The following is a 49,804-nucleotide window of genomic DNA, read 5'->3' on the forward strand; positions in this document are numbered from 1 at the left end:
CGGGCGTGTAAACGGGAGGAATATCGACAGCCCTCGAGGTTTTCATATCCACACGTTCGCAAGGGAGTGAACACATGAAACAGAAGAAGCGAATCACAGCGCTCATGGCAGGTCTCGTCCTCGTTGGTACCTCGGTGTTTGGTGGCGTCTCGGCGGCTTCGGCCGCCACTGTATACGTCGAAGGCGGCAAATGGCATTACGGGTTTTTCGAGCCCTCAAGCACGATCTTTGTCTTTTCCGATTTTGACCACGCCAGAAAGAAGCATCGTTCAACAGCCTGCAGCAATTACGGCTGCCGCCACGACACTCGAGGCCCAGGCATCAGATCTCACGCGCAGATTCAGGCGACTGGATCATTGTTCCGGGTAAGCAATACGGCCTATTACTACGTATTTTGATCAGCCTTGTGCTGACCGGCCACCCCAGCAGCCCGAAACAGAATCTTGAAGGGGCGAGATGAATCTACGATCCTCTCTGCCAGGGGTTTGGAACATCGCACTCACTCTCGCATGGTGCGCCATTCTGACCTCATGCAGTTTTGCTGTGCCCGCAGACCCGGAAGGCGCTCCACTTTCACAGCCCAACGACATGCCTGAGTTTTCGGGGCCATGGGCTGACCTGTTCCGCGATGAGTACTCGCGCGCGCCGAACGATGAGATTCGCGGCTATCTCAGTGACGAAGTCATTAGTGAAGCTGAAAATCAGGCCGTGACGGAGGCCTTTCGAAAATGCATGAACTCCCGTGGCCTTACGTTTGATGACTTCGAATACGACGGCTCCTACCGCTTCGGGTATACACAGGTGAGCGGCCCCGACGAAGCAAACGAGATTGCAACCGACTGCGAGATGAGCACTGGCGCGGATCAGGTTTCATTTCTGTACCACCAGATAAAGCTCAATCCCGAGAATACGGATCGCAATCCAGACATCGCAGCTTGTCTGGTTCGCGCCGGTGTAGTGCCCTCCAATTACACCGCAGACGATTACAAGGACTACCCAGTGTGGGAGCAGGCAATCACGAAGGTGGACGCTGCGAAGGCCACGGAAGAAGCGTGCAGACGAGACCCCTCAGGAGCTTTCCGTGGCTAACATACACAAGGCGATTGTTGCCATTACGCTGCTAGCGGTTGGGTCGACACTGACGGCATGTAACGGGCCCGGCACTGGCCAGCGCCAGACCTCTTCAGAAGAGGTCGACTACTCCCATATCACTGACATGCCTAACTTTTCAGGTCCATGGGCAGAAGAGTTCCGGAATGCCTATGCGAAGGCGCCCAACGATGAGATCAGAGCCTACCTTCGAGACGAGAACATCACCGAAGCAGAAAAACAAGCTGTAACCGAGGCATTTCGCACTTGTTTGTCTACGCAAGGCGTTGGGTTTACAGATTTTGACTTTGATGGCGGATTCTCCACGACGTTTGAGGGCGTAAGCGGATCCGAGGAAGCTAACAGAGTCACGAACGAATGCGCTGCGAACAGCGGAGTTGACGACGTGATCTTCCTGTACTTCCAGGTTCGAGCGAACCCCCAAAACCGTGATCTCAGTCGCGAAATTGCCATGTGCATGGTTCGCTCAGAAACGGTAACGCCAAGCTTCACCGCTGAGAACTACAGGTCAAATGAGATCGAAGGCTTCGCGGCCTCCGACGTAATCGCGACAAGAGAGGCACTACGTGAGTGTCAAGCCGCACCATTGGAGGCCTTCAATGACTAGCCGATTCAACATTGCCCCGTTTCTTGTCGCGCTGATTGCGGCGGCTGGCCTACTGACGGCCTGTAGCGGGCCGGGCATCGACCAAACCCAGAGTTCGTCCGAGGAGACCGACTATTCCCACGTCCCCGATATGCCTGATTTCAAGGGGCCGTGGGCTGAGGACTTCCGTTACGCCTATGCCAGGGCAGCGAATGAGAAGATTCGCGACTACCTGCGCGATGAAGTCATCACAGAAGCGGAGAAACAGGAAGTCACCGAAGCCTTCCGGAATTGCATGGTCTCGCGCGGTCTCACCTTTGACGACTTCGACGACGATGGAAGCTACTCTTTCGAATTCGCGGCAGTAAACAACCCCGATGAGGCAAACGAGATCGCGAACAACTGTGAGAACGAGACCGGTGTCTTCGAAGTAGTGAGCATGTATTTCTCGATACGCGCTAACCCGGAGAACAAGGATCAGACGCCTGAAATCGTCGCCTGCCTTATTAGGTCGGGTGTCGTCCCTCGTGACTACACGGTGGAGCAGCGCAAACAAAGATTGATCGACGACTACGCGATTGTCGACGAATTCGAAGCCTGGGAAGCAGACCAAGCATGCGAAAAGGACCCAGAGGGAGCATTCCGTGACTGAGAAACGAACCGGCCTCTTCGTAGGCCTGGTGATCGCCGCAGTTCTTGTCGTTCTGGCAGGTGCGGTCGGCGGGCAGTACCTGCTCCCGCCAAGACCGCCAGCAACCCTGCAGCCAGCGGCCGCAGCGCAGTCCTTCGCCGTCGAGACCGCAGAGTTCGACGACGCTCGCACCGTGCAGGTCGCGTTCGACGCGGGCAACGAGACCGCCCTCACTCTGCCCGGTGGCGGCCGCATCACGCGGAGCGCCTGCACCGCCGACGGCACCCTGAAATCAGGCCAACTCGTTGCCGGCGTCAACGGCCAGCCCGTCCTCGCGCTACACACGTCGACCCCACTCTGGCAGAGCCTCGCGCCCGAGTCGGAGGGTGCTGATGTTGACGCGATCCGCGTCGAATTGGCGAGACTCGGCGCAGATCTGAATGCGACCGGCACAGTGAATGATGCCGTACTCGAAGCGGTCGCACGCAAGCTGAACCCGGACGTCGATGAGGACGATCTGCCCAAGCTTGAGGCAGTGCCGAGCGAGCGGATCATGTGGCTCCCGGCTCCGGAAGTGACGATGCGGAGCTGTTCCGCGGCCGTGGGCGCCACGGTCGAAGCTGGCGCGGAATTCGGCAAGGTCAAGGGCAGCCTGACAGGTGCGCGGATCGAGTCCCTCCCGCTCGACCTTGCGCCCGGTGCCCGCACACTCAAGGTGTCTGGCGTGACGGTCCCCGTCGACGACTCCGGGGCCGTGACTGATGCCGCGGCACTCCTGGAACTCTCCGGCGTTTACACGCGCGGCACTGAGGAAACGGATGGGGCGGGGATGGGATCCGCCAATTCGAACGACACGAAGAAGCCCAGCGCGCCAGGCGTGCTCGCGCTCGTGGAAAACTCGGCGGTGAGTGCGGTGCCGCCCGCCGCCGTGTTTGGGGTGAGCGATTCGGGCGGCTGTCTGACGGCGCAGGGGTCCAGCTTCGCCATCAACATCGTCGGGTCGCGGCTCGGCAAGACCTACTTCACGCCGGTGAATGCCGAGGCAGCGTTGCCCACACGCGTTGACGTGCCGAAATCTACGGACCGCACATGCGCGGAGAAGTGAGCGCCGGGCTGACGGGGCCGAGCATGGGTCGGTCGCTCCGGTTCGCCGGGCTGGGGCAGCGGTTCAGCGAGGCGAACCCTTGGCTGTTTCGTGAGCTCACGGCGGAGTTTTCCGGCGGCGAGCGCTGCGCCATCGTGGGACCGAGCGGCAGTGGGAAGAGCACGCTGCTATCGATCGTCGCCGGCTGGCTCGCCCCGACCGAGGGCGCCGTCGAGCAGGCGGGGCTGGCGCGGGTGCAGTGGGTGTTTCAGAATCCGCACGGCGTCGCACGGCGGGCCGCGATCGATCACGTTGCACTGCCATTGCTCGCGTCGGGTGGGCGGATCGCTGACGCCGACACCGAAGCCGCCGACATCTGCGCAGTCGTTGGCCTCTCGCACCTCACCGATCGGCGACCGTTCTCGATGCTGTCAGGCGGCGAGGCGCAGCGGCTCATGCTCGCGCGTGCCCTCGCGGTGAAGCCTGACCTGCTGCTCGTCGACGAGCCGACCGCGCAGCTCGACCGGCAGAGTGCGGCGACGGTGAATGCCGCGATCGCTTCGATTGGCAGCGCGGGTGGCATCGTGCTCATCGCTACCCATGACCCAGACACCGCGGCTGCCTGCGACCGCATCGTCGACCTTGCTGAGTTTGCGGCGGTGCCAGAGTGAGGGCCGCCGCAGTTCTGCGTGAGGCCGCGCGCGATGTCGGCACGGGGACGTCGAAACTCCTGCTGTATTTCCTCGTGTACCTCGCGGTGCTCGGGCTACTTGCCGCGCATGAGGTGTCCTCGGTTGCCGCGGTGATTGACGCGGCGCAGAAGTTCCAGCAGGCGGGCGCGAATGTGCGGATCGTGTCGTCCTCTGGCCGTGTCGACGGCGCCGCCTGCGTTGCGCTCGCCGATAACTACGACGTCACTGCCGCTGCGGTGCGGCAGCTGCCGGGGCAGTTTCGGGCGACGACGATGCGATCGGTTCCGCTGTCGCAGTACGTTGCGACGCCAGGGATCGAGCAGGTCCTCGGGGTTGAGCGACCCAGTGGCGGGGCTGACGAGGTCGGCGGATCAGACACCGGCGTCTTCGTCGGCAGCCAGGTGCTCGACCAGTTCGGCGAGGGCTTGCAGACGCTCGCCGGTGAGCCGGAGGAGCTCGTGATTGCGGGAGTCTTCCCCTACCCCGACGACGGACGCATGGCCGGGTACGGGTTCGCGGTCGTGATGCCAGAGCCAACGTCGTCCGAGCCATACGACGAGTGCTGGGTGAAGTCTTGGCCGGAGCTCCCCGAGGTCAACGGGTTGCTGCACTCGGTCGTCATCCCCGCGGACAAGCCCGACGCACCCTCCCCCGATCTGAGCCAGCTCAACACCACCCTCGGGCGCACCTTCGACGGTGCTGCGATGTTTTCGAGCCGCATGAGCCGGTTCGACCCCTACCTCGCGCTCATCACGGGAGCCGCGATCGGTGTCTTCGCGGTGCGGTCGCGGCGGCTCGAACTCGCTTCCGCGCAGCACGCGGGTGTGAGCCGCGGCGTACTCACTCGGATGCAGCTGCTGCAACAGGCGGTCTGGGTGACGCTCGCGAGCGGTGTGACGTTTGGCGCAACTGCGGTGTTCGCGGGCTACTACCCCGACGACGTGGGCAGCCTGCTCGGCATCGCCGCACGCGTCATCGGGTTGGGCGCTGCTGGCGCGCTCGCTGGGGTGGTGGTTGCGACGGTGACGATCCGCGAGCGGGCACTGTTCATCTACTTCAAGCAGCGCGAGTAGCGCGAGCAGCGCGAGCAGCGCGAGCAGCGCGAGTAGCGCGAGCCGCCCGCCCCGTTCGCTTCGGTCAGAGATCGAGCTTCGGTAGGGCGTTTAAGCCCGAATTCGTCTTACCGACACTCGATCTCTGACCGAGGAGAAGTGGGTCGCCCGGGAGGCCGGGCCGAGCAAAGCAGGGCCGAGCAGCGGCGAGCCGGGCGCGGGGCGCGCGGGGCAGCGCTCACTAGCGGACGCGGATCCCGCTCCCCGCCGTGATCTCACCAATCACGGGATGCCCGGGAATCTCACCCACCACGAGCAAGCCGCCCGAGGTCTGGGCATCGGCGAGCAAGATGAGGTCGTCCTCAGTAATGCCAGCGTCGGCGGTCAGGTGGGGGCGGACCCAGTCGAGGTTGCGACGTGATCCGCCGGGAACGAAGCCCTCTTCCAGGGACGAGCGGGAGCCGTCGAGCAGCGGAATCGCGCTCATGTCGAGGGTCGCACCGACGCCGGAGGCGCGGCACATCTTGTAGAGGTGTCCGAGGAGGCCGAAGCCGGTGACGTCCGTCGCAGCCCGCACGCCAGCAGCAACCGCAGCGGCCGCGGCATCGCGATTGAGCTGGGTCATGTTCGCGATGGCGTGCTCGAAACGCTCACCCGTCTGCTTGTGGCGGTTGTTCAGCACGCCGACACCGATCGGCTTCGTGAGCGTAATGGGCAGGCCGGCGACGGCCGCGTCGTTACGCATGAGCTTCTGCGGATCAACGACGCCGGTGACCGCCATGCCGTACTTGGGTTCGGGGTCATCGACGGAGTGTCCGCCGGTGACGGGGCAGCCAGCTTCGGCAGCGACGTCGAGTCCGCCGCGGAGAACCTCGGTGAGGAGTTCCATGGGGAGCTTCTCGCGGGGCCAACCGACGAGGTTAATCGCGGTGATCGGGGTGCCGCCCATCGCGTAGATGTCGGAGAGCGCGTTTGCTGCTGCGATCCGCCCCCAGTCGTAAGCGTTGTCCACAACGGGAGTGAAGAAATCTGCGGTCGAAAGTACCGCGAGGTCGTCGCGCACGAGGACGGCGGCAGCGTCGTCACCGTCATCGAGGCCAACCAGGACGTTTGGCGCTGTCTGGCCGACCAGACCGCGAACCGCATTCTCCAGCTCGCCCGGCGGAATCTTGCAGGCGCAGCCACCACCGTGCGCAAAGCCGGTCAGTCGAATGTTGTCCCCATTAACAGTCATGTCTTGACCCTATCGGGCGGCGCGGGCAACCCGCGAGGGTGTGTAGGATCCTCAGTGGAAGCGTCTGGTTCCTGGTGGTGCCCCCGGTCTTCAAAACCGGTGAAACCGAGTATCTCGGTTTGGCGGGTTCGATTCCCGTCCGCTTCCGCCAGTTTTATCCCGGTTCCGGTGCCGCTTTCGCGGGGCGCGGATCATCGACCGCAAGGTGGCGAGCGAATGAGCACGACGACGAACACTGAGTCGAGCACCGACCCGCGCCGCCGCATTCCGCGCACGGATCAGCTCCTCGCACTGCCAGCGGTCGATGACGCACGCACGTGGCTTGGCGAGCAGGCGATTCGCGCGATCATCACGGACGCGCAGGGGCGAGCTCGCGCGGGAGAAATCACCCCAGAGGCTGTGAGCAACACTGTCGCCGAAGCACTCGCCGCGGCCTCGCCTGCAACGCTCACCCCGGTGATCAACGCGACGGGCGTCATCATCCACACAAACCTCGGCCGCGCTCCCCTGTCGGACGGCGCAATCCGCGCGGTGACGCGGGCTGCGGGATATGCCGACATCGAGATGGACCTCGGCACGGGTCAGCGCAGCGGCCGCGGTCTCGGTGCGAAAACCGCCCTCCTCGAAGCCTGCCCTGCCGCGGAGGACGCGCTCGTTGTGAACAACGGTGCCGCCGCACTGCTTTTGGCGGTGACGGCGTTGGGCGTTGGGGCTGATCCGCGCACGCCCGGCACCGTGGGCGACATTGTCGTGAGCCGCGGTGAACTCGTGGAGATTGGCGCGGGCTTCCGCCTGCCTGACCTCATGGAGACGACCGGCGCGCGGCTGCGCGAGGTTGGCGCGACGAACCGCACGCACCCGGCAGACTACGAGCGCGCGCTCGGCGCGGGCATCGGCTGCGTACTCAAGGTGCATCCGAGCAACTTCAAGGTCGAGGGCTTCACCTCGGGCGTCGAAGTTTCCGAATTGCGTGCGTTGCTCGATGCGCACGCGGCTGCTGGCGGCGCTGACGGCGGGGCAAACGGGGCGCGGATCCCCCTCATCGTCGACCTCGGCAGCGGCCTCATCCACCCCGAGTCTGTCATCCCAGACGAGCCCGACATCACCGCGGCGCTGCAGGCCGGCGCCGACATCGTCATCGCGAGCGGCGACAAGCTGCTCGGCGGCCCCCAAGCTGGCATTCTCTACGGCACGAAGGCGGCGATTGAGCGGCTCGCGAAGCACCCGTTGGCGCGGGCTGTGCGTGCCGACAAGCTCGCGCTCGCGGCGCTTGAGGCGACGCTCCGCGGCCCGGAAACTCCGGTGCAGGCAGCGTTGCACGTGAAACGTTCCGAGCTGCGCGGTCGCGTTGAGGCGCTTGCTGCCGCGGTCGCTGAGGCGACCGGGCACACGTTCGAGGTCGTGCCGCACGACGGCCGCGTCGGTGGCGGCGGAGCCCCGGGCGTCCCACTTCCAGGCTGGGCACTCGCGCTCCCCGAACACTGCGCGGCACCGCTCCGCGCGGGCGCGACGGCGGTCGTCCCTCGCACGGCACAGGGCAGCTGCCTCATTGATGTGCGCTGCGTTCCACCGCACCAGGACGCCGATCTCGCGGCCGCGATCGTCGCGGTGCTGCGCGCACCCGAGACTGAACCCGCCGCCTAACCATGTACGTTGTCGCTACCGCCGGACACGTCGACCACGGCAAGTCCACCCTCGTGCACGCGCTCACTGGCATGCAGACGGACCGCCTCGCAGAAGAGCAACGCCGCGGACTCACCATCGATCTTGGTTTCTCATGGACCACCCTGCCCTCGGGCCGCGATCTCGCGTTCGTCGATGTGCCAGGTCACGAGCGGTTTCTTGGCAACATGCTCGCGGGCGTTGGCCCGGCGCCGGTCGTGCTGTTCGTCGTTGCAGCAGACAAGGGCTGGCAGGCCCAGTCCACCGATCATCGCGATGCGGTGGCGGCGCTCGGACTCTCGCGGGCGGTGTTTGCGATCACGCGGGCGGATCGCGCCCCAGACCAGGTAACTGAGGTCGCTGCGGCGATCCGCGCCGAGTTTGCGGGTACTCCCCTGGCCGAGGCGCCGATCGTGCCCGTCGGGATTCCCGGCGACGGCACGGCACCAACCGGTACCAGCGACCTGTTAACAACGCTCAACACGGTACTCGCGGACGCTCCCGCTCCGCGCACCGACACCCGCGTGCGCCTGTGGGTGGATCGCGCGTTCACCGTCAAGGGTTCCGGCACGGTGGCGACCGGCACCCTCACGGCAGGCGAGTTGGCCAAGGGCGATGCGCTCACCGTCGTCAGCGAGTCTGGGATCCAAGACACCTCGGTGCGTGGACTCCACAGCCAGAACGCGGCAGCCGACCGCGTCGCTCCGTACGCGCGAGTCGCGGTGAACCTGCGAGACGGGGTCGCAGGTGCAATCGGCCGCGGTGACGCATTGGTCACCCCCGATGCCTGGTGCCTCGTGGACCAGATCGACGTGCGCCGCACCATGGGCCAGCCGTTCGCCGATGGCCCGCAAGAGCTCAATGTCCACATCGGCACCGCCGCCGTGACCGCGCGCGTGCGCCCCTTCGACGACGACCACGCACGCCTCACTCTGGAGCGACGGCTCCCCCTCGAACTCGGTGACCGGTTCGTACTCAGGGCGCCCGGCAGCCGCTCGGTATTCGCCGGCGCTACCGTGCTCGATCTCGAGCCGCCGGAGCTTGGCCGCCGCGGCGCTGGCCGCGCACGGGCCGCCGCACTTGCTGCCTTGCCAGTGAGCGGATCTCCCCTCGCCGACGTTCGCCGCCGCGGCGCCATGCGGGTCACCGACCTGCAGCGCTTCGGGCACACTTCGCTTGCGGCTGTGCCGCAGCTCGCGCCCGATGCACCGCACGAAGAGCGCTTGCTCGAGGTGCGGATCGGCGAGACTCGCTGGTGGATCCACGGCCCGGCGCTCACCGCCTGGGTGCAGCGGCTTCGGCGGGCGGTTATCGAGCAGCGTAAGCACGACCCGCTCAGCCCTGGCCTCCCCCACGGCGCAGCGCGCGACGCCCTCATACGCGCAGTCGCGAAGCCTGGCACAGCGGCTGACACAGCGACAGACCCTTCGGCAGACGCACCGGCAATGCCAGACGCATCGCTCCTCCCGCTCGTCGCGCACCACGCGAAGCTTGAGTCGGCCGGCGGTGTGCTGCGCGAACCTGGCGCGACCATCGATCTTGGTCCAGCGGAGAAGGGCGTGGCTGCGCTGGAGCGCGGCCTTCGCACGCAGCCGTTCGCGGCTCCGGAGGCCGACGACCTCGCGCGCCTCAAGCTTGGGGCGAAAGAGCTCGCAACCGCAGAGCGTGCTGGACGACTGGTCAGACTCTCAGACGGGGTCATTCTGCTGCCACAGGCCCCCGCGCTCGCGATGCAGCGGCTCGCGGCGCTGCCCCAGCCGTTCACAACGAGCCAGGCGCGGCAAGCGCTGGACACCACACGACGCGTAGCGATTCCCCTGCTTGAGCTACTCGACGCGAAGGGTTGGACGCGACGGGTTGACGGCACGCTCCGTGAGGTTGCACGGCGTTAGTCTCCCGTACCCCGCTCCGCAGTCTGCCGCCGTGCTTCGATCGCGTCAGGCCCATACTGTTCAGGGTGCTGCGCCTTGTACGCGAGGAGGTCGCGCACGTTCTTCTGCACGACCGTGACCGCAAACACCGTCATCGCGAAGGTCATGCCATACAGCCCGTTCTCACTCGGCAAAAGCGGACTGTTCCACAGACCCCACGCAAGCAGCACGATGCTCAGCCCGAGTCCAAGCCACGAGACGCCGAGATACAGCGAGGTCACGGGTACACCCTCGTGACGGTCGCGCACCGACTTCTGCAGGCCGACCGCACTCACGACGCCGAAGAAGAACGCGCCAAGGAAGAAGCCCTTCTCGAAGGGTTCCATGTCTGCCCGCCACAGACTCACGAAGTACACGACGACACCAAGCGCCAGCGCGGCCCATGATGCGCCGATGAACGCGCTCGTTGGTCTGCCAAATTGTGCCCGCTGGGCGGGGCTGTTTTCTATGGTCATGCTGAAGGCTCCTCTGTTCGAAGGTGGTTCAGCGTAGCCCTGTCATTCAATCGCAGTTCAAGCCCAAACGCGCGATGGCCCCCAGTTCACGCCAGGGTCGTCAACAGATGCACAGCGAGCCAGAGGAGCACACATTCCGAGCACGCAAAAGCCCCCGGAAAGCCAGTGTGGATAACTGTCTCCGGGGGCCTGCGTACGATCTCCCGCGCGGCCCGCACAGGACCTGCGCACGGAAAGCGCACGCGCGAGCAGAACTCGCTAGAGCGCTTCGATTGCGGGGATCGCTTCCGGATCCGCGCCATTCAAAAACTCAGTGAGGCGCTCGACCTCGCCGGTCTCACCGATTGCGGCGGCGCCACGGCGCAGCGCGTACAGCGCACGCAGCACGCCACGGTTGGGCTCGTGCGACCAGGGAACGGGGCCGGCTCCGCGCCAACCCGACTTGCGCAGCGAGTCGAGACCGCGGTGGTAGCCGACGCGAGCGAAGGCGTACGCCTCGATCTCGCGGCCAGCAGCCGATGCCTCATCTGCGAGCAGTGCCCACGCGAGGGGCGACTCGGGGTGTGCGCGCACGATCGACTCGAGCGAATCGCCAGCGGCGAGCGCGCCCTGCACCGAGGTGTCCTCGGCGAGGAGCGTCGGCTCGGGGCCGAGCAGGTTCTGCCCGATCATTAGCGGAAGTTCACGAACTGCAGCGCGACCTCAACATCTGCACCCTTGAGGAGTGCGATGGTGTCCTGCAGATCGTCGCGGCTCTTCGAGGAGACACGCAGTTCGTCGCCCTGGATCTGGCTCTTGACCGACTTCGCGCCCTCGTCACGAATGAGCTTGTTCAGCTTCTTCGCGGTCGCCTGGTCGATGCCTTCCTTGAGCTTCGACTCGATGCGGTATTCCTTACCGCTCGGGTAGGGCTCGCCGGTGTCGAGTGCCTTGAGCGAGAGTCCGCGCTTGATGAACTTGGACTGGAGCACGTCGAGCACTGCGTTCGCGCGCTCTTCGGTGTTTGCCTTGATCATGATCGTCTCGCCCGAGAGCGACACGTCAGCACCAACGCCCTTGAAGTCGTAACGCTGTTCGACCTCCTTGCGGGCCTGGTTGATAGCGTTTTCGACCTCCATCGAGTCGATCTTGCTCACTACGTCAAATGAAGAATCAGCCATGTCTCAAACTGTACCTTGTTGCGCTCTGCCCGTCCCCTCAACCCCGCGAAACCGACCGTTTCTGCCGAGATCGCCCCTTTCATGCGTATGAAAGGGGTCGCTGTGCAAGAAACGGCCATTTTCGCGGGGTTGGGGCGCGGGTCGGGGCGCAAGCAGCGCGGATCCACCCAGGGCCACGCGCACGCGTCAACACAAACCAAAAGCCCCTCGCAGAAGTCGAACTTCTGCGAGGGGCTTTCCCTGTGGCGGAGGATAGGGGATTTGAACCCCTGAGGGCGTTAACCCAACACGCGTTCCAGGCGTGCGCACTAGGCCGCTATGCGAATCCTCCATGCTGGCGCGTGCACCAACAGGAGACCACATTACCCGAACTCGCACCGGCGACGCACATCGACAATCACAGAAAACACAAAGCCCCTGTTCACAGTACTTTTTCTCATTTCGGTTTGAATTATCACAGAAAGGTAACGCATACTGGTCAAGTTGTTTCCGCGACCGCGGGGACCGAAAACCGTTGAGGAGTCCACCAGGTGCGTTCACCGTTTAAGCCGCTGATTGTCGGAGTAGTCGCGGTCACCACCTTCTCCCTCTGCGCGGCACCTGCGTTCGCAGCAACCGGCTCTTCGGACGCTGTGGACTACTCGACCACCCCGACCTCAACGGTGGCGGCTGTACCCGCAGCACAGACGTTTGAAACCACGCAGTTCGATTTCGAGGCTGACCAGCCTTCGATCCTCGAGCTCACCTCTATCTCCGGCAGCGCCGGTCACAACTTCGACGTCGACAAGGCAATCGCCGCTGCAGAATCGGAAGTTGGCACGAGCCGCGCAACCGGTTGGAGCGCCCCAGGCGAGTGCATCCAGTCAGCACGTCGCTGGCTTCTGGCGGGCAACGCGTACTGGGACGGCGGCAGCGACCCCGTCAGCGCATACCGTGACGCAGTGCGCCTCGGCATCTCCGACGCACAGCCCGGTGATGTTATTCAGTACGAGAGCATCGACTCCCCCACCTCATGGGTTTCGGGCGTGCACACGCTGCTCATCACCGGCGTGAACGGCGATGGCACGTACACGATCATCCAGTCGAACGTTCCCGGCGGATCTGGTCTCGTCACCAAGGTTGAGAACTGGACCCCCGAGCCTCCCGCAGGCTTCCAGACGGTCGTCTGGCGCTTCTAAGCACCAACGTGCGGCGCTAGCTACACTCGCACACACAGACGCAAACGAGCCGCTCGGCCATCACCACCCGAGCGGCTCGCTCTTTTCTCCCTCCTCGCGCGCCGCATTACTTACGCGCAAGAAGTCTTTTCACTCGAGGCGCCACTTCGGTCGCGAGCAGCGTCAGCGACTCAATGAAGTGTTCCTGCGGCAAGCCACCGACGTCCATCTGGAGGAAGTGGCGCGTGTGCCCCATGTGCCCGTGCAGCGACGCGATGCGCGCCGCAATCTCATCTGGCGCACCAACGTAGAACCCACCGAGCGGGCCAGTCTGCGCCTCGAACGCACTGCGCGGCTGCGCCGGCCAGCCCCGCAACTTGCCCATTTCAAGCGTGAGGTTGTGCCAGCCGGGATAGAAGCGGTCGAGCGCCTCCTGCTTGGTCGGCGCGATGAGGCCGAGCGCCCCCACCGACACCTGCACGCGGTCTCCCGCGTGCCCGGCCTGCTCCGCTGTCTTGCGGTAGAGATTCGCGAGCGGCGCGAAGCGGTGCGGTCCGCCGCCAATGATGCCGTACGACACGGGGATGCCGAGGCGTCCCGCGCGAGCCGACGACTGCGCATTGCCGCCCGTGGCAAGCCAGATGGGGAGCTTCCCAGCAGCCGGACGCGGGACGACCGCAAGCTGGTTAAGCTCCGGGCGCACCGATCCGCGCCATGACACGAGGCCATCCTCGCTCTCGTTGATCTTCAACAAGAGGTCGAGCTTTTCGGAGTACAGCCGGTCGTAATCTTGGAGGTCGTAGCCAAAGAGGGGGAAGGTTTCGACGGAGGATCCGCGCCCAGCGGTAATCTCCACGCGACCGCCACCGGAGATCGCATCGGCCGTGGCGAACTGCTGGAACACGCGCACGGGATCGTCCGTGCTGATGATGCTTGCGCCGCTGCCAAGAATGATCTGTGTGGTCGCCGCCGCGGCCGCCGCGATGAGCGTGCCGGGCGAGGAGGCAGGCATGCTCATCGTGTGATGCTCACCGATGGCAAAGTAGTCGAGGCCCACGCTGTCCGCGTGGACGATCGCGTCGAAGAGATTGCGGATCGCTCCCGCGGTATCCGTCTGCTCGCCGTCGGCAGTGAACTGCGTATCGCCGAAGCTGTAGGCGCCAATCTGCATGGTGTGCTCCTGGGTTGAAGGGTCTGTGTCGTTATTGCTGGGCCGCGCAGTGCGCGTCAGCGAGGTCGCGGAGCTCGGGTGCCGTGTGGCGCGCGCCAAAGAGCGCGGATCCCGGCTGGAACAGCACGCCTGAGGCGAGCGGCCCGGTGGGCACGGCATCAAAGCCGATCCCGTCGATGAAGCTCGCGACCGCGGCGACGGCTTCCGGATCGTCGCCCGCGATGCCGAGCGCCCTGCGCGCGGGATCGCCAGCAGGCGCATCTGGTCGCGCCTCGAGTTCGATGTCGTGGTAGCCGATGTGGTTGAGGGTTTTCACGAGGGCGGATCCACTGAAGTGACCGCGCACCACCGCGCTGGTGCCTGCCCCGCCGTCGGCTGCCGCCTCAGCGAACTCAGGAAGCAGGCCGTCGATCGGCTCCCAGTAGTTCATGGTGTCGATCACGACCTTGCCACGCAGCAGCTCTGCATCGACCGTCGTGTGCTTATGAAGCGGAACAGCAACGACCACAATGTCGCCGTGCTCCGCCGCTCCACGGGCATACATGGCACGCGCGCCGGGGGTCACGATCTCTGCGAGCAGTTCGAGGTCGGCAGCCGGCCCAGAACTCGCGATCGCAACGTCATACCCCGCGGCGATCGCCACCCGCGCAATGGCGGATCCGACCCGCCCCGCACCCAGGATGCCGATCTTCTGCTGCATGGTTCACGCTCCGTTTAGTCTGTGATGCGCGCCTCCGTGAGGCCGCTCCGCCGGTAGCTCCGGCCTGCTCACTCCAGCATGACCCCGCCTTCCCAAAACTGCGAACACCGCGTAAGCTACTTACTAATAGTTAGGAGACAGACGTGACCGAGCACAGCATGTTGCACACCAACGAAGAGGAATGCCGCCGTTTCCAGTCAGCGGCAGAGCTCGCTGGCCGAAAGTGGAATGCGGCGATTCTGCTCGCTGGCGCGCGCGGCGCACGCCGCTTCTCCGAGTACCAGCACCTCATCAATGGCATCTCTGATCGCCTGCTCTCTGCGCGCATGAAGGAGCTCGAGGGCGAGGGGCTGGTGCGGCGCGAGGTGCAGCCAACAACGCCCGTCACGATCACCTACACGCTCACCAAGTCAGGCCTGCAGCTCATTTCACTGCTGCACCCGCTCGTGAACTGGAGCCGAGAGCACACCGAAGAACTCACGCGAAACGTCGCGCCGACGACTGCAGCCCCACTCGCGTCATGAGCAGTTCATAGAGAAAAGCTAGCTGCGAGGCTAACCTGGTGACATGAAGAAGTTTGTCACTACGTTTACTCTGATCTCTTCTGCCGTTCTGCTCGCCGGATGCTCCAGCGCAGCCGACCCCTCCGACACCGCAGCCGGATCGGCCGATACGAACCCATCAGCCCAGCAAGACACCGGCGCCAATGACGGCACCTTCTCGATCGAGAAGATCACCTCGTGCGACCAGGTCGCCGAGGCCGTCGCCCCGTACATCGAAGGCCTGGTACCTCTCGAGGGCAGCAACGTCAGCTCAACAAGCGTCTACTGCTCGTGGGGCAGCGGCGAGGCAGGCACCGACCTCTCTGACATTCGCGGCGTCGATGTCACACTCACCCCAACCCCAGAGCAGCCTGACTTCAGCATGCTTCTCGACATGAAGGGCACCGAAGCACTTGCAGACCCCTGGGTTGCGGAGCAGGGTGGCACCGCCTTCGCGCACACCGTCGACATTGGTCTCGTTGTCACCATCGGCACCACGGTCTGGGTGCCTGGCGTAGAGGTCTCCATTGCTGGCGGAAAGTGGGATGGCGTTCCATCGCTCGACGGCCCGGCAGGCATCGAGGTCGCGAAAGCGCTCCTAACTCAGTAGCTCGTCGAGGCCAGGCACCTCGTGGGCGAGTCCGTGACGCTCAGCACGGGCCGAGATCGCCTGCTCGCGTAAGAACACGAGCAGCTCGACCGGACCCGCCATCGTCACGGGCTCTGCCCAGAGCGCCGCACGGTCAAGCCCGCCCATCCACTCTGCGACGCGCACACGATCGCCGCCGATGAGGCGGACGCGATCCGCCGCAATGCCCTCACCAGCCGTCGGCCCGCTCACTGCGATGCGCGCAAGCCAATCGTCATCAGTTTCACGGGAAACATCGATGCCCTGGGCATCGAGGAAGGCGAGAAGCTCGCCCGGCAGCACTTCCCCGGTCGACACCTCAATGGGCGATCGAGCGAGGAATGCGGCAGCGAGCACGCGGGTGAGGCCGACGACCGATCCGCCCTGCGCGAGGCGCACCTGGACAGCCACCGGCCACGCGCGGCGCACGTTGCGCTCAATGCCGAGCCCGATCTCGTCCTGCACAACACCGAGGTCGGTGCGCCAGGTGAGCTGGTCGTCGAGGGCCGCACGGCGCAACTCGTCAAACGATTCGTAGGAAATGTCGGCCTGCAGCAGCTCAATGAGGCGCCCGATCTCGGGGTCGAGGCCGCGCAGGTGCAGGGTGTCGCTGCGGGTGCCGCGGCGACGGGTCCAAGATCCCTGGCCTACGAGCCAGTGCGGGCCGCCGCTGAGCACGGGGAGGCCCATGACTGAGTCATCCCAGCCGCCACGGGGCTGACGCTCAATCACATGCGAGCCGATCGGTCGGTTCAGCATGAGCGATGCCGCGCTCACTTCTTCCAGCCAGGTCTCGATCTCACGCGCGTCCCACGACTGGATGCCAGCTGCGGCGCCGGTGCCGAGGGCGTTCTGCTGCGAGATCGCCTCGCTCAGCATGGAACTCGTCGAGATACCCAGCACGGGCATGCCAACCGCGTCGACCCAGAACTGCGATTTCGGCGAGACACCGATGCGCACGCCGGGGCTCCACAGGCGACCGTCCTCGCTGAGGAGGCGCGGCTCAACGAGCCATTCCTCACCGCGACCAAGCTCCGTGAGCGCGCGCAGGCCCGCCGTTGAGGGGGCGACCGTGAGCGGTCCGACGTCGTAGGCGAGCGGATCCGTGCCCGCTGCTGGCCGCGCAACGTCACCGACGCGCAACGAGCGCACGGCATCTGCGAGCGATTCGCGGAACGCCTTCGAACGGCCGACACTCCCGAGCAGAATCGCGCGGTTCATTGACGCGAGTGAGCTGCCATCGGCGCGGAACGCCGAATCCACCAGGTCAGTCACCGCGCGATCAATCTCGGCGGTCGGCGTAATGAGCATCGACGAGCCAGACACGAAGTGGCCCTCAACGCGCAGGTCGGGGCGGTGGCGCGCAAGCTCACGACCGAGCGAGCGGCGCCCGAACACGACCGCGCGATCGACCATGGGGCTCGCACCGAGTGCGGCCAGGGTCTCCTCGACACTCAGACCAACGACGCGGATCGCACCGGGCGTCAGCCCGCCAGCTTCCCACTCCTCAATGCAGGCCTGGGCAGGGAACACGAGCGCGGCGGGCACGGCCCACAGCACACCGCTGCCTGCGGCGAGCGCGGCGAGCACCGCACCCGACTGCACGCCGAGCGAGGCCTGTTCGTCACCGAAGACGAGCACGAGGCGGTCTGGCACGAACGTCGCGCCGCGCATGGTCTGGAGCGCTTCAGCCTGCTGGGCGGCGTAGCGGGCGGCATCAATGATGAGGTTCACCTGCGCGTCGAGCACGCGGGCGGGAGCGCCCGTCGCTGCTGCAAGCTCGGTGAAGATGCGGTCGCGGGCTGCTGCGGTCGCGAGTCCGGCACGGCGCAGGCGCACGGCGCGGATCGAGTGCGACTGGCTCGCCCACTGAGCGGCTGACTCGCGCGCTGCGGCTGCTGCCGCTGCGGGATCGAGGTCTGCGGCCGAGAGCGCGATGGTCGCGTCGGCTGCCTCGGTGCCAGCGGTCACGGACGCGGATCGCACGAGCAGTTCACGTACCCAGGTGCGGTTTGCGGCGACGCAGGCGTCGGTGAGCGGTTCATTCGCGAAGCCAGATGCGGAGACCGCGGGAATCGTGCGCGCTGGGGCGAACTCCTCGAGCGTGATCTCGCCCGTCTCCTGGTGGTTCAGGCCGAGTACGGCTGCCGTCAGGCCGCCGGTGTCGAAGCGGGTGGTCTCGTCTGGCGCCTTATAGAACAGGGCGCTGTCGCGTTCGCTCGGGTCCCACTCGCGCGCACGGTGCTGCGTGCGGTGCGAAGCGGGGGCTGGCAGCTGCGCAAGGTCAGCAGATTCCAGGAATGCTGCGTCGGGGTCTGTTGCGAGATCCGCGGCCGCAAATTCTGCGATGTACCCCACGAGCACGTCGATTGCGCCCGCGTGCTCGCCACGGGGCAGCAGGGGCAGGTGGAGTTGCACGTCGGCGTGCGCACGAAGCTCCTGCGCGAGCTGCGGCTCAACACCGCTCCGCAGCCGGAAGCTGTACAGCGCCGTCGACTCCTGCACCTCGGCAACTTCGACCGCTGCCGCCGCGATGCGCGCGTCTTCGGTCGCGATGACGGGGCGGATCACGGCCGCACGTCCCGGATGCAACACCAGCTCAATGAGCCGCAGGAATTGGGCGTCAGCCTCGACCTGATCTTCGATCACGGGAACGGCAAGGCCGGTGAGAATCGAGCGGATCCGCTCGCGCGCCGCCACCTGCGACTGACCAATGACCACCTCAAGTGGTACGCCACCCTTGGCAACGTGCGACTGCGCGAAGCAGTGCAGTTCTGCGTACAGCTCGCGCGACTCAGGGAGGTCGCTCGGTAGGCGGACGCCGAAGCGGAGACGCTTGGCGTCTTCGTTGCCGAGCACGCCGCGCACGATCGTGGGCAGCACGCGCACCCACGCAAGATCGGTTGGCTCAAGCGTGAGCGTGACGTCGTGGTCAACGGCAGCCTCCGCGAGCGGTTCAAGCGCCGCGATGGCGAGCGCAGCGTCGGCATCAATCGCCCACTCTCCCCCGCGTGCGCGTGCCACGAGTCGGCCCGGATCAATTGCCACCTGATGCACGGCAGCATGCTCAATGAGCGCCAGGAGACGCTGAACCTCGGTCGCCGTGCCAGCATTGCCGTGGATCGTGTCGCCAAGCAGCGTGACGACCGGCTCGAGGCCGTCGTCTGTGATCGCACGCAGGAGCTCGGTCACGCCGGTGAACTTGGCAGGGTTCGTCTTCGTTGGCGCTGTGACGCGCACGGTCGCGATCAGCTCAGACGCGCGGCCAAGCAGGTGGCGGCGCGCAAGCGGCTTCACGAGCCACGGCAGACCGAACGACACCGTGCCGCTCGCGCGCAGCAGCAAACGATCCTTCATCGGCATCGAATCAGGGATGTTCTGTGACGCATCGCGCAGGCCATTTGCCGCGGCAAACGCGTCTTCGGTACCGAACAGCACCTCGACCAGGCGGTTGACGAATTCCCGCTGCGATGGGTCGCCTGCGATGCCGGCGAGCAGGTTCGCGTCTGGGGTGTCGGCGGATCCGCCCACCTGCCCAGCCTCCCGCCACCGTGCCGCGCGATCAACAATCGCGGGTACGCTTGCCGCCCAAGGGAACACCTGCTCTGCCATGTCTTTACCCTAAAGCGCGAAGCGACACAGAGGGGCGCGAAACACGCGGATGTTCGCTGTGTGTTCTGGGGCGCTCAGCTCATCCCGAGCGTCCCGCGCAGCGTCGAGTGCGCATACGACTGTCTGAAGACCCCGCGCCGCTGCAGTTCAGGCACGACACCGTTCACGAAGTCTTCGAACGATGCGTGGTAAAGCGCAGGGAAGATGATGAACCCATCGGCCGCCTCGGTGCGGAAGAGGTGTTCCAACTCGTCAGCGATCGATGCCGGTGACCCAACCAACTGCGGATGCAGCTGGTTCATTGCCTGCTCAAGCGCGAGGTCAGCGACCGTGAACGAGCGCCGTTCACTCACCGCACGCAGCATGTCCTCGAACCCGGTGCTCCCGGTCGCCCCGCGATGCGCATCGAGCACGTCGACGGCCGATGCCGCCAGGTCGAGCGAGTCTGCGTGTAACAGTCGCTCAAGCTTCGTCACGGCTGCCGGGAGGTCAATGGCTGCGCGAAGCTCCGCGAGCTTCGCTGCCGCCGCCGCATCAGTGGACCCCACGATGGGCTGCACGCCTTGCAGCACCCTGATGGAATCTGGGTCACGTCCGTAGTCACGCTGCGCGCGTTCTCGCAGTTCGGTGCGCAGTTCGCGCATCTGCTCGGCAGAGTCGCCAATCGCGAACACGACTTCTGCCCAGCGAGCCGCAAAGTCACGGCCACGCGGCGACGACCCCGCCTGCATGAGGACAGGCTCACGCTGCGAGCTGCTCGGGAGCGTGAGCGGGCCGCGGGAACCGAGCCCCGCGGGGATGCGGTGCACACGATCCGCATCCACAAATTCACCGCTTGCCTGATCGAGCACCAGCGCATCGGGTTCCCACGACTGCCACAGCGCCCGCACCGCCTCGACGACCGAGTCGGCATGATCGTAACGGTCGGTGGGCGACGCGATTGCCGCGTGCCCCATATTGCGCGCCTCAGCGTTGGTCGTCGAAGTGACAATATTCCACGCGACCCGACCGCCAGAGAGGTGATCAACCGACAGCAGCTGGCGCGCGATCGCATACGGCGGCACAAAACTCGTTGATACGGTCGCCCCGAGCCCCAAGTGGGTCGTTGCCGCGGCGACGTGCGAGATGAGCGTCACCGGGTCAAAGTAGATACTCCCCTTGCCAGCCGTGCGCAGCGTCGTCGCGTACTCGCCGTGTCGGTCCTCGGGCACCGCGAGCGCATCCGCAAAGAACATCATGTCGAAGCATCCGCGCTCAAGGATGCGCGCGAGGTCAGTAAAGAACCTGCCGCTCAGCCAGTCAGTGCGCGAGAGCGGGTGCCGCCAGTTCTCTGCGTACTGGCTCGTTGGCGGGTTCACCATCGCCACGAGGTGCATCTGCGTCATCGCGCTCCCCGGCTCAGTCGGTGATCGTGGTCGGGCTGTTGAGCGAGACCGTAAGGTGCGTGGTGACGTGCTGCACGACCGCGCCAACACCGATCCAGCCATTGGCCGCGGTTGCGAGCACATCAGCAAGGTCGCCGTCGAGTCGCGTCGCGAAGTGGTCTGAGCCCGAATACACCCCGGCCTGCTTGGCTGACTCAATCGCCTCATAGATGGGCGTCATGTGATCGCCCGTCGAATCGCCATCAAGCAACGGGTACAGCGACCAGTGCGCACGAGCCCGCACCCCAGTGCGCTCAAGCGTCACCGGCGCAGCCCCCAGTGCAGCAACGCCAGCTGGCAGCGCGCACGTCAGTTCGCCAGGGCAGCCGCGCGAGAGCAGAATCGTCGCCGACAGGTGCACGCCGGTGGCTGCGGCCTTCGCGATGACCTCGTGCAAGAACTCGAGCACTCGTTGCTCGGCGCCGCCGATGAAGGTCGAGATGTCAGTGGTCTCAATGGTGAGCCCATCACGGTTCGCTTCGGCGAGGGCGCCCAGGATGATCCGCACGTAGTCAGAGTCGTAGACCGACAGCGTGAAACGGGCGCCGACGCCGTACTGCTCCGGTGCAAGTGCTGGGGCTGGGGCTGGGGCTGACGCTGGTTCTGGTGTCGAAGTCGATACTGGTGCGATCACACGATCAACCATAGGGGATTCACGGTTTCGGCGACCGGTCCCGATCGGTGCCGAGCACACGGCGCATGCGGGTTCTGTTACGGTGAGCACACACGGGAGTCCGGTAGGCCGGGCTGAGAGGAAGGTCATCAACCTTCGACCGTCGAACCTGATCTGGATCATGCCAGCGCAGGGAGACACTCTTCTACTTACCCGTGCCCAGTGAACACTGAAAGGGCACGCACATGCGTCACCACACACTCAACACCGGTCGCATCATTGCGGCTACGGCGGCAATCGCCGCCGCAACCCTGGCGCTCTCCGGGTGCAGCGCCAACACCGCTGACGCTGCCGGCGCTGCCGACGGCTCGGCAGAAGCCGTCACCTTCGCCCTGGACTGGGCGCCGAACACCAACCACATCGGCGTCTACGTTGCCGAGGCAGAGGGATACTTCGCAGATGCCGGCCTCGACGTCGAGATCCTGCCGTACGGCTCGACCTCTGCCACGCAGCTGGTCTCGGCTGGCGAAGCAGACTTCGGCATTGGCGGACAGTCTGGAGTGCAGATGGCTCGCACCTCAGGCCTCGATGTCATCTCGGTCTACCGCGTGACTCAGACCGACACCGGACGCCTGGTGGCGCTGAACGACCGCACAGACATCACCAGGCCGAAGGATCTCGACGGCATGGTCTTCGGCGGATTTGGCGCACCCCTCTTCCCCGCGCTTGCGAAGTCAACGATTCAGGGCGACGGCGGCGCAGGCACCTTCGAGGAGGTCGTACTTGATACCGGCGCATACGAGGCGCTGTCGCAGGGGCGGATCGATTTCACGCTCTCGGTCGCCACGTGGGAGAACCTGCAGAACGAGATCGACGGCCACCCCTACCAGGCTTGGCGATACCAGGACTTCGGTGTCCCCGAACAGCAGTCGACCGGCATCATCTCGAGTGATGCGTACCTTGCAGAGCACCCCGATGCAGCCCGCGCATTCGTTGGCGCTGTGGCGAAGGGCTACCAGTTCGCCGCTGACCACCCTGAACAGGCCGCCGAAATCCTTATCGACGCGAACCCTGACACCTTGGGCACGGCTCGCGAGCTCGTGCAACGCAGCGCCAAGCTCATGGCCGAAGACGGCTACCTCGTGCAGGAGGGCCACGAGATCGGCGCGGCACACCCTGACGCATGGAACGGCTTTGGCAAGTTCCTCTTCGATGGCGGCTTCTTGGCTGATGCTTCGGGAAAGCCGGTGACGGTTGAACCCGACTGGAGCACCTACTACACCGACGAACTGCTCAAGTGACCCAGCCGCGAGGTGCACGGGTGGCAGCCGTTGTGCTGCCACCCGTGCTCGCGTGCTGCCTGCTGTTTGGCGTGTGGCAGGGGGTCACGCAGGCAGGGCTGGTTCCGCCAGAGCTGTTGCCGTCCCCCACGAGGATTGCCGAAGCCGGATTCGCTGAGCGTGACGCACTCTTGCGCCACCTGGTGCCCACGCTGACCGCCACCGTTGTCGGATTCGGGCTTTCGGTGGCCGTCGCATTTCTCGCGGCGGCACTCCTCGATTTCTCGCAGCTGTTGCGGCGGGCAATCTTGCCGATTCTTGTCGTGAGCCAAACGTTGCCACTCATCGCGCTTGCCCCACTCGTGGTGCTCTGGTTTGGGTTTGGCCTACTTCCGAAGGTGCTCCTCGTTGCCTTCGTCACCTTCTTCCCGATGGTCGTCGGCCTGCTTCGAGGGTTCACAGAGGCTGACCCTGAAGCCGAAGCACTGCTGCGCTCGATGGGGGCTGGAAGGTGGCAGGTGTTTCGCCTGATCCGCCTCCCGGCAAGTATTCCGTCGTTCTTCTCAGCGCTCCGCATCTCGATCACCTACGCCGTGGTCGGAACAATCTTTGCCGAGTATGCGGGTGCGGTCGCAGGACTCGGCGTGTACATGCAGTCAGCGAAACATGTGTTTCGCACGGACCTGGTGCTTGCGGCGGTCACGATGAGTTCGGTGCTGACGCTCACCCTCTACGGGGTCGTGATGCTCATCGAACGCGTCACCGTACCGTGGCTCAGAATCGAACGGGGGAAGGTCGCATGAGCGCGCAACTACTCGAGCTCGATGGCATCTCGGCCGGATTCGGTAGCCATCGCGTGCTTGACGACCTGCACCTGCAGGTTGCACCGGGTGAAATCGTGGCGCTGGTTGGCGCGAGCGGAAGTGGCAAGTCCACACTGCTGTCGCTCCTGACGGGCGCGGTGCGCGCGAGTGCGGGCGAGATTCGCTACGGCGGCGCCGTAATTGACCCGGCAACGATGGGAGCGCACCGACCCTTTGCCGCGATGCCGCAGCGCGACGTGCTGCTGCCGTGGCGCGACATGGTGGCGAACGCGAGCATCGGGCTCGAGGTCGCTGGCGTGCCCAAGCGGGAAGCCCGGTCGCGCGCAGCCGAGCTCTTCGCTCCCTTCGGGCTCACGGGAAGCGAGGCGCAGTTTCCCCGACAGCTCTCGGGCGGCATGCGGCAGCGGGTATCGTTCCTGCGCACGGTCGTACAGGAAAAGCCAGTGCTCCTGCTCGATGAGCCGTTTGGGGCGCTCGACGCGATCACCCGCGACGATCTGCAACGGTGGCTCCTGGCGATCTGGGAACAGCATGGCTGGAGCATCCTGCTCATTACCCACGACATTCGCGAGGCCGTGCGCCTTGCCGACCGTGCGCTCGTGCTCGGTCGGGCTGGCGAGGTCGGTGGGGCGCGGATCGTCGCAGAGGTCCCGGTCTCCCGAGACATTCCACGCGACGACCGGTTCGTACTCGACCCTCGGGTGCCGGTGCGCGAGTCTCAGCTGCAGGCAGCGCTCGGCAGCGTGCACGCACGAGACGCGACCGCCCCCGGCCGCGCAGACGAACGCGGGAGATAGCCAAAAGACGGGCCTGCTCCTTCGAGCAGGCCCGTCTTTTGGCTATGGCGATGTTACGAGAGCAGCGCGCGATCGTCGAGCTGTGCGCCCTTGATCTTCGAGAACTCTTCAAGCAGGCCAGCAACGGTAAGCGTCTTCTTGCGCTCGGGATCAGCCGAGAACACGATGCGACCCTCGTGCATCATGATGAGGCGGTTGCCGAGGGCGAGCGCCTGCTCCATGTTGTGCGTGACCATGAGGGTGGTGAGTCCGCCCTGGCCGACGATGCGGCCGGTGAGGTCTGTCACGAGCGCCGCACGCTGCGGGTCGAGCGCAGCGGTGTGCTCGTCGAGCAGCAGAATGTCAGGGCTGGTGAAGCCAGCCATGAGCAGCGAGAGTGCCTGGCGCTGGCCGCCAGAAAGCAGGCCAACCTTTGCGGTGAGGCGGTTCTCAAGGCCAAGCTCAAGCGACTTCAGGTCTTCACGGAAGCGGTCACGCTGGCCGCGCGTCAGCGCCGGGCCAAGGCCACGGCTCTTGCCACGGCGCACCGCAAGCGCAAGGTTCTGCTCGATCGTGAGATCAGGCGCGGTACCCGCCATCGGGTCCTGGAACACGCGGCCAACGTACTTGGCGCGCTGGTGCTCCTTGAGCTTATTCACGCGATTGCCTGCGATATCAATCGTGCCAGAGTCAACCGAGTAACGCCCCGAGATGGCGTTGAGCAGCGTCGACTTACCAGCGCCGTTCGAACCAATGATGGTGACGAAGTCGCCCTGTTCGAGAGTCAGGCTGATCTCATTGAGCGCGCGGCGCTCGTTGACGGTGCCAGGGAAGAAGGTCTTGGAGATGCGTTCAATCTGCAGCATGTCGATTAGCCCTTCGCGTTCGCAGCGTCGATTTTGATGTTCTCGGTGGTCGACGGAGTCGAATCATCGAAGAGTGCGGTGTCGCGGTCCTCTGCGTTCGAGACCTTGCCGCCGCGGCTCCAGAGCGAAGGAACCTTCTTAAGGAAGCCCCAGCGCGGCAGCAGCAGCGCAGCGATCACGAGCAGCGCAGTAACGAGCTTCATGTCGTTGGGGTCGAGGCCAGCCTTGAGCGCCAAGAAGATAATCATGCGGTAGAGCACGGCACCGAAGATAACCGCGAAGGTCGCGACCCAGATGAAGCGCTGACCGAAGATCGCCTGGCCGAGGATGACCGACGCGAGACCGATGAGGATGAGGCCAACGCCCATGCTGATGTCGGCAAAGCCCTGGTACTGAGCAACAAGCGCGCCACAGAGCGCGACGAGGCCATTCGAGAGCGAAAGCGTGAGGATCTTCGTGCCGTCGGTGCTCACACCGAAGCTCGAGATCATGGGGCCGTTGTCACCGGTTGCCTGGATTGCGAGGCCGAGGTTCGTCGACAGGAACCAGTCAACGATGAGCTTCACGATGAAGACACCGGCGAAGATGATGAGGACGCTCCACCAGCTCTTGCTGATGCCCGCGTTATCGATCGGGGTGAAGACCGTGTCTGCGCGAAGCAGGGGCACGTTTGAGGTGCCTGCGACACCCTCCTTGGTGCTGCCCATGATCCGCAAATTGATCGACCACAGGCCGATCATCGTGAGGATACCGGCGAGCAGACCATCGATCTTGCCCTTGGTGTGCAGCAGACCGGTAATGGCACCCGCGATGAGGCCGACACCGAAGCCAGCTGCGGTCGCAAGGACAGGATTGAAACCGAGCACGATCATCGACGCGGCGGTTGCGCCACCGGTCGTGAAGCTACCGTCAACGGTGAGGTCAGGGAAATTCAGCACACGGAAGGTCAGGTAGACCCCGAGTGCCATCACTCCGTAGAGCAGGCCGAGTTCGAGCGCACCGATCATGCGGTTGTCCTATTCATAGTGTTTTCCCGAGCGGTTACGGGCTTCTTCGTGCGGCGGTCACAGGAGTCTGGGTCACGCCGTATGTCTGTAAATAAGGGTACCGGCCAATCGCAGATTACGACGGCCGGTACCCCTGATGGTGAGCTTGCGCTTACCGCTGGTGATGTTCCTGCCGCGCCTGCGCGACGGGAACCACACGCAACGTCTTACTTCGAGACGTCGGTGCCCTCAGCGGTGATCGACTCGGGCAGCTCGATGCCAATTGCCTTCGCTGCAGCCGAGTTGTAGGTGCTCGCGAGAGTGTCAGCGAACTCAACCGGCATGGTTGCGGGCTCAGCCTCACCCTTGAGGATCTTCACTGCCATTGCACCGGTCTGCTTGCCGAGTGCGAAGTAGTCGATGCCGACGGTAGCGAGTGCGCCACCCTCAACGGTGCCAGCCTCTGCAGCGATAACGGGAATCTTGTTGGTCTCTGCAACCTTGACGAGCGACGCGATGCCAGCAACAACAACGTTGTCGGTGGGAACGTAGAACGCGTCAACCTTGCCGAGCGCCTCAGCTGCCGACGAGATGTCTGCACCGGTGGTGACGGTCGAGGTCTTGATCTCGAGGCCGTGCTTCTTCGCAACTGCGGTTGCGTTCTTCACCTGCACCTCGGAGTTCACCTCGCCCGAAGCGTAAACGATGCCAACGGTCTTTGCGTCGGGCTTGATCTCCTTGAGGAGCTGGAACTGCTGCTCGAGTGCTTCCTCGGGAACAGCGTCGCTCGTGCCGGTGACGTTTGCGCCGGGAGCCTCGTTCGAAGCAACGAGCTGCGCCTCAACGCCGTCGGTGACAGCGGTGAAGAGCACAGGAACCTCGGTGATCGAGTTCACAGCTGCCTGCGCCGAAGGCGTTGCAACTGCGAGCACGAGGTCGATGTCCTTGTTGCCAGCGAAGCTCTCAGCGATGGTGCCCGCAGTGGGAACCTCAGCCTGTGCGTTCTGCTCGTCGAAGACAACGGTTTCGCCCTCAACGTAGCCAGCCTCCGTGAAGGCCTCCTTGAAACCTGCGGTCGCAGCGTCGAGTGCGGGGTGCTGCACGAACTGGCTGATGCCAACGGTGACCGAGTCTGCGCTTGCCTCGGAACCCGAGTCAGTGCTCGCGCAACCGCTAAGCGTGAGAGCGGCAGCAGCAGTCAGACCGACTACTGCGAGCGCGCGACGTGAGAAAGAAGTCTGTCGCATGGGGTGTGGATCCTTACGGGGTTAGTCAACGCCACGGGAAATCTCCGAGGCTGAACGGCCGCAACTCGCTCCCAACGGGACCAGCGCGTGCCGTCATTGCACACGTCTAGGACCGCAGGACTGTCGCCACCGCTGCAAGCATCGTATGCGCGAAGACACCACGGTTTCAAATGCCTGAGCAACCGTTTTGGAAACGGTTGTCGTTTTGTGATGCGGCGAGCGCGCTAATACCCCGTTGCGGACAGCACTTCCGCCTTCGCAATTGGGTTGCATTTAAGACCTTGCCGAATGCAACAGTATTGCGAGACGGAAGCGAGGCCCGCCACCGAACCCGTTAAGCTACGAACTTCGCGGCAACCTCGAGCACTGCGTCATTTTCGACGGGAAGGCCGATCGAAATACGTATTCCGTCACCGGGGAAGTAGCGAACAGAAATGCCTCGCTCGGCAAACTGCGCCGCAAGCTCGTCGCTGCGCCCACCAGCGGGCAACCAGACGAAGTTCGCCTGCGAAGGCACAAAGGGGACGCCGAGCTCTGCGAGCTGTGCTTCCATACGCTCGCGCTCTGCAACGAGCTGGTCGACGCGCTCTTGCAGTTCGCCCTCTGCGTCGAGCGACGCGAGCGCGCCCTCCTGAGCAAGTGCCGAGACCGCGAACGGAATCGAGACCTTGCGCAGGTCGTCTGCGAGCTCAACCGGAGCAATCGCGTAGCCGATGCGCAGGCCGGCAAGACCGTAAGCCTTCGAGAAGGTGTGGAGCACGACAACGTTCGGGAACTTGCCGAAGTAGTCGATGCCGCGGGGTGACTCAGCGCCGCGGTCGAAGTGCGTGTACGCCTCATCGACGACCACGACAACGTTCTCGGGCACGCGGGCAAGGAAGCCCTCGAAGTCTGCGCGATCCACCACCGTGCCGGTCGGGTTATTCGGGTTGCAGACGAAGATCAGGCGCGTGCGGTCGGTGATGGCGTCGGCCATCGCGTCGAGGTCGTGGCGCGCACCAGCGTCAAGCGGCACCTCAACTGGCACCGCGCCCGCCGAACGCACGAGAATCGGGTAAGCCTCAAACGAACGCCACGCGAACATAACCTCGTCGCCGGGGCCGGTCACCGCGTGAATGAGCTGACCGGCAACCTCAACCGAGCCCGAGCCAAATACGACGTTCTCGTACTGCACGCCAAAGCGCGCAGCGACCGCCTCACCGATTGCGACAGCGCCGTGATCGGGGTAGCGGTTGATCGCCGCTGGCAAGCACGCCTGCACGCGGGCCGCCACCGAGGGCAGCGGATCGTACGGGTTCTCATTCGACGACAGCTTTGCGCTCAGCCCATCGTGGCCAACGGGTGCTGGCTTACCGGGACGGTATGCAGCAACGTGTTCGAGGCCGGGGCGTGAGGGCAGTGACATTGTCGGCTCGCTTTCGCAGGAGAGCCCGGCGCCGAGGTGCCGAGCGGAGAAGATGGGCGTTGCAGCCAGGCTACTCCCCCAGCTCTCCTGCGAAGCCGCGATTGCAGAGTTTTACACAGCCTGCCCGTACTCGCCGGTCGCCACGAGAATCGCGCGACCAATGACAGCGTCACGCATCATGAAGCCCTGAACAGCCGGGGTGACATCTGCTGGCACATCGATGTGAGCAACGTTGAGCGCGTGGACCACGAACCAGTAGTGGTGCACGCCAGTGTGCTCGGGCGGCGCAGCGCCCGTAAAGGCAGGCTCGCCCTTCTCATTGCGGATCATGTAGGCGCCTTCTGGGAGATCCGCGCCCCCGATCGCCCCAGCATTGGCCCGCAATTCACGCACATCTGCGGGAATGTTCGCCACTGCCCAATGCCAGAAGCCTGAACCGGTGGGAGCGTCTGGGTCGTACGACGTGATCGCGAAGCTCTTCGTCCCCTCAGGGACATCCGTCCAGGAGAGCTGCGGGGACTGGTTCGATCCGCCGGCATATTCTGCATACAACTCAGCGGGCATCGGCTCGCCCGTTTGGATTGTCGTGCTCGTGAGGGTGAACTCCGGCACCTGGCGCATGAGCGCATAAGGGTTCGCGGGACCGCGGCTAGCAACCTGGGACATCTGACTCTCCGAATTCCGTCCGACTCCGGCCACCTCGCCGGAAGGGGTCACAACTATACTGACTCATACTGTGCTTCCTCGCGAGAGCGAACCCATACGAAGCCAGTCACACCAGCGTCAATCACGAGCATTCGTGAGTACAAGGAGGCGAAGCAATGGCTTCCACAATGGGATCAGAACGTGCGCGCGGCGCACTTGCGTACCTTCGACGCCAAATCACCACCGGAACTTGGCCAGTCGGCAGCCGAATTCCCATCGAGCCAGAGCTCGCTGAACAGATGGGCGTCGGCCGTTCAACCGTGCGAGAGGCTGTGCGCTCACTGGCGAGCGTCGGCATGCTCGAGACCGCTCCGGGACGAGGCACGTTTGTGCGATCGGCAACCCCGACGAGCTCGCTGCTCAACGAGTTCCTCAACGACTTCACACTCGAAGAGATTCTCAGCTACCGCCGTGCGCTCGAAATCGAGGCAGCACAGCAGGCTGCGCTGCAGCGCACCGAAGAGGACATCGCCGCGCTCGAAGAAGCCGCAAAAGAAGAGATGGGCTGCACCCGCTGCCCCGTCCTTGGCATGATCGACGGCTCAGACACGACCGCGTTCAGCAGCAAGTTCCACCAGCTCATCTTTGACGCTGCGAAGAACCGCCTGCTGTCCTCGCTCTACGCCGGCATCAACGACCAGCTCCGCACCCCCGAGCACCGCGGTCGCCTCGCGAACGTCGCAACGGGCGCCGAAATGGAGCAGGACCACGCTCGCGTCTTGGACGCGATCCGCCGCCGCGACTTCATCGACGCAGTGCACGCAATGGTCGAACACGTCGACCACGACGTCGTCATCGTGAACGAGCAGAACGAGATCGTGCCGCCGCTCGTGCGCAGCCCCGAAGCGCAGCAGCGCATCGACCAGGCGCGCGACGCACAGATCGTATAGTCGCGCTTGCGGCGCCGAGTGCCGCGCGCACAGACCGCAGGAGATAGGTAGGGAGTGGGCGTGATCCGCTACGTCGCAATCGGAGATAGCTTTACCGAGGGCGTCGGTGACGAGCGACCAGACGGATCAGTCCGCGGCTGGGCCGACCTCGTCGCGCAAGGCCTCGCGGACGCCACGGGCGAACCCATCGAGTACGCCAATCTTGCGATCCGCGGCCGCCTCCTCGGCCCGATCATCGCCGAGCAGATCGAACCCGCGCTCGCCCTGGGCCCCACGCTCGTGAGTTTCAACGGCGGCGGCAATGACATGCTCCGCCCAGGCACCGATCTCGAATCGGTCATCGCCCAGACCGACGCTGCCCTGCGCCGCATCCAGGCATCGGGCGCGGAACCCCTCCTGCTCGCAGGCGCGAACCCGACCGTCGGCCTGCCTAATGGGGCGCGGATCAGCGCCAAAGGCGCAGAACTCGTCGCCGCCGCTGGCGTGACCGCCGCCGAGCTGGGGCTCCGCTACACCGACAACTGGTCAGACCCGACGCTCGCGCAGCGCCAGTACTGGTCGCACGACCGCCTGCACCTCGCGCCCGTCGGTCACCACCGCGTCGCGACCAACGTGCTGCGCACCCTCGGCCACGATGCACCCGCTGACTGGATGATTGACGCGGATCCTGTCGCGAAGCCCACGTTCCGCGAGGAGCTCGCGTTTGCTCGGCAGCACGTGGCGCCGTGGATCAAGCGCCGCCTGACCGGCAAGTCGAGCGGCGACGGGCGCACCGCGAAGTACCCCGGGTGGGTACGGGTGTTCCCGCGGGGCTAGTTGGTTCGCCCCCTTTGCCCTTCGGTATGCAAAGGGGCCTTGGGTAAGGTCGATTCGGCGATATTCGCCCGACCGAAGGCGTTTTTGCATACAGAGGCGAAACTGCGCACGCCCTAGCCGCTCAGGTTTGCCGTAGATATGTAATCGGCCCTCAATATGTTCTTTGGCGGCGGATTCTGCATATTGTTGGCGGATCGCATATCTACGGCAAGGCCCGGGCGCAGCGCCTGCCCGCGTCGGCGCACTTCGGCGCACGTCGGAGCGACTCTGGCCCGACCCCTGACGAGCGTTGGCGCTCAAAGCAACGCTCGAACTCCTCAATGACCCCGTGGTACCGCCCGGAATGGTACCCAGGGACGATGTGCCACCTGACAGCTCTTGGGAGTATTGTCTGGTGTCATTCCTCACTCGCGCCAGTTTGAAAAACCGTCTCCTCGTCGGCTTGATTACTCTTGCTGTGGCGGTCATGGGTCTCGTATCCATGACCTCTCTCAAGCAAGAGCTCATGCCATCTATGCAGGTACCCGCCGCCTATGTCATGGCAGATTCCAAGGGTCTTGCGCCCGAGGAGATGTCGCAGGCCGTTACGGAGCCGCTCGAGCAGGCAATCTCTGCCGTGCCGGGCGTCACCAAAGTCACATCGACAACGTCAAGCGGTTCGACCAGCATCAGCGCCGAGTGGTCGTTCAAGGAGGGTGACGACGAGACGCTGCGCGCGATCCGCGGTGCAATTGACGCGGTCAAGCCTGGCCTGCCAAAGGACGCCAACGTTCAGGTCTTCTCTGGCGGCTCAGATTCGATGCCCGCCCTCATGCTCAGCGCGGGTGACAAAGCCGCAGGCGCAGCAGACGAGGCAGACGAGGCAGACGCCTCAGCATTCGTCGATCGCCTGAACAGCCAGGTCGTTCCGGCCCTCGCCGCCGTGAGCGGCGTGCAGCGCGTGGATCTCAGCGGTGGCCAGCAGGAGCGAATCGTCATCGATCTCCGCCCCGCAGACGTCGCGAAGCACAAGGTTGAAACCAGCCAGATTCAGGCCGTGCTTGCCACGCAGGGCGCCGCAATGCCCGCGGGCGAGGCGGAGTCCGAGTCAGGCACCATCTCGGTCACGGTTGGCGACAAGCTCACCACGCTCGACCAGATCAAGGGTCTCCCCCTCACGACCGAGGACGGCGTCATCCAGCTGTCAGCGATCGCCGACGTCAAGCTCGAGGCCGAGCCCGTCACGTCGATCGCACGCGTGAACGGCAAGCCCTCCGTGAACCTCGAGGTGTACCCCGCGCAGGGCGCGAACGTGGTTGAGATCTCCAAGGGCGTCAACGCCGAGCTCGACCGCCTCGCACCGACGGTGAAGGCCGAGTTCGTCGCGCTGTTTGATCAGGCTCCGTACATTGAGCAGTCGATCCACGATCTGTCGGTTGAGGGCGGCCTCGGCCTCCTCTTCGCGATTCTGGTGATTCTCGCGTTCCTCGGATCGTGGCGTTCGACCCTCATCGCTGCGGTGTCGATTCCGCTGTCGCTCCTCATCACGCTCATTGGCCTGTGGGTGAGCGACAACACACTCAACATTCTGACGCTTGCAGCGCTCACGATCGCGATCGGCCGCGTGGTCGATGATTCGATCGTGGTAATTGAGAACATCAGCCGTCGCCGCGGATCCGGCCCCCTCACCGTCGAAGGCGTCGTCGCCTCGACGCGTCAGGTGGCGGGAGCCATCACCGCTTCGACGCTCACGACCGTCGCGGTGTTCCTCCCGATCGCGCTGGTGTCTGGCATCGCTGGCCAGCTGTTCCGGCCATTCGCGATCACGGTGACCATTGCGCTGCTCGCCTCGCTGCTCGTCGCGCTCACGATCGTGCCCGTGCTCGCCTACTGGTTCATGCGCGGCACGAAGAACCGTGCCTCGGCGCAGACCGCGGCAGTCACTGGCGAGGGCGCGGATCCCAGCACCCCCGCAAACGATGTACTTTCAGAGGCCGATGAGGTCGCCTCTGAGACGGATCGCCTGCAGCGGGCCATCATGCCCGCGCTCAACGCAACCAGGCGCCGTCCCGCACTGACACTCACCGCTTCAGTGCTTATTCTTGTGGCGACGTTCGCAATGTTGCCGTTCGTGCAGACTGACTTCCTCGGTTCCTCCGGCCAGGAAACTCTGCAGGTCACCCAGACACCACCCGAGTCTGGTGACGCCGCGCAGCTCATCAAGGCTGCTGAGCCCGTCGAACAAGCACTTCTCAAGGTGTCCGGCGTGCAGGACGTCGTCACAAGCGTTTCCCTCGGCGGCAGCACCCCGGGGTTGCCGACCTCCATCTCGTACACCCTCATGCTCAAGGAGGGCGTAGACGCCGAGAAGACCGGTGAAGCCGTCGACGAGCGTATGCAGAAGCTCAAGGGTGCTGGCGAGATCCGCCAAGAAACCAACGATGCATTCATGGCAGGCGCCGGCGGCAGTGATATCTCGCTGCAGATCAGTGGCAAGGATCCCGAGGCGCTGCGCAAGGCAAGCGACCTGCTTGAGGAGAAGCTCAAGGAGAGCGACGGCGTCAAGTCAGTCCGCAGCGAACTGCAGGGTGAACAGCCCGTCATGAAGGTCACGCTCGACGAGATCAAGGCTGCGCGCCTCGGCTTCGACCGCACGTCGGTTGCCGCCGCGATCTCGAACGCGCTCGAGGGCGAGACCATCGGTCAGCTCATGTTCGAGGGCCAGGATCGCTCGATTCTGCTGCGTACTCCTGGGACTGCGCGATCCGCCGAAAAGCTCGGTGAAATCTTGCTCCCTGTCACCCCACAGCAGACGGCTGAGGCGCAGAAGATCGCTGCCGAGGCACTGCAGAAAAAGGCAGAGGCCGAGGCCGATGATGCCCGCGCGACCGCGGCGAATCAACTTTCGCAGCAGATCAGTGATGCGGCGGATCAGCGCAGCCAGCTCAACGCGCAGCTCTCGGAGCTGAACGCGCAGCTTGCGCAGCTCTCGAAGACTCCGATCGTGCCAGGCAAGCCGCAGACCCCTGACGAGCAGGCCGCGCAGCGCGCGCAGGAAGAACGACAGCAGCAGATTGCCGCGCTCCAGGAAGCGATCGCAGGCGCACAGGGCGGCATTGCCGGCCTCGACGCGCAGATCGAGGGCCTGTACGAAGCGCGCGAGCAGGCGGCGCAGGCAGAATCCGACGCGAAGGCAGCCCAGGACGAACAGGAGGCGGCTGCGAAGGTGCGCGGTACCGCTATTCCGCTCAGCGCAATCGCGACGGTCGAAGAGGTGCTCACCGCGCCCTCGATCACCCGTGCCGGCGGCGAGCGCCAGGTCACCCTGAGTGTGACGCCAAAGGCTGGCGGCCTCGACGCCGCAAATGCGGCAGTGACCGCGGCGATTGAGAAGACCCAGCTGCCCTCCGGCGTGACGTTCGAACTCGGTGGCGTGACCGCCGAGCAGGACGAGGCGTTCGGGCAGCTCGGCGCAGCGATGCTCGCTGCGATCGCGCTGGTGCTCGTGGTGATGATTGCGACGTTCAGGAGCTTCCGCGGGCCGATGATTCTGCTCGTATCGGTTCCGTTCGCGGCGACTGGCGCCATTCTCAGCCTGCTCATCACCGGCACCGCGCTCGGCCTTCCCGCGCTCATCGGCCTGCTCATGCTCATCGGCATCGTGGTCACGAACGCCATCGTGCTGCTCGACCTCATCGGTCGCCTGCGCGAGGGCGGCGAGTCCCTGGCAGACGCCGTCGAGCACGGCACCCGCCTGCGTCTGCGTCCGATCCTCATGACTGCGGCGGCAACGATCTTCGCGCTCATCCCGATGTCTCTCGGCCTCACCGGTGGCGGCGTCTTCATCTCGAAGCCGCTCGCAATTGTTGTGATTGGCGGCCTGATCTCGTCTACGCTGCTCACGCTGATCCTGGTGCCGGTGCTGTACACGCTCGTCGAGCGCCGCCACGAGCGGAAGCGACTGCGTCGCGCGCGCAAGCGGGCACGGGGCATTGTTGAGGCGCGCCGCGTTGCGGCGTTCCGTGCTGCGGGCGAAGCCCCCGTGGGTCACGAGGAGCTTGAGAGCTCCGAGGCGGCCGACCGCTAGGCCCGATTTACCGTAGGTATGGAAAAAGACCGTGGGTAAGACGTTTTTCGCGAAATTCGTCTTACCCACGGTCTTTTTGCAGACGAGGGCAAACAGCTGGGGCAGTTTGTGCCGGGGCGGGGCAGGGCCGCCCTAGGCTGCCTGCTCTTCGAGCGCGGCCTCAGCGCGCTCCTCGGACCCTTCTGCGAGGCCCCGAGCAATCGCACGGCGAGTACCAAGCCACATCACAACGCCCGTAACGAGCACGGCAATTTCAGCCGCAGTCAGCGCCCAGATGAGGCCGGGCAGGCCATAGATGATGTTCGCGACGACCACCACTGGAATGAACAGCACACCCTGTGCGCTCGACATGATGATGCTGGGCAGTGCGCGTCCGGTTGCCTGGAAATAGGTGATGATAAGCCCGCTGGCAGAGTTGGCAATCATCGCGATCAGCTGGGCCAAAATGATAGTTGAGCCGAGCGCAAGCAGTGACGGATCACCGAGGAAAATGTGCAGCAGCGGTGCGCGGAACAGCAGGAACACCCCAGTAAACACGACGCCAAGACCGACGGCGAGCAGCAGCGAAACCCGCATCGCCTTGCGCAGACGTTCGCCGTCGCCACGACCGTAGGCGTACGCGAGCAGCGGCATGACGCCCATCGAAATGCCAAGGATGAGGAACTCGGGCACCTGCGCGATCCGCAATGCCACTCCCATAGCCGCGAGTGGGTCAGATCCGTACGGCGCCGCGAGATTGTTGAACAGTAGGCTCGTCACGATCATGAAGGCCGACTGCAGGAGCACGCCCGCGCCGATCGAGAGCACGGGTCCGGTGGTCTTGCGCGCGAGCGTGAACCAGCGCGGTGAGAGCGAGATCGAAGGCGCGGATCGGCGGATCCACAGCGCCCAGTACCCAATAGCCACGAGGTTCGCGATGCCCATTGAAACGGCAACACCAGCAACGCCCCAGTGGAACACCAGGATGAACACCGCGTCCAGCACGAGCGTCGTACCGGTCATGATCATGAGTCCGAGCATCGCGACGCGGGCTGCGCCCTCGGCGCGAACGAGCTGTTCGAGCGACTGGGCCGCGGTGATGATTGGCAGGAACGCGAGGAGCACGCCAACATAGATCGCGGTCGGGGCAACCGCAGAGCCGGTCGCCCCGAGGCCCGCGACGAGCGGGTTGATGAGGAGCAGTCCAATCACGCCCACGATCAGGCCGGTGCCGGCCGCTCCCCAGAAGGAGAACGAACTGGCGTTCCGCAGATCGTTACCGAGGGTGATGACGGAATCGGCGGATCCGGCAGCCCCACCCTGCTTCTCTGAGGCGCCGAGGAGACGCGAGACGAGGGCTCCGCCGCCAACACCAAACAGGCTGCCGATAGCCATGGTGAGGCCGAGCACCGGAGTTCCGAAGGTGACGGCCGCGATGAGGGTGAGATCGTTTTGAGCGCCGAGGAATCCGGCGTTGATGACGTTGTGCAGTGCGTTCACGACGAACGCAGCCGCAAGCGGAAGCGCGAGATGCAGCACCGCAACGAGCACTGGTGCCGATGAGAGGTACCAGCGGTTCGACTTGGGCGCAGGCGCGGGGGCTGGGGCTGGTGCTGGGGCTGGGGCCAGCGAGGTTGGCGCAGGCGACGCCACTGCAGTGCCGGAGTTTGTCGCTGTGGGGTTCATGAGGAGTCCTTTCGGGCACGCCAAGCACCGGCCATGGCGATCGCGGGCAGCACAGGTGCACTTCCCAAAGAATGAGACAGCGCAGCCTACGTGCGGGCGACCGTTGGCGAACGGATCCGAGTAGCGTGCGGGAGTTTTACGGCGCGCTCAAGCGAGCGGTATCGCGTGGTCGCGATCCGCCCCTGCAGGAGGCGAGGTGGCCTGGCCGGTGCGCTAGTCGCGCGTGGGGGTCGGCAGCGGGGCCGTGAGTTTGAGCATGAGGCTGTGGAGCTGGTCGCGCTCCGCGGCGGTCAGCGCAGAAAGGATGTCTTCAGACATCTGCGCTGTGGCCTCGTCGAACCCGCTAATGAGTTCGGCGCCGGCCGGCGTGATGTAGACCCGTTTGCTGCGTGCGTTCTCGGGGTCCTGTTCACGGGAAATGAGCTCGCGGCGTTCGAGTCCCTGCAGGAGGCTCGTCACGCTCGCGGGTGTGGTGCGGCTGACTTTGGCGATGTCCCGCTGGATCGCGCCCGGATGGTCGTTGAGATATCCCAAGACGAACCCCTGTTCGGGGGTGATACCCCGCGCGCTGATCCACTCTTGGAAGGCGCGCATTTGAGCCCAGCCGACCCAACGCATGAGGTCGAGGCTGGTCTTCATCGGTGGAGCTTCCGTGCTCATGATTAGAACCCTAACCATTTGAGTTCTAACTGTCAAGCGAGGCGGCTACTGGCGCCCAGAGCTAGCCTCGGGCCACCTGACACTTCTCGCACAGGCCGAAGAGATCGACGACGTGGTCAATCTCGGCAAACCCGTGCTCGGCGCCAACGGTGCGAGCCCAGTCTTCAACGACCGAGGCCTCAAGCTCACGGGTGGCGCCACAGGAGCGGCAAATGAGGTGGTGATGGTGATGGTGCGTGCCGCAGAAGCGGAAGATGTTCTCCCCATCGGGTGAGACGATAACGTCAGCCTCCCCCGACTCGGCCAGGTCAGAGACCGCACGGTATACCGTCGCGAGACCAATCGTGGATCCCTGCCCACACAGGCGTTCGTGCAGCTCGCGAGCACTTACAAAGCCGCGGTGCTCGACGAGCGCAGCGCGCACCGCCTCGCGCTGCCAAGTATTGCGCTTCACCTTTGGCTGCGCTGTCGCCTGCTCCGCCCGCGAGCCCCGGAGCGCGTGCGCCGCGTGAGCGTTCTTGGGCTGGCCCACTTGCTGATCAGGCATGCTGACCATCACCTCCACATTCGGTCTGCGGTTCCACCGTACCCAAACGTGCGCCGTCTCGGGTGCGAAGCCGCGCACTTCGTGCAGAGCGCACCATTGCCCGCCCCGCAAGCGCAGCAACGTAGACCGCAGTCGCCACCAGCCCGACCGCGCCACCAGCGGCGAGATCGAACTCGCGTGACACCCAGAGTCCGAGAAGCCCGGTTGCTACGCCAAGGGCTGCCGCAATGGGCGGCACCCAGGTGATGGTGGGGGCGATGATCCGCGCCGCTGCTGCAGGGGCAATCAGGATTGCAACGCCCAGAATCGCACCCACGGCAGGCATGGCCACAACCACCGCGGCGGCAATGACGCTCGTCACCACGAGCTCGACCGATGCGGTGGAGAATCCAGCAGCAGTGTAGCCAGCGGGGTCGAAGGTCTGGAACAAGATACGGCGCCGGAAGAGCCACACAACCATCACGGACAGGACCAGCACGACACCAGTCGCGATGACATCAGCGGGCGCGACGCCAAGCGGCGACCCAACCAGCAGCGCCTCGACCGGCACCCCAAGCCCAGGGTTGAGGCCCGTGAGCAGCGTGCCGAGAGCGAACCCGAAGGCCAGCACGACGCCACTGGAGACCTGCGAACCCTGACCGGGCACCTTCGCGAGGAGCCCCATGATCGCAACGAGCACCGCCGCGAAGAGCGCCTGCCCGATGAGTAGGTTCCAGCCAGCGAGGGCGAACACCACACCACCGGGGAACGTCGCGTGACTGAGCGCGACCGCAAAGAATGAGCGGCGGCGCAGCACCACGAGTGTTCCGGCGACACCTGCCAGGAGGCCCAGCAGCGAAAGCTCAATGGCCGCGAGCGTGAAGTAACTCATGCGTGGCTCCTCCCGTTTCGTGCATTCCGAGGTGCGATGCCGCGCACCACCAGTGCAACAATGTATGCCGCAATAAGCATGAGGACGATCAGTGCACCGGGCGAGGCTGAAGCCCCCGCACGCACCGACCAGTCAAATGAGAACCACAGCCCGAGCACGCCTGCCAGGAGCGACACCAAGACCGCCAGCGGCACGAGGAGCCCCAGGCGCTGAGTCAGCAGACGAGCGACCGCCATTGGCACGACCAGCACGGCGATGACCATGAGCACGCCCAGCGCCTGCACACCAGCCACCACGGTCAGGGCGACCGCGATATTCAAAGCAAGGTCCGTCGCAAACGGTCGGAAACCCGCCGACTCGGCACCGACAGGGTCGAACGCACGCATGAGCTGCGCGCGACGACTCACGAGCACGATCGCAGCAGCAACAACGGCAACGATGATGATCTGCCAGAGAACGTCGCTCGTCACCATGAGGATGCGGCCAAAGAGCAGGTCCTGCAACTGCGAAACGTAACTCCCCCCGCGCGAGATCAGCACCACTCCCAGGCTGAAGAGACCGGTGAGCACCACCGCTACGCCAGCGTCTGATCCACCGCGTCGGTCAGTGAGGGTGAACAGCACTGCCGCGCCGAGTGCGGCGACTGCTGCGCCCGGCAGGATGCCGGCGGATCCGCCAAGCAGAAAACCGGCGACCAGGCCGGGGAACACCGCATGCACGAGGCCGTCGGTCACGAATTCCATCTCGCGGAAGCTCACGAACAGCCCCACGATGCCTGCTGCGACAGAGATCGCAATTACGGCAATGAGGGAACGGCTCATGAACGGCATGGAGAACGCGTCGAGCACTGAGTAGTCGAGGCCTACGGCCGCCACCAGGGATACCATCACGGGGTATCCACTTCGTGGGTCGTTGTCACGGTGTGCTCATCAATCTCAACGGTGACTTCATGGAACGCATGCTTGACGGCATCGAGCGTGAGCGCCTCATCAAGCGGGCCAAAGGCCGCCGGATGCCCCGGCTCCCCCGGCACGTGTCCCGAGGCGAGGAGCAGCACGTGCGTGCACGCCTCACGGGCGATCTCGAGGTCGTGGGTCGACACGATGACTGTGCGCCCCTCCTCGCGCTGCGCGCGCACCAGCTCGAGCAGCACGTCACGATTCTCGCGGTCGAGGCCATTGAACGGCTCATCGAGCAGCAGCAAGCGCGGCTGCGACACCAGCGCTCGGGCAAGAATACCTCGCTGCTGCTGCCCGCCAGAGAGTTCGCCGAAGAGCCGGCCGGCGTGATCGGCCAAGCCAACGTGAGCAATCGAGGTATCGATTGCCTCGCGGCCCGCACGCCCAATGCGGCCAAAGGCTCCGGCCTGGCGATACAGGCCCATCGCAACGACCTGCCGCAGCGTGAGCGGCAAGCTCGTATCGCGTGCATCCGACTGCGGAAGCACGCCGATGTCGCGACGAGCCGCGGCGGGAAGCTTGCCGAGCACATGCACGGTGCCTCCCGTCAGATCAGAAAGGCCAAGGAGTCCACGAAGCAGTGTGGATTTTCCTGAGCCGTTCGGTCCGATCAGTGCAACCGCCGCCCCCTCAGGCACATCAAGGGTGAGGTCGTGCACCCGGGCGCGACCCGCGTACCCGAACGCTGCGCGGTCGAGCGAAATTGCGGCGGTTGCCTGATTGTTTGTCACGAGGTTCATCCCTCCATTGCGGCGTCTACTGCGGCGGGCGGATCAGTCACACTGCCACCCCAGGCCTCAATAATTGCTCGTGTGTTGTGTACGGTTGCCCCGACGTAGCTCTCTGCCCCGGAGCCTGCAGCGCCAAGTGAATCGGCGTAGAGCGCGGTGTCGTCGACGACCGTGACGTTCGCCTCGCGGGCGATGGTTTTTGCAAGCTTCGGACTCATTGAGGACTCCACAAAGATGGCCTGTACGCCACGTGCGTGAATCTGTTCAACGAGTGCGTCAATCTGGGCCGCACTCGGCTCGGCGTTATCTTCAAACGAGGGCAGGATCGCACCGGCGAACCCGATCTCGTAGTCGTGCAGGAAGTAGCGAAGCGAATCGTGCCCACTCACGAGGACGCGGTCGGCTTCGGGAACAGCGGCGAACTGCCCAGCAGCCCACCTGTCGAGTTCGGTGAGCGTTGCGATGTATTCTGCACCGCGCTTCGTGTAGTTCGCAGCATGCTCGGGATCCGCCTGTGCGAAACCGTCTGCGATCTCAGACACCATCCCCTCCGCGTAGCGCGGGGCGGTCCACAGGTGCGGGTTGGTGTCACCGTGGTCATGACCGTCGTGATCAGTCGCGGTTTCACCTGCGGCCTCGTCTGCGTGCTCAGCGTGATCGTGATTCGCCTCGTCGACGTGATCGTGGTCGTGATCGTCGGCGTGGTCGTGGTCATGGTCATGGTCATGATCATGCTCATCAGCCTCAGCAGCGGCCGCAGCAGCGATCCCGCTGGCCTCGTCCTCACCCTCGGCCGTGATGCGCTTTGCCTCCGCGAGATCAATGCCATCGGCCGCGGTGATGACCACGCCGTCGAATCCTGATGCCTCAACCGCACTGTCCAAGAAGGACTCGAGGTTTGCACCGTTCACCACGAGCACATCGGCCTGCCCGAGGGCAAGCAGGTCTGCGGGGGTGGGATCGAAGTGATGCGCGGATCCGCCAGCAGGGAGCAGCCCCGTCACTTCCGCATCGTTTCCACCAACCTGGGTGGCGAAGTCGGTGAGTTGCGTCGTGGTAGCGACGACTTTCAGCTTGTCGTGCTCAGCATCTGCAGCATTGGTACCGCAGGATGTGAGCAACAGTGTCGCGGCAAGCGCGATTCCAGTGGCCCCGAGCATCTGTGTTCGCTTGGTCAGTGAATGGTGACGCATAACGTGTCTTCCTAATTGAGAACGATTCTCGTTCTAGCAATGCGCCAACTCTAACCCTTATTGATACCCATTCGCAACAAGGTGCTCATATGCTGGTGTCATGTCCGCGCTTCCCGACTCAGCATCCGAGCTCACCGCCGCCCTCCGCGCGGGTGAGATCACCGCCCGCGAAACCGCAGAACACTTCCTTGCGCAGATCGAAACCCACGCAGGCCTCGGCGCCTTCGTATCGGTTTCCGCAGAGCGCGCCATCGATGCCGCCCACGAGGCAGACACCCGCCGGGCTGCGCTCACCCGCGAGGAGCGCACGGCACTCCCAATCCTGCACGGCGTCCCGGTGGCACACAAAGACCTCACCGCCGTCATTGGCTCGCCCACGACCCGCGGCAGCGCGACGAGCATCCCCCTCACCCCCTCGCGCATTGACTCCCCCGGCGTCGCCGCCCTGCGAGCGGCCGGCACGATCTCCCTCGGCAAGACTCAAGTTCCGGAATACGGACTCACCGCATATTCCGAGAACCGCATAGCTCCCCCGGCCCGCAATCCGCTCGATCCAACCCGCACACCGGGTGGTTCGAGTGGCGGATCCGCTGCCGCGGTCACAGCCGGCCTCCTCCCTTTCGCACCAGGGAGCGATGGCGGTGGATCGATCCGCATCCCCGCCCTTGCCTGCGGACTCATCGGCCTCAAACCCGGACTTGGTACGATGCCCACTGACCTTGCGAACGGTCCACGCGATGAATTTGGCGCGCCACAGCTCACCGTCTCAGGGCCGCTCGCGCATACCCCCACCGACGCTGCCCTGCTCGGTGATGCCATGCGAGGCGTTTCACGTGCAACAGCACCGAACTCCTGGAGCCTCGCCGTGCACCGGGCTGGCGATCTCACAGGGGCGCGGATCGGCATCAGCACCACCTCACCCTTCGCCGACACGTACGACATTTCCCTCTCGAGCGAGGCCAGGCAGGCGCTCGACATCGCCGTGCGCAAACTCGGCACCCTCGGGCACCATCTCGAAGAGACCTCGTTCAGCTACGGCGACTACGCCGAGACCTTCGGCAAGGTATGGACGGCGGGCCTCTCCCTGCTCGACTTCACACCTGAGGAAACGTCGCTGCTCATGCCACTCACCAGGGTCTTCCGCGAACGCGCGCTGGCGCGCGGCGAGGCCACTCATCGCGCGGCCGCAACGCACCTCCACTCCCACGCGCAGCACATGCGCGCGCAGTGGGGGCTGACCGACTTCGTACTCACCCCAGGCCTGGCGATGACGGCACCTGCCATCGACGCCTTCACACGCCTCTCCCCTGACGCTGACTACGAACTGCAGTGCCAGTGGGCCCCCTACACGTCGATGGTCAACGTTGCTGGGCTTCCCGCGATCGCGGTTCCCATCATGCGAACCGCTGATGGCATGAGCATGGGCGTCCAGCTCATCGGTCGCGCAGGTTCAGAGGCTGGCCTCCTGCAGCTCGCAGAGCAGCTCATCAGCACGTAATCACCCGAAAGGCAGCTCGTCGCATGCACTACCACCACCGCGAAGACCGACCGTCGATCTTCCCGCTCCGGAAGCCAACGCGTCGATCCGCGACACTTGCTGGCATCGTCCTGATGATCTTCATCGCGACAATTGTGGCCACAGTCGCCCTGTGGCCCGCGAAGGAAGACGTGCCGCGGCAAGAATCAGGGTCTGTGGCAAGTGGCGAGGTGGTCGATGCGCGCGTCACACACGTCGAAGCCGTGGCCTGCGTGCAACCGCAGCTCCAGGCCGGCGACCAGACCGGTGGCCAGGCCGCGGACCAAGCCAGCCAGGACGGCCAGGCGAACCCGCAGAGCAGCAATCAGCAGCCGAACGCCGAAGCCCCCACAGCCACCGACTGCCTGAGCGTGCGCGCGCACCTTCCCGTCGGTAAGCCAGTCGCGTTCTTCATGGATGCTGAACGCGCCAAAAGCCGCCCCGTAGCCGTCGGAGACGCGGTGCGCCTCATCGCCCATGACTATGTCGTTGACGGCGAGACCGTCACGAATTACTCGTTCTATGACTACCCGCGCGGCGGCAAAATGCTCGCCGTCGCCATCTTGTTCGTGCTCGTCGTCGTACTGGTGGGCCGGGTTCGCGGCGGACTGGCGCTCATCGGCGTCGGCGCGGCCGTCGCGTTGCTCGTCATGTTCATCCTGCCGGCAATTCTCGCGGGCCACTCCCCTGTGCTCGTCGCCATCGTCGGCTCCCTCGACATCATGATCATCGTGCTGTACCTCGCCCACGGGTTCTCTCACCGCACGACCGCGGCTCTTTTCGGCTCGATCTTTGGCATCGTGTTCACCGCGGTCGCGGGAGCTATGGTCACGCGCTGGCTGCGATTCACTGGCATCTCCACTACTGAGGAATCGAGTCTGTCCATCTCAGTGCCGGGTATTCAGATGAATGACATCCTGACGGCAACAATCGTCATTGCCGGGCTTGGCGTGCTCAATGACATCACGGTGTCCCAGGCCTCCGTTGTCTGGGAGATGCGTGCACTTAACCCACACCTCTCACGCCGCCGCATTTATGCGTCAGCAATGCGGGTCGGGCGCGATCACATTGCCTCGAGCATCTACACACTCGTCTTCGCCTATGCCGGATCGATGCTCGTCGTCCTCCTGCTCATCTACGCGTTCCCGAAAGACCTCATCGAGCTCGTCACCTCCGAGCAACTGGGTCAGGAAGTCATTCGCACACTCGTGGGAGCCACCGGCCTCGTCCTGTCGATGCCGGTTACGACCCTCTGTGCGATCTGGTTCACCAAGCCGGGCGCGGATCACGCCAGCACCGCCCCACCGCGCGCACATGCGCAGCCCTAAAAATTCACACTTGCGCGATACCCTAGGGGGGTATACTCTGGACGCATGATTACCACTACGTACAACGTGACCGGCATGACCTGCGGCAATTGCGAGAACCACACCCGTGAAGAAGTTGAGCAGGTAGCTGGCGTGATCTCGCTCGAGGTCAGCGCAAAGACTGGCCTGCTTGCAGTCACTTCAGAGCAGCCCCTCGACGATGCAGCAATCATCGCTGCGGTTGACGAGGCTGGCTACACCGCAGTTCGCGCGTAGCCCTCGCCCTCAGCTCACGCGGCCGCACGCGCTGGGCGCCGATTCGCACTCGCGATCCGCGCCCACTGTCGACCGGCTCCGCCTGAGCGCACCAGACAGCAAGAAAGGAAGCATCGTGGCAACCGCCCAGCCAAACTTCATCCAGCTCGAACTCGGTGGAATGACCTGCTCCTCGTGCGCCAACCGCATCGAGAAGAAGCTCAACAAACTCGACAACGTCGAAGCAACGGTGAACTACGCCCTCGAACGCGCCACGGTGCATGCCCCAGCGGGCATGGATCCGCAGGTGCTCATCGAAACCGTTGAAGCAGCGGGGTACTCGGCCAAGCTGCCGAAATCCCCCGAGGCGCAAACCGACGACGAGCCTGCGGCAGATCCCGAGCTCACTGCCCTTCGCCAGCGCCTGATCGGCTCGATCTGGCTCTCGGTCCCCGTCATCGCAATGGCGATGATCCCTGCGCTCCAGTTCGAATACTGGCAGTGGCTGTCACTCGCGCTCGCGGCACCCGTAGTCGTGTGGGCTGGCTGGCCGTTCCACAAGGCCGCCTGGACGAACCTGCGCCACGGCGCCGTCACCATGGACACCCTCGTGTCTGTTGGCACGGGAGCGGCGTTCCTGTGGTCGCTCTACGCGCTGTTCTTCGGTCACGCCGGCATGCCCGGTATGACCCACGGCTTCGACTTCTCGCTGCAGCACAGCGACGGCGCAGGCAACATTTACCTTGAGGCCGCAGCTGGCGTCACGATGTTCCTGCTTGCGGGCCGTTACTTTGAGAAGAAGTCCAAGCGCCAGGCTGGCGCAGCTCTTCGCGCACTCCTCGAGCTGGGCGCGAAGGAAGTCTCTGTGCTGCGTGACGGCGCTGAGACCCGCATTCCCGTTGAAGAGCTGAAAGTTGGCGACCAGTTCGTGGTGCGCCCCGGCGAGAAGATCGCCACCGACGGTCGCATCGTCGAGGGACACAGCGCGATCGACGCGTCCATGCTCACCGGTGAATCCATTCCCGTAGAGGCATCTAGCGGCACCGTCGTCGCCGGGGGCACGGTCTCCACGAGCGGTCGCATTGTGGTCGAGGCAACCCGCGTTGGTTCGGACACCCAGCTTGCGCAGATGGCCAAGATGGTCGAGGACGCACAGTCCGGCAAGGCCGACGTGCAGCGCCTGGCTGACCGTATCTCTGGCATCTTCGTACCGATCGTGATCCTCATTGCCCTTGGCACGCTCGTGACCTGGCTGCTTCTCGGCTTCAGCGTTGCTGATGCCTTCACCGCCGCCGTCGCCGTCCTCATCATTGCGTGCCCGTGCGCCCTTGGCCTGGCAACTCCCACGGCTCTCCTGGTTGGCACTGGCCGCGGAGCTCAGCTCGGCATCCTCATCAAGGGTCCCGAGATCCTCGAGCAGACCCGTCGCGTCGACACCATCGTGCTCGACAAGACCGGCACCGTCACCACCGGTGAAATGGCGCTCACTGACCTCGTCTCCCTCGATTCGATCCAGGGCGCGGATCACGACCGCGCCACCCTCCTCCGCTACGTCGCCGCTGTAGAGGGCGCTTCGGAACACCCCATCGCTCGCGCAATCGCCCGCGGCGCACTCGAAGAGCTCGGCATGACCGCGGCGGATCTGCCGCTTGTCACCGGCTTCGCGAACACCGCAGGCAAGGGCGTCGAGGGCACGATCGAGGGCATCACTGTCCTGATCGGCAAGCATTCCATTTCGGGAATGTCTCCCGAGCTGGCAGATCCCGCTCGCGCAGAGCTTGCCCGCCTCGAATCCGAGGGCAAGACTGCGGCCATCATCTCGTGGGGCGGAATCCCCCGCGGTGTCGCTGCGGTTGCCGATACGGTGAAGCCGACGAGCGCTGAGGCGATCCGCAACTTCCGCAAACTCGGCCTTGAGCCGGTGCTGCTGACGGGTGACAATCACTCGGTTGCGGCTCAGGTCGCACGCGAGGTTGGCATCGAACGCGTCGAAGCCGAGGTACTCCCCGGCGACAAGGTCGCGGTCATCCAGCAGTTGCAGGCAGCCGGCAAGGTTGTCGCGATGGTCGGTGACGGTGTGAACGATGCGCCCGCGCTCTCGCAGGCCGATCTCGGTCTCGCGATGGGCACCGGAACCGACGCTGCGATCGAAGCGGCAGACATCACGCTCGTCCGTGGTGATCTTCGCAGCGCGGCTGACGCGATCCGCCTCTCGCGAAGTACACTTCGTACCATCAAGGGCAACCTGTTCTGGGCGTTCGCGTACAACGTGGCAGCGATTCCGCTGGCAGCGCTTGGACTCCTGAACCCCATGATTGCTGGCGCCGCGATGGCTTTCTCGAGTGTGTTTGTTGTGGGTAACTCGCTTCGCCTTCGTCGCTTTAAGGAAATGAGCAAGTAATGACCGAGCGTGATGACCAGTACTGTGACGCAGTTTTCAGCGCGGGGCATCCCGCCGCGCCCGTCCACGAGGACGAGGGCGGCGGGGGCCACGATCACGGCGTAAGCGCCCAGACCGCCACCGGTAAACACCGCAAGCGGCTCATCATCGTACTGGCCATCACGCTCGTGGTCTTCATCGCGCAGGTCGTTGGCGCCCTCATCTCGAACTCGCTCGCGCTGCTCGCTGATGCGGGCCACATGCTCACCGACGCGACGGGCGTGCTCATCGCGCTCATTGCGTCGCTGATCGCCACGCTCCCCGCGACCTCGAAGCGCACGTTCGGGTTGCTTCGCGTCGAGATCCTTGCGGCACTCATCAACGGCATCGTGCTCGGCGTGATTGCTGTCGTCATCTTCGTGCAGGCCATCGCTCGCATCGGCGATGCCCCAGAGGTGCATGCCACCCCGATGCTCATCGCCGCCATACTCGGCGCGGTGGCCAACCTGGTGAGTCTGCTCGTACTGCAGGCGGGCCAGAAGGAAAGCCTCAACGTGCGCGGCGCGTACCTTGAGGTGCTCGGTGACCTCCTCGGCTCGATTGCCGTCATCATTGCCGGCCTCGTGATTCTCTTCACCGGCTGGACGCCGATTGACTGGATCGCTTCGATCGCGATTGCCCTCATGATCCTGCCGCGCGCATACAGCCTGCTGAAGGATGTCGTGCGCGTACTGCTTGAGGCAACGCCAAAGGGCCTTTCCGTCGAAGAGGTACGCACACACATGGAGGCCGTGCCCGGTGTCGCAATGGTGCACGATGTTCACGCGTGGACCATCACCTCGGGCGTCCCCGCATTCTCAGCGCACGTGACCGTCGAAGACGGGGCCTGGAATGAGCGCGGCTACCACGCGGTGCTCGACGAGCTGAAGGCGTGCCTCATCACGCACTTCGATCTGAACCACTCAACGCTGCAGCTCGAGCCAGAGTCGCACGCGGTGAAGGGGATTGGGCTGCATAAGTAGCACTCACCCCCGCGCGCAGTCCGCTGCTTCCGCGCTCAACCCCGCGAAACTGGCAGTCTCACCCGAAACGGGCCCTTTCATACGCCAGAAATTAGGAGTTTCGGCAGAAAGGGCCCGTTTCGCGTAGTTGGGGTCTGGCGCCGCGCCCAACCACGCAATCACATCTGCCAGGGCGCTTCAGCCGTGTGCCATGTCACCCAAACGCGCGGATCGCAAGAGCTTGCAATAGCACCGTTGCTCCGAAGTTTCCCGCTACTAGGAAGCCCAGAAGGAACGTGCGGCGTCGAAGTCGGGCTCGTAATTTTTCAAACAAATACACGGAGGAAAATAGTCCGACTGACAGCATTCCAATGAACACGTTTGAGGCAATTCCCGTGTCAACAACCATGTTGAGGAAGAAATGCCCCCATGAAATGATCGCTGTCGAGGCAGAGATAATGAGAAGCACACCCTGCGTTTGGAGGCCTCGGCCAGAGTCAACTTTTTCCGGACTTACCTGCTGTTCTTCTTCGTTTAGCATTGTGTGCCTACCGCCCACCAAAATGCGCCTACGCCTACTCCTGCCGCGGCGCCAGCTGGTCCGCCTAGTGCAAGCCCCCATAGCGCTCCGTGAGCAAGCCCTAAGGCCCCAGTAGCCACCTGGCACCCGTTGACCTTCCTCGCCCTGCAGGTAACGAAAACTGGTGAAACGTTGCGTGCTACATCTACCGCAGGGGCACTCCTAAGTTTGAAGCTTTCAGCACTGTTCCTGGCGAAAACTTCGCTTGATCTCTGTTCGCGTGGTGCTGTCATCGCTGATGCCGCATTGGCGGGCGTGACGCTTGTTATGGAGCAACACACCGCAATGATGGCGGCTGTAACCAATGGGGTTATTCTGCGCATGGTCTGCGCCCTGCCTTTCTGTTGCTTACGCTTTACCCCCCCTTGCAAAGATTCCCACTGCGCCCATGGACCCACAACGGGACTTAAACCTAGGACGGCGGCAGCGTACGCACTGACCTGCCACGGGATAGACGGTTGCCCTTTCAACGCCTGATCAGACCGCTCTTGCGGCGGCTTGAACGGCCAGCAGACTGGGCAATCATTTTCCCTCAGTTCAGGCGCATTTCAAGTCGCGCACAAGGTGAAGGGGCCCGGTGACTGGCTTTCTGCGCACCACGTACTCGACCGTGGAGGCAGAGTCCTCGACACTGTCCCCGGCCAACGGCCAACCCCGCGAAACCGGCCCGTTCACACGAAAAGGGCCCTTTCATACGCCAGAAACTAGGCGGTTTCAGAGGGTGAGTGCAACACCTGTCCATAACCAGGACAGGAAGCACTCACCCTCTCATGCGCCACTACCCACTCACCATTCGCGCCCACGCACTCACCCTTCTCATCAACGGGAAACCGA

45 protein-coding genes, 2 tRNA genes and 1 riboswitch are annotated in these 49,804 nt (G+C 64.5%); of the genes, 24 read left to right on the forward strand and 23 right to left on the reverse strand.

What is annotated here, in order from left to right:
• Positions 1–74: 74 nt before the first annotated feature.
• From ICM05_RS05725 to ICM05_RS05755, 7 genes are all read left to right on the forward strand, one after another.
• Entirely contained in the window at positions 75–398 is a 324-nt protein-coding gene (locus ICM05_RS05725; RefSeq protein ID WP_188023627.1) for a lactococcin 972 family bacteriocin, read from the forward strand.
• Between the two features lie 190 nt (positions 399–588).
• Positions 589–1,089 (forward strand): hypothetical protein, encoded by a 501-nt coding sequence (locus ICM05_RS05730; protein ID WP_188023628.1) that lies wholly within the window; start codon positions 589–591, stop codon positions 1,087–1,089.
• Positions 1,082–1,717, forward strand: a complete 636-nt coding sequence (locus ICM05_RS05735; protein ID WP_188023629.1) for a hypothetical protein — start codon at positions 1,082–1,084, stop codon at positions 1,715–1,717. The genes ICM05_RS05730 and ICM05_RS05735 overlap by 8 nt, the downstream gene beginning before the upstream one ends.
• Positions 1,710–2,348, forward strand: a complete 639-nt coding sequence (locus ICM05_RS05740) for a hypothetical protein (protein ID WP_188023630.1) — start codon at positions 1,710–1,712, stop codon at positions 2,346–2,348. The genes ICM05_RS05735 and ICM05_RS05740 overlap by 8 nt, the downstream gene beginning before the upstream one ends.
• A complete protein-coding gene (locus ICM05_RS05745; protein ID WP_188023631.1) occupies positions 2,341–3,432 on the forward strand; it encodes a hypothetical protein in 1,092 nt (363 codons plus the stop codon). The genes ICM05_RS05740 and ICM05_RS05745 overlap by 8 nt, the downstream gene beginning before the upstream one ends.
• Entirely contained in the window at positions 3,417–4,082 is a 666-nt protein-coding gene (locus tag ICM05_RS05750; protein WP_285895420.1) for an ATP-binding cassette domain-containing protein, read from the forward strand. The genes ICM05_RS05745 and ICM05_RS05750 overlap by 16 nt, the downstream gene beginning before the upstream one ends.
• Positions 4,079–5,176: a hypothetical protein gene (locus ICM05_RS05755; RefSeq protein WP_188023632.1), complete on the forward strand. Its 1,098-nt coding sequence runs from the start codon at positions 4,079–4,081 to the stop codon at positions 5,174–5,176. Before ICM05_RS05750 ends, ICM05_RS05755 begins: the two co-directional genes overlap by 4 nt.
• Before the next feature lie 220 nt (positions 5,177–5,396).
• Here the strand turns inward: ICM05_RS05755 and selD are convergent, their stop codons facing one another.
• The gene (selD, locus tag ICM05_RS05760; protein ID WP_188023633.1) at positions 5,397–6,389 is read right to left on the reverse strand and encodes a selenide, water dikinase SelD; all 993 of its coding nucleotides are present in this window, start codon (positions 6,387–6,389) and stop codon (positions 5,397–5,399) included.
• Positions 6,390–6,445: 56 nt separating this feature from the next.
• Here selD and ICM05_RS05765 point away from each other — a divergent pair.
• The 3 genes from ICM05_RS05765 (at position 6,446) to ICM05_RS05775 (ending at position 9,943) form a co-directional block, all read left to right on the forward strand.
• Positions 6,446–6,540: transfer RNA gene (locus tag ICM05_RS05765), tRNA-Sec, on the forward strand.
• 65 nt (positions 6,541–6,605) lie between these two features.
• The gene (gene selA / locus ICM05_RS05770) at positions 6,606–8,033 is read left to right on the forward strand and encodes an L-seryl-tRNA(Sec) selenium transferase (RefSeq protein WP_188023634.1); all 1,428 of its coding nucleotides are present in this window, start codon (positions 6,606–6,608) and stop codon (positions 8,031–8,033) included.
• A gap of 2 nt (positions 8,034–8,035) precedes the next feature.
• Complete coding sequence (locus ICM05_RS05775) at positions 8,036–9,943, forward strand: SelB C-terminal domain-containing protein (protein ID WP_188023635.1); 1,908 nt, start codon at positions 8,036–8,038, stop codon at positions 9,941–9,943.
• Here ICM05_RS05775 and yiaA read toward each other — a convergent pair.
• The 4 genes from yiaA to ICM05_RS05795 form a co-directional block, all read right to left on the reverse strand.
• Complete coding sequence (gene yiaA, locus ICM05_RS05780; protein ID WP_188023636.1) at positions 9,940–10,437, reverse strand: inner membrane protein YiaA; 498 nt, start codon at positions 10,435–10,437, stop codon at positions 9,940–9,942. The genes ICM05_RS05775 and yiaA overlap by 4 nt on opposite strands.
• Positions 10,438–10,695: 258 nt before the next feature.
• Positions 10,696–11,109 carry a DUF3151 domain-containing protein gene (locus ICM05_RS05785; protein ID WP_188023637.1) on the reverse strand — a complete coding sequence of 138 codons (414 nt, stop codon included), beginning with the start codon at positions 11,107–11,109 and terminating at the stop codon, positions 10,696–10,698.
• Positions 11,109–11,597, reverse strand: coding sequence for a YajQ family cyclic di-GMP-binding protein (locus tag ICM05_RS05790; RefSeq protein WP_188023638.1), 489 nt, complete (start codon positions 11,595–11,597; stop codon positions 11,109–11,111). Before ICM05_RS05790 ends, ICM05_RS05785 begins: the two co-directional genes overlap by 1 nt.
• A 243-nt stretch (positions 11,598–11,840) precedes the next feature.
• A tRNA-Ser gene (locus ICM05_RS05795) sits at positions 11,841–11,928 on the reverse strand.
• 199 nt (positions 11,929–12,127) lie between these two features.
• On the opposite strand from ICM05_RS05795, the gene ICM05_RS05800 reads away from it, so the two are divergent.
• Complete coding sequence (locus ICM05_RS05800; RefSeq protein ID WP_188023639.1) at positions 12,128–12,775, forward strand: lipase; 648 nt, start codon at positions 12,128–12,130, stop codon at positions 12,773–12,775.
• Positions 12,776–12,881: 106 nt separating this feature from the next.
• Here the strand turns inward: ICM05_RS05800 and ICM05_RS05805 are convergent, their stop codons facing one another.
• Together ICM05_RS05805 and ICM05_RS05810 are read right to left on the reverse strand one after the other, a co-directional pair.
• Positions 12,882–13,925, reverse strand: coding sequence for an LLM class flavin-dependent oxidoreductase (locus ICM05_RS05805; RefSeq protein WP_188023640.1), 1,044 nt, complete (start codon positions 13,923–13,925; stop codon positions 12,882–12,884).
• Between the two features lie 31 nt (positions 13,926–13,956).
• Positions 13,957–14,625, reverse strand: a complete 669-nt coding sequence (locus ICM05_RS05810) for an NADPH-dependent F420 reductase (protein ID WP_188023641.1) — start codon at positions 14,623–14,625, stop codon at positions 13,957–13,959.
• 143 nt (positions 14,626–14,768) lie between these two features.
• On the opposite strand from ICM05_RS05810, the gene ICM05_RS05815 reads away from it, so the two are divergent.
• Both ICM05_RS05815 and ICM05_RS05820 read left to right on the forward strand, forming a co-directional pair.
• Positions 14,769–15,149: a helix-turn-helix domain-containing protein gene (locus tag ICM05_RS05815; protein ID WP_353055829.1), complete on the forward strand. Its 381-nt coding sequence runs from the start codon at positions 14,769–14,771 to the stop codon at positions 15,147–15,149.
• Between the two features lie 43 nt (positions 15,150–15,192).
• Complete coding sequence (locus ICM05_RS05820) at positions 15,193–15,777, forward strand: hypothetical protein (RefSeq protein ID WP_188023642.1); 585 nt, start codon at positions 15,193–15,195, stop codon at positions 15,775–15,777.
• Here ICM05_RS05820 and ICM05_RS05825 read toward each other — a convergent pair.
• From ICM05_RS05825 to ICM05_RS05835, 3 genes are all read right to left on the reverse strand, one after another.
• Entirely contained in the window at positions 15,766–19,407 is a 3,642-nt protein-coding gene (locus tag ICM05_RS05825) for a proline dehydrogenase family protein (protein ID WP_188023643.1), read from the reverse strand. The two genes, ICM05_RS05820 and ICM05_RS05825, sit on opposite strands and share 12 nt — an antisense overlap.
• Before the next feature lie 74 nt (positions 19,408–19,481).
• The gene (locus ICM05_RS05830; protein ID WP_251364533.1) at positions 19,482–20,792 is read right to left on the reverse strand and encodes an NtaA/DmoA family FMN-dependent monooxygenase; all 1,311 of its coding nucleotides are present in this window, start codon (positions 20,790–20,792) and stop codon (positions 19,482–19,484) included.
• A 13-nt stretch (positions 20,793–20,805) separates the two neighbouring features.
• Positions 20,806–21,465: a YkoF family thiamine/hydroxymethylpyrimidine-binding protein gene (locus ICM05_RS05835; RefSeq protein ID WP_353055830.1), complete on the reverse strand. Its 660-nt coding sequence runs from the start codon at positions 21,463–21,465 to the stop codon at positions 20,806–20,808.
• A gap of 82 nt (positions 21,466–21,547) precedes the next feature.
• Positions 21,548–21,657, forward strand: a riboswitch (TPP riboswitch).
• A 32-nt stretch (positions 21,658–21,689) separates the two neighbouring features.
• On the opposite strand from ICM05_RS05835, the gene ICM05_RS05840 reads away from it, so the two are divergent.
• From ICM05_RS05840 to ICM05_RS05850, 3 genes are read left to right on the forward strand one after another with little or no spacing between them, the layout of a single operon-like run.
• Positions 21,690–22,745 carry an ABC transporter substrate-binding protein gene (locus ICM05_RS05840; protein WP_188023645.1) on the forward strand — a complete coding sequence of 352 codons (1,056 nt, stop codon included), beginning with the start codon at positions 21,690–21,692 and terminating at the stop codon, positions 22,743–22,745.
• Positions 22,742–23,527, forward strand: a complete 786-nt coding sequence (locus tag ICM05_RS05845) for an ABC transporter permease (RefSeq protein ID WP_188023646.1) — start codon at positions 22,742–22,744, stop codon at positions 23,525–23,527. Before ICM05_RS05840 ends, ICM05_RS05845 begins: the two co-directional genes overlap by 4 nt.
• Positions 23,524–24,345: an ABC transporter ATP-binding protein gene (locus tag ICM05_RS05850; protein WP_188023647.1), complete on the forward strand. Its 822-nt coding sequence runs from the start codon at positions 23,524–23,526 to the stop codon at positions 24,343–24,345. Before ICM05_RS05845 ends, ICM05_RS05850 begins: the two co-directional genes overlap by 4 nt.
• A gap of 53 nt (positions 24,346–24,398) precedes the next feature.
• Here the strand turns inward: ICM05_RS05850 and ICM05_RS05855 are convergent, their stop codons facing one another.
• The 5 genes from ICM05_RS05855 to ICM05_RS05875 all read right to left on the reverse strand — a co-directional run bounded on the left by ICM05_RS05855 (position 24,399) and on the right by ICM05_RS05875 (position 29,494).
• A complete protein-coding gene (locus ICM05_RS05855) occupies positions 24,399–25,190 on the reverse strand; it encodes an ABC transporter ATP-binding protein (RefSeq protein WP_188023648.1) in 792 nt (263 codons plus the stop codon).
• A 5-nt stretch (positions 25,191–25,195) separates the two neighbouring features.
• The gene (locus ICM05_RS05860) at positions 25,196–26,197 is read right to left on the reverse strand and encodes an ABC transporter permease (RefSeq protein ID WP_188023649.1); all 1,002 of its coding nucleotides are present in this window, start codon (positions 26,195–26,197) and stop codon (positions 25,196–25,198) included.
• Between the two features lie 206 nt (positions 26,198–26,403).
• Entirely contained in the window at positions 26,404–27,423 is a 1,020-nt protein-coding gene (locus tag ICM05_RS05865) for an ABC transporter substrate-binding protein (RefSeq protein WP_188023650.1), read from the reverse strand.
• A gap of 334 nt (positions 27,424–27,757) precedes the next feature.
• The gene (gene hisC / locus ICM05_RS05870) at positions 27,758–28,828 is read right to left on the reverse strand and encodes a histidinol-phosphate transaminase (RefSeq protein WP_188023651.1); all 1,071 of its coding nucleotides are present in this window, start codon (positions 28,826–28,828) and stop codon (positions 27,758–27,760) included.
• 111 nt (positions 28,829–28,939) lie between these two features.
• The gene (locus ICM05_RS05875) at positions 28,940–29,494 is read right to left on the reverse strand and encodes a YbhB/YbcL family Raf kinase inhibitor-like protein (RefSeq protein WP_188023652.1); all 555 of its coding nucleotides are present in this window, start codon (positions 29,492–29,494) and stop codon (positions 28,940–28,942) included.
• Positions 29,495–29,649: 155 nt separating this feature from the next.
• Here ICM05_RS05875 and ICM05_RS05880 point away from each other — a divergent pair, with 155 nt between their 5' ends.
• From ICM05_RS05880 to ICM05_RS05890, 3 genes are all read left to right on the forward strand, one after another.
• Positions 29,650–30,423 carry a FadR/GntR family transcriptional regulator gene (locus ICM05_RS05880; RefSeq protein ID WP_188023653.1) on the forward strand — a complete coding sequence of 258 codons (774 nt, stop codon included), beginning with the start codon at positions 29,650–29,652 and terminating at the stop codon, positions 30,421–30,423.
• A 63-nt stretch (positions 30,424–30,486) separates the two neighbouring features.
• A complete protein-coding gene (locus ICM05_RS05885) occupies positions 30,487–31,239 on the forward strand; it encodes an SGNH/GDSL hydrolase family protein (protein ID WP_370566767.1) in 753 nt (250 codons plus the stop codon).
• A 394-nt stretch (positions 31,240–31,633) separates the two neighbouring features.
• A complete protein-coding gene (locus tag ICM05_RS05890; RefSeq protein WP_353055831.1) occupies positions 31,634–35,305 on the forward strand; it encodes an efflux RND transporter permease subunit in 3,672 nt (1,223 codons plus the stop codon).
• A gap of 132 nt (positions 35,306–35,437) precedes the next feature.
• On the opposite strand, the gene ICM05_RS05895 is transcribed toward ICM05_RS05890, so the two are convergent.
• The 7 genes from ICM05_RS05895 to ICM05_RS05925 form a co-directional block, all read right to left on the reverse strand.
• Positions 35,438–36,970, reverse strand: a complete 1,533-nt coding sequence (locus ICM05_RS05895) for an MATE family efflux transporter (protein ID WP_188023656.1) — start codon at positions 36,968–36,970, stop codon at positions 35,438–35,440.
• Between the two features lie 213 nt (positions 36,971–37,183).
• Positions 37,184–37,630, reverse strand: coding sequence for a MarR family winged helix-turn-helix transcriptional regulator (locus ICM05_RS05900; RefSeq protein WP_215401750.1), 447 nt, complete (start codon positions 37,628–37,630; stop codon positions 37,184–37,186).
• Between the two features lie 61 nt (positions 37,631–37,691).
• Positions 37,692–38,177 carry a Fur family transcriptional regulator gene (locus tag ICM05_RS05905; RefSeq protein WP_188023657.1) on the reverse strand — a complete coding sequence of 162 codons (486 nt, stop codon included), beginning with the start codon at positions 38,175–38,177 and terminating at the stop codon, positions 37,692–37,694.
• Positions 38,170–39,048 carry a metal ABC transporter permease gene (locus ICM05_RS05910; RefSeq protein ID WP_188023658.1) on the reverse strand — a complete coding sequence of 293 codons (879 nt, stop codon included), beginning with the start codon at positions 39,046–39,048 and terminating at the stop codon, positions 38,170–38,172. The genes ICM05_RS05905 and ICM05_RS05910 overlap by 8 nt, the downstream gene beginning before the upstream one ends.
• Entirely contained in the window at positions 39,045–39,935 is an 891-nt protein-coding gene (locus ICM05_RS05915; RefSeq protein ID WP_188023676.1) for a metal ABC transporter permease, read from the reverse strand. Before ICM05_RS05915 ends, ICM05_RS05910 begins: the two co-directional genes overlap by 4 nt.
• Positions 39,935–40,738: an ABC transporter ATP-binding protein gene (locus tag ICM05_RS05920; RefSeq protein ID WP_353055832.1), complete on the reverse strand. Its 804-nt coding sequence runs from the start codon at positions 40,736–40,738 to the stop codon at positions 39,935–39,937. The genes ICM05_RS05915 and ICM05_RS05920 overlap by 1 nt, the downstream gene beginning before the upstream one ends.
• Before the next feature lie 5 nt (positions 40,739–40,743).
• Positions 40,744–41,931 carry a metal ABC transporter substrate-binding protein gene (locus ICM05_RS05925; protein WP_188023660.1) on the reverse strand — a complete coding sequence of 396 codons (1,188 nt, stop codon included), beginning with the start codon at positions 41,929–41,931 and terminating at the stop codon, positions 40,744–40,746.
• A gap of 100 nt (positions 41,932–42,031) precedes the next feature.
• On the opposite strand from ICM05_RS05925, the gene ICM05_RS05930 reads away from it, so the two are divergent.
• The 5 genes from ICM05_RS05930 to ICM05_RS05950 all read left to right on the forward strand — a co-directional run bounded on the left by ICM05_RS05930 (position 42,032) and on the right by ICM05_RS05950 (position 48,411).
• Positions 42,032–43,429: an amidase gene (locus ICM05_RS05930; RefSeq protein WP_188023661.1), complete on the forward strand. Its 1,398-nt coding sequence runs from the start codon at positions 42,032–42,034 to the stop codon at positions 43,427–43,429.
• Between the two features lie 23 nt (positions 43,430–43,452).
• Positions 43,453–44,775 (forward strand): YibE/F family protein, encoded by a 1,323-nt coding sequence (locus ICM05_RS05935; RefSeq protein WP_188023662.1) that lies wholly within the window; start codon positions 43,453–43,455, stop codon positions 44,773–44,775.
• Positions 44,776–44,820: 45 nt separating this feature from the next.
• Positions 44,821–45,030 (forward strand): heavy-metal-associated domain-containing protein, encoded by a 210-nt coding sequence (locus tag ICM05_RS05940; RefSeq protein ID WP_188023663.1) that lies wholly within the window; start codon positions 44,821–44,823, stop codon positions 45,028–45,030.
• Positions 45,031–45,190: 160 nt separating this feature from the next.
• A complete protein-coding gene (locus tag ICM05_RS05945; protein WP_188023677.1) occupies positions 45,191–47,410 on the forward strand; it encodes a cation-translocating P-type ATPase in 2,220 nt (739 codons plus the stop codon).
• A complete protein-coding gene (locus ICM05_RS05950; protein WP_188023664.1) occupies positions 47,410–48,411 on the forward strand; it encodes a cation diffusion facilitator family transporter in 1,002 nt (333 codons plus the stop codon). The genes ICM05_RS05945 and ICM05_RS05950 overlap by 1 nt, the downstream gene beginning before the upstream one ends.
• 193 nt (positions 48,412–48,604) lie before the next feature.
• Here the strand turns inward: ICM05_RS05950 and ICM05_RS05955 are convergent, their stop codons facing one another.
• Entirely contained in the window at positions 48,605–48,931 is a 327-nt protein-coding gene (locus tag ICM05_RS05955) for a hypothetical protein (RefSeq protein ID WP_188023665.1), read from the reverse strand.
• Positions 48,932–49,804 lie beyond the last annotated feature (873 nt).

Origin of the sequence: Leucobacter sp. cx-42 (assembly GCF_014529985.1) — a bacterium.
Taxonomy (GTDB): Bacteria; Actinomycetota; Actinomycetes; order Actinomycetales; family Microbacteriaceae; genus Leucobacter.

Excerpts from the sequence above, each read along its gene's own strand:
- ICM05_RS05775 (WP_188023635.1), top strand. The coding sequence starts at position 8,036 with ATGTACGTTGTCGCTACCGCCGGACACGTCGACCACGGCAAGTCCACC.
- ICM05_RS05875 (WP_188023652.1), bottom strand. The coding sequence starts at position 29,494 with ATGTCCCAGGTTGCTAGCCGCGGTCCCGCGAACCCTTATGCGCTCATG.
- ICM05_RS05820 (WP_188023642.1), top strand. The coding sequence starts at position 15,193 with ATGAAGAAGTTTGTCACTACGTTTACTCTGATCTCTTCTGCCGTTCTG.
- ICM05_RS05915 (WP_188023676.1), bottom strand. The coding sequence starts at position 39,935 with ATGGTATCCCTGGTGGCGGCCGTAGGCCTCGACTACTCAGTGCTCGAC.
- ICM05_RS05910 (WP_188023658.1), bottom strand. The coding sequence starts at position 39,048 with ATGAGTTACTTCACGCTCGCGGCCATTGAGCTTTCGCTGCTGGGCCTC.
- selD (WP_188023633.1), bottom strand. The coding sequence starts at position 6,389 with ATGACTGTTAATGGGGACAACATTCGACTGACCGGCTTTGCGCACGGT.
- ICM05_RS05895 (WP_188023656.1), bottom strand. The coding sequence starts at position 36,970 with ATGAACCCCACAGCGACAAACTCCGGCACTGCAGTGGCGTCGCCTGCG.
- ICM05_RS05855 (WP_188023648.1), bottom strand. The coding sequence starts at position 25,190 with ATGCTGCAGATTGAACGCATCTCCAAGACCTTCTTCCCTGGCACCGTC.
- ICM05_RS05840 (WP_188023645.1), top strand. The coding sequence starts at position 21,690 with ATGCGTCACCACACACTCAACACCGGTCGCATCATTGCGGCTACGGCG.
- ICM05_RS05925 (WP_188023660.1), bottom strand. The coding sequence starts at position 41,931 with ATGCGTCACCATTCACTGACCAAGCGAACACAGATGCTCGGGGCCACT.
- ICM05_RS05850 (WP_188023647.1), top strand. The coding sequence starts at position 23,524 with ATGAGCGCGCAACTACTCGAGCTCGATGGCATCTCGGCCGGATTCGGT.
- ICM05_RS05860 (WP_188023649.1), bottom strand. The coding sequence starts at position 26,197 with ATGATCGGTGCGCTCGAACTCGGCCTGCTCTACGGAGTGATGGCACTC.
- ICM05_RS05935 (WP_188023662.1), top strand. The coding sequence starts at position 43,453 with ATGCACTACCACCACCGCGAAGACCGACCGTCGATCTTCCCGCTCCGG.
- ICM05_RS05830 (WP_251364533.1), bottom strand. The coding sequence starts at position 20,792 with ATGACGCAGATGCACCTCGTGGCGATGGTGAACCCGCCAACGAGCCAG.
- ICM05_RS05790 (WP_188023638.1), bottom strand. The coding sequence starts at position 11,597 with ATGGCTGATTCTTCATTTGACGTAGTGAGCAAGATCGACTCGATGGAG.
- ICM05_RS05750 (WP_285895420.1), top strand. The coding sequence starts at position 3,417 with ATGCGCGGAGAAGTGAGCGCCGGGCTGACGGGGCCGAGCATGGGTCGG.
- ICM05_RS05900 (WP_215401750.1), bottom strand. The coding sequence starts at position 37,630 with ATGAGCACGGAAGCTCCACCGATGAAGACCAGCCTCGACCTCATGCGT.
- ICM05_RS05730 (WP_188023628.1), top strand. The coding sequence starts at position 589 with ATGCCTGAGTTTTCGGGGCCATGGGCTGACCTGTTCCGCGATGAGTAC.
- ICM05_RS05805 (WP_188023640.1), bottom strand. The coding sequence starts at position 13,925 with ATGCAGATTGGCGCCTACAGCTTCGGCGATACGCAGTTCACTGCCGAC.
- ICM05_RS05940 (WP_188023663.1), top strand. The coding sequence starts at position 44,821 with ATGATTACCACTACGTACAACGTGACCGGCATGACCTGCGGCAATTGC.
- ICM05_RS05905 (WP_188023657.1), bottom strand. The coding sequence starts at position 38,177 with ATGCCTGATCAGCAAGTGGGCCAGCCCAAGAACGCTCACGCGGCGCAC.
- ICM05_RS05725 (WP_188023627.1), top strand. The coding sequence starts at position 75 with ATGAAACAGAAGAAGCGAATCACAGCGCTCATGGCAGGTCTCGTCCTC.
- selA (WP_188023634.1), top strand. The coding sequence starts at position 6,606 with ATGAGCACGACGACGAACACTGAGTCGAGCACCGACCCGCGCCGCCGC.
- ICM05_RS05785 (WP_188023637.1), bottom strand. The coding sequence starts at position 11,109 with ATGATCGGGCAGAACCTGCTCGGCCCCGAGCCGACGCTCCTCGCCGAG.
- yiaA (WP_188023636.1), bottom strand. The coding sequence starts at position 10,437 with ATGACCATAGAAAACAGCCCCGCCCAGCGGGCACAATTTGGCAGACCA.
- hisC (WP_188023651.1), bottom strand. The coding sequence starts at position 28,828 with ATGTCACTGCCCTCACGCCCCGGCCTCGAACACGTTGCTGCATACCGT.
- ICM05_RS05955 (WP_188023665.1), bottom strand. The coding sequence starts at position 48,931 with ATGCTAAACGAAGAAGAACAGCAGGTAAGTCCGGAAAAAGTTGACTCT.
- ICM05_RS05740 (WP_188023630.1), top strand. The coding sequence starts at position 1,710 with ATGACTAGCCGATTCAACATTGCCCCGTTTCTTGTCGCGCTGATTGCG.
- ICM05_RS05825 (WP_188023643.1), bottom strand. The coding sequence starts at position 19,407 with ATGGCAGAGCAGGTGTTCCCTTGGGCGGCAAGCGTACCCGCGATTGTT.
- ICM05_RS05950 (WP_188023664.1), top strand. The coding sequence starts at position 47,410 with ATGACCGAGCGTGATGACCAGTACTGTGACGCAGTTTTCAGCGCGGGG.
- ICM05_RS05930 (WP_188023661.1), top strand. The coding sequence starts at position 42,032 with ATGTCCGCGCTTCCCGACTCAGCATCCGAGCTCACCGCCGCCCTCCGC.
- ICM05_RS05880 (WP_188023653.1), top strand. The coding sequence starts at position 29,650 with ATGGCTTCCACAATGGGATCAGAACGTGCGCGCGGCGCACTTGCGTAC.
- ICM05_RS05945 (WP_188023677.1), top strand. The coding sequence starts at position 45,191 with ATGACCTGCTCCTCGTGCGCCAACCGCATCGAGAAGAAGCTCAACAAA.
- ICM05_RS05865 (WP_188023650.1), bottom strand. The coding sequence starts at position 27,423 with ATGCGACAGACTTCTTTCTCACGTCGCGCGCTCGCAGTAGTCGGTCTG.
- ICM05_RS05810 (WP_188023641.1), bottom strand. The coding sequence starts at position 14,625 with ATGCAGCAGAAGATCGGCATCCTGGGTGCGGGGCGGGTCGGATCCGCC.